This window comes from Rhizobium sp. BK661 (assembly GCF_024808825.1).
In the GTDB taxonomy this organism is placed as follows: Bacteria; Pseudomonadota; Alphaproteobacteria; order Rhizobiales; family Rhizobiaceae; genus Rhizobium.
In genome coordinates, this window is the sequence record NZ_JANTYT010000004.1 from 171,224 (window position 1) to 225,818 (window position 54,595).

Here is a 54,595-nt window from a genome sequence, read left to right on the forward strand (position 1 = left end):
AACTGGACGATGGTGCGCCGTCCGCTCGAGCGTCAGTCGCAGCTCGACATGCGCGGTAATCCTGATAGCTGCGGCGTCTGGGCTCCCTGTCTTTCCTATGCCGATGGGCTGTTCTGGCTGGTTTATACCGACGTCAAGCGCTTCGACGGCAACTTCAAGGACGCGCATAACTACATCGTGACGTCGCCAACGATCGAGGGCGACTGGTCCGAGCCGGTCTACGTGAATTCCTCCGGTTTCGACCCGTCGCTGTTCCATGACGATGACGGTCGCAAGTGGTTCCTGAACATGCAGTGGAACCACCGTACCGAGAGCTTCGGCGGCGCACCGAAGTCGCCGGCCTTCGATGGCATCCTCATGCAGGAGTGGGACGCGGCCACGAAATCGTTGAAGGGGCCGATCAAGAACATCTTCGCCGGCAGCCCGCTCGGCCTGGTCGAAGGACCGCATCTCTTCAAGCGCAACGGCTACTACTACCTGACAACTGCCGAGGGCGGTACCGGCTACGATCATGCCGTGACGATGGCGCGCTCACGCACCATCGACGGTCCCTATGAGATGCATCCGAACAAGCACCTCATCACCTCGAAGGATCATCCGGAAGCCGTTCTGCAGCGGGCAGGGCACGGCCAGTATGTCGAAACGCCTGACGGGCAGGTCTATCACACGCATCTCTGCGGCCGGCCGATGCCGCCGAAACGCCGCTGCACGCTCGGGCGCGAAACCAGCCTGCAGAAATGCGTTTGGAAGGATGACGGTTGGCTCTATCTCGAAAACGGCACCACTGTTCCCGATGTCACAGTGCCTGGACTGGCTGGTGCCGTGCCTGCCGAGAAGCCCATGCGCAGCGAATACAGTTTCGATGGCGGCAGCCTGCCCGCCGACTTCCAGTGGCTTCGCACCCCGAAGCCGGAGCGCATATTCAACCTCACCGACCGGGCAGGGCACTTGAGACTGATTGCGCGCGAGAGCATCGGCTCCTGGTTCGAGCAGGCCCTGGTCGCGCGGCGGCAGGAGCATCACAGCTTCCGGGCGGAGACGGTGGTTGAGTTCGACCCCGACACCTACCAGCAGGTCGCCGGCCTGACCCACTACTACAACAGGCACAAGTTCCATGCGATCGGCGTGACCCTGCACGAGAAGCTGGGGCGCTGCGTCACGATCTTCTCCTGTGATGGCGACTACCCGAACAGCCGCCTGAGCTTCCCGGCAGGCAGCGCCGTCGCCATTCCGGCGGAGGGACGCGTGCAGCTTTCCATGGAGATCCGGGACAACGACCTGCAGTTCTTCTGGCAGACGGAGGGTAAGGGGGCGTGGCAGCCGATCGGTCCGGTCCTCGATGCCGGTGTCGTCTCCGACGAAGGCGGGCGAGGCGAGCACGGCTCGTTTACCGGCGCCTTCGCCGGGGTCTTCGCCTTCGATACGTCGGGGCGCGCAAAGACGGCAGATTTCGACTGGTTCAACTACGACGAACTTTGATCGAGCGGTCCGATATCGCCCGGAAAACCCGGGCGATATCGCATCTTGTAATTTAGCATATGCTTTTAAGTATGTGTTATGATTACAGAAGTTTAATCTAAGTTTCAGTTTCGGTTCATCTTTTTGGGCCTAGGTTCGGGGCGTGTTCAACACGAGGAACCTCCCAATGAAAAAGATCACCACCCTCCTTCTCGCCGCGACTGTGATTGCCGCTCCGCTGCTGGCAACGACCGAAGCAAGCGCCCAGGATCATCGTCGGCCGGTTGTTGTGGAGCGCGATGTTCACGTCACGAAGTACAAGTGGTCGCGCGGCCATCGCATGACGCAGGCGGAGCGCCGCCATATGCGCGACGTACGCGACTATCATCGCTACCGCCTGTCGGCTCCGCCGCGCGGCTATCGTTGGGTACAGGTCGATAATGACTTCCTGCTCATCGGCTCGGTCAACGGCGTGGTCGCGAATATCGTCATTCGCTAAGCGCTGACGTCACCATGTGAAGGGCGGCTTAAATGCCGCCCTTCTGATTCAATCGGAGTAGGACGCTGTACTCGTGGGCAGACTGGTGCAGGGCGGGTCCTGCAACCGCCCTTGCCATCTCAGCTTTCTCGCGAAAGGCACTCCTTCATGCTGTTGGCGATGCCGTGCATGAGGTTGAAATAGAGGTCCGGCCCGGCGTCGAGCGTGGCGGCCTCGGGATCGAGGACGCCGGCTTTCGCTTTCGTTCCCTCGATCACCACATCGACCAATCGTGGCTGGAACTGCGGTTCGGCGAAGACGCAGGTGGCGCCGAGTTCACCGACCTTCTTGTGGATCTCGGCAATGCGTTCGGCGCCGGGGATCGTTTCAGGGCTGACGGTGATCGAGCCAGCGACCCGCACGTGATAGCGGTTTTCGAAATACTGGTAGGCGTCGTGGAAAACGATGAATGGCTTGTCCTTGACTGGTGATACGATGCTTGAAATTTCCTTGTCCAGCGCGTCGAGCCGGTCGTCCAGCGTCTTGGCGTTGGCCTGGTAGGTGAGGGCATTGGCGGGGTCGGCTGCGACGAGGGTGGTGGTGATCTCGGCAGCCATTGCCTTGGCATTCTGCGGATCAAGCCAGAGATGGGTGTCGAATACCCCATGATCGTGGCCATGATCGGCGTCTGCATGAGCATGGTCGTGTCCATCGCCATCATGATGATCTTCGCCGTCATCGTGCGGCTCGAAGGCGCCGCCTTCGCGGAACTTGAGCTTTGTGAGGCCCGGCGCCTTGTCGAGCTCGGCGACGCCGGCGTCTGACCCGATCGCTTCCAGAGGCTTCTCCAGAAATGCTTCGAGCCCGGGGCCGACCCAGAACACTACTTTGGCGTTCTGCAGCGCCCGCGCGTTCGACGGCTTCATGTTGTAGGTATGCGGCGAGGCCGCGCCATCAACGATCAGTTCCGGTGTGCCGACGCCCTGCATGATCGCCGATACCAGCGAGTGTACCGGCTTGATCGAGGTGACCACGACAGGCGCATCCGCCGTTCTGCCCGCCTCGGCAAAGAAGATGGCAGGGATTGCGAGGGTAAGGGCCATCGCGAATTTCATCGGCGTACTCCGCTTGAATTGCAATTGTTATGTTATTACATCAATTGCGTTATGCTATAACGTGTGCGATAGCAAGTCGCAACAGCACATTCGGAAAAATGATGTTCTCTCCTGCAAATTCCGAAGCGAAGCCATTGGTCTCGCTTTCCAATGTTGGCGTTCGCAGAAACGACCGCTGGCTCGTCCGCGGTGTGGATTTCTCCGTCTCGCGCGGCGAGATCGTCACGCTGATCGGCCCTAACGGCTCTGGCAAGTCGACGACGGTGAAGACGGCGATTGGCGTGTTGAAGCCCGACGAGGGCAGGGTGGAGCGTGCTGGCGGCCTCAAGGTCGGTTATGTGCCGCAGAAGCTGGCGATCGACTGGACGTTGCCGCTTACCGTGCGCCGGCTGATGACGCTGACCGGGCCTCTCTCCGACGCCGATATGGCGGCTGCTCTCGACGCGGTTGGACTGTCGCACATGCTCGGTGCCGAAGTGCAGCATTTGTCCGGCGGCGAATTTCAGCGGGCTTTGATGGCGCGCGCCATCGCCCGCAAGCCCGATCTGTTGGTGCTCGACGAACCTGTGCAGGGTGTCGATTTTTCCGGAGAGATCGCGATTTACGACCTGATCCAGTCGATCCGCAACACGACCGGCTGCGGTATCCTGCTGATCTCGCACGACCTGCATGTGGTCATGGCGGCGACGGACACCGTGATCTGCCTCAACGGCCATGTCTGCTGCCGCGGTACGCCGCAGGCGGTGACTCAGAGCGCGGAATATGTCCGCCTGTTCGGCAGCCGTGCGGCGCAGGCGCTCGCGGTCTATAGCCATCACCACGACCACACGCATCTGCCGGATGGCCGGGTGCTGCATTCCGACGGTTCCGTCACCGATCACTGCCACCCCGACGATGGCCACCATCATGGCGATGACGGGCACGACCACGCCCATCACGACCACGCCGGCCATAGCCACGACCACAGCCGTGCCAGCGTCGGTCATAATCACGATGACGGCCACGATCACAAGCAGCCCGCAGGAGAGCGCCATGTTTGACGATTTCTTCGTCCGCGCCATCCTCGCCGGCGTTGGCCTGGCGCTGACAACCGGCCCGCTCGGCTGCTTCATCATCTGGCGGCGCATGGCCTATTTCGGCGATACGATCGCCCATTCCGCACTGCTTGGTGTCGCGCTGTCGCTGTTGCTGCAGTTCAACCTGACACTTGCGGTGTTCCTGGTAGCGGCGACGGTTTCGATCCTCCTGCTGTTCCTGCAGAAACGCCAGGCGCTGTCGGCTGATGCGCTGCTCGGCATTCTCTCGCATGCGACGCTGGCGATCGGCCTCGTCATGGTCGCCTTCATGAGCTGGGTGCGCATCGATCTCATTGCCTTCCTGTTCGGCGACATCCTCGCGGTCTCGAAGACGGATATCGTCATGATCTGGGGCGGCGGCATTCTCGTGCTGGCGGCGATCGCCTGGCTCTGGCGGCCGCTTCTGGCCTCCACCGTCAATCCAGAGCTTGCAGAGGCCGAAGGGCTGCAGCCTGAGCGGGCGCGGCTCTTCTTCATGCTGCTGATGGCCGTCGTCATTGCCATCGCCATGAAGATCGTTGGAATCATGCTGATCACCTCGCTGCTGATCATTCCGGCGGCCGCAGCGCGCCGTTTTGCCTCGACGCCCGAGGTGATGGCCATCTTCGCCTCGCTGATCGGCGCTGTCGCCGTGGTCGGCGGGTTGTTCGGCTCGCTGACCTACGACACGCCCTCCGGCCCGTCGATCGTTGTCGCAGCCCTGATCCTCTTCATTCTGAGCCTGCTGCCGAAGCGTGGACGCGGGCAGGTCCCGGAAGGACAACGTTGATGAATGCACCTGCTTTGACCAAGAACCAGGCTCTCGTTTTTGAGGTTCTCGAAAAGGCGGACGGACCGCTCAGTGCCTATACGATCCTCGACAAGCTGCGCGATCACGGTTTTCGCGCGCCGCTGCAGGTCTACCGTGCGCTTGAGAAGCTGCTTGAGTATGGCGTCGTGCACCGGCTCGAAAGCATCAACGCCTTCGTGGCCTGCGCGCACCCGGACCAGAACTGCCATAGTCACGGCATCGTCGCCTTCGCCATCTGCGAGAGCTGCGGCCACGTGATGGAATTCCACGACCACGAGGTCGATCACCGCCTCATGGACTGGACGCGCGGGAAGAAATTCAAGGCGGAGAAGACGACAATCGAGATCCGCGGTCTGTGTGAGGCGTGTGCCGCTTAGGCTAACGCCAGCTTGCAACCAATATCTCGCATTGATTGTGTATTTTTCTATATGTAATTATTGATTGTATTTCAGGTTGAATTATGATGTGCGGCAGGGACTGGGGACCGCGCATATGCCGAAACATTATCTACTCTTGCTGGCCGTGACGATTCCGCTCGACGGATGCGCAATCTTTGCGCCTGCTTACAACGAGGCCGTCTATACGAAGCTTGAGGGTGCACACTCCAGTCTGACCAAGATCGAAACCGCGCTGGGGACGAAGGCGCCGCAACGCACGCGTTATCGTGACGTGGAGCCATATTACATCGAGGCTCTCGCGATGGTGAAGGACGCGGGCGAGATCGCCGGGCAACGCCCGGCATATCTCCAGGGAAAACCTTCGGCGCGTGCCGCCCAACTATTGGCAGACAACATCGAACGCTGCCGGCAGTCAATCGAACTATCGCGAGCCGCCTTCGAAGAGAATGGTCAGCAGCCCAACGAAGCAGACAACATCTCCATCGTTCGGAACACCTGCGGCATTGCCAGGACGATGGAAGGCTCATTGAAGTAGGAGAAACATCCATGCCTGTTGACGCGACTTTCGCACCAAAATCTGCCGGGGAGCTGCTTGAAGGACTGCTGTCCGTCGCTGCGGCGACGGCAAAAGGCCAATGGACCGCCATTCGCGACGAGATGACATATCAGCTGGGCTTCATCGCGCAAAAGACCGCCAAGGTCATGGCGCAACTGGCGGCCAAGACGATCACCGTGAAGGCCGCGGACCTGACGCTGCATCTGCTCGAACTCAATCTCAACAGCGCGCTGGCCGAGTTCGAATTCCTCCTTTACGCCGCCGCGCAGAAGATCCTGAATGCCGTCTTCGACCTCGTGAAAACGGCTGTCAAGAACGTGACCGGGGTAGGCCTGCTGTTCTGACGGTCAGAGGGGACGAAGATCCCGCGCAAAGCGCTGCCAGTTGCCGACATATTTCTCGGCGGAACGGCGGAGCTTTTCGATCGCCGCCTCGTCGAGCGTGCGGACCACGCGCGCGGGCGAGCCGACGATCAGGGAGTTGTCGGGAAACTCCTTGCCCTCGGTGATCAGCGCATTGGCGCCGACCAGGCAGTTGCTGCCTATCTTCGCGCCGTTCAGGACCGTGGCGCCCATGCCGATCAGCGAATTGTTGCCGATCGTGCAGCCGTGGACGATGGCGTGATGACCGATGGTGCAGCCTTCACCGATCGTTACGGGAAAGCCTGGATCGGTATGCAGCATCGCACCTTCCTGGATATTCGTCGCCGCCCCGACCAGAATCGGCTCATTGTCGCCGCGCAGCACTGCCCCAAACCAGATGCCGACATCGACACCAAGCGAAACCTGGCCGATGACATGGGCATCAGGCGCGATCCAGTAGGTGCCGGGTGCCGGTAGATCCGGCGTCAGTCCGCCGAGCGCGTAGACAGGCATGGACGTCTCCTCTCAGGCCACCTTCACCGACAGTGTGGCGATACCGTCGATGCCGCACTTGACGTGGTCGCCCCTCGTCACGGCGCCGACACCGGCTGGCGTGCCGGTCATGATGACGTCGCCCGGCGCCAGGATGAAGAGTTTCGATAGTTCGGCGATGATCTCTGGCACCTTCCAGATCATCTGGTTGAGGTCGCCATCCTGGACGCGCTTGCCGTTCAGTTCCAGCCAGATACGACCCGCCAAGGGATGCCCGAGCTTGGCCGCCGGGACGATCGGCGATACGGGTGCGGAATATTCGAAGGCTTTGGCGACCTCCCAGGGACGACCGAGCTTCTTCGCCTCCGCCTGCAGGTCGCGACGCGTGAAGTCGATACCGACGGCATAGCCGTAGATGCAATCAAGCGCCTTCTCAGCGGGAATATCCTGGCCGCCGGCCTTCAGCGCCAGAACGCACTCGACTTCGAAATGCACATCGCTTGAAAGCGGCGGGTAAGGGAAATTCTTGCCCTCAGCCACCAGGTTTTCGGCGTTCTTCTGGAAGAAGAAGGGCGGCTCGCGGCTCGGGTCATGGCCCATCTCGATCGCGTGGTCGGCATAGTTGCGCCCGACACAGTAGACGCGACGCACGGGAAATGCGTCAGCGGTGCCTTCGACGGGAAGCAGGACGGGTTGGTGAAGGGGGATGACAGTTGCGGGAAGGGACATTGCAGGCTCGTGCTATTTGTGAGTCCCGGCATCTTAGACGGAAAGGAAGCGGGGGGGAAAGTGCGGTTCGCCGATTAGTGGCTGCCGTGCATCGCCGCATTGCTGCCTTGCGCGCCGCAAACTGGCATTTCACCCGTCTTTGCGCTATGAGCGCGGCATGACTACATCCAATTTCTACGCCGATGCCCTGAAGTCAGCTCAGCCGATCTTTGCCGTTGCGCCGATGATCGACTGGACCGATCGCCATTGCCGCTATTTCCACCGGCAGATCAGCCGCAATGCGCTGCTCTACACGGAAATGGTCGTGGCCGATGCGATCATCCATGGGCCTCGCGAACGGCTACTATCCTTCGATACGGCGGAGCATCCTGTGGCGCTGCAACTCGGCGGATCGGATCCGGCGAAGCTTGCCGAGGCGGTCAGGATCGCGGCACCCTATGGCTATGACGAGATCAACCTCAATGTCGGCTGTCCCTCGGACCGAGTGCAATCGGGCACCTTCGGCGCCTGCCTGATGCTGACGCCCGAGACCGTGGCGGCCTGCGTGGCGGCGATGAAGGCGGTGGCCGACGTGCCTGTGACGGTGAAATGCCGGATCGGCGTCGACGAGCAGGATCCTGATGCGGCGCTGCCCGGCCTTCTCGACCGCGTGCTCGATGCCGGCGCCGATGCGATCTGGATCCATGCGCGCAAGGCCTGGCTGAAGGGCCTGTCGCCGAAGGAGAACCGTGAGATCCCGCCGCTCGACTACGAGATCGTCTACCGCATGAAGCAGGCGCGGCCGGATGTCTTCATCGGCATCAACGGCGGCATCCAGACGCTGGACGAGGCGGCCGGGCATCTCGACCATATCGACGGCATCATGCTCGGACGCGCGGCCTATCAGAACGCCGGCGTCCTCGCCGATGTCGACCGCCGCTTCTATGGCGCGGCGCCGGAGGCGGCAGACTGGGGCGATATCCGCGACCGGATGATGGCCTATGCCGAGCGTCATGTCGCCAATGGCGGGCGGCTGCAGCAGGTGGCGCGGCATATGGTCGGGCTGTTTACCGGGTTGCCTGGCGCGCGGCGCTATCGGCAGATCCTGTCGACCGATGCCGTCAAGGCAGGAGCCGGGCCCGAGGTGATTGCCGCAGCCTTTGCTGCGGTCGATTTCGAAGGTGCGCGGGAAGCGGTCGGCGCATAGCGCTGCCGCGCGACGAAACGGAGCTCGGCTGGCGAGCCGCATTGCCGCTCGAGCGTTTCGCGGGGCAGCCGATCGATCCCGCAAACGAAAAACGGCGCCCCTTGCGGAGCGCCGTCCTCTTTCCTGCCGAAGCAGAAAATGAATTAGTTAGCCGAGATGTTGACGGCCTTCGGGCCCTTGCCCATGCGGTCCGGCTCGGTGTCGAAGGTAACCTGCTGGCCTTCGCGCAGCGACTGGATGCCGGAAGCCTGCAGCGCGGAGATGTGGACGAAAACGTCCTTCGCGCCGCCTTCTGGCGTGATGAAACCAAAACCCTTGTCCTGGTTGAAGAATTTTACGGTGCCCTTGGTGGCCATTGGGATAGTCCTTTTCCCTTAGTCTGTTTGGTATCCATCCCCCGCGAGAGGAAACGGACGGCTTTAGCTTTCGCGCCCCCTCATCAAAATTCAGCGCGCGAAGGGTCAGTCGAGTAGTTCACGAACGGGGAAAGAACGTCTACGTACGCGGGTGTCCCCCACGCCGCCTTCCTGCCGGAAAGCTTTACCACATCAGTCCAGTCACCGGCATGCAAATGCCCGAGAGCCGCATTTGGTGACAGCATTCGAAGCAAAAGGCAAGCGGCAATATTGTGGCACGCGATTCTGCGACACGGGAATCGACAAAGATTCAGACACTTGACGAATCGTAAGCACTCACAGCTGATGTTGTGCCGTTTCGGGAAACTGTGCCGGAACGGCACCGTTGCGCTCCTTCGCCATCCCGGCCGCGCCCTGAGGGCCGTCCATCCTAGCGCGCGCCGCCCCGCCCGCCAGCTTGTGCTGCACCAGGTCGGCGCTACCGCGAACGTGGGAGACGAGCGGCTTGCCGCTGGAATCGGAAACCGCATAGGCGATGATCGTGACATCCTCCTCGAAGGACGCGAACGCCCATAAGTCCGCTTTGGGTCGAGAGGAGACATCCTCTATCTTCCGGGCCGACCCGTCTTGCCCTTTGTCCGACCCTTGCGCTTCTGGTCCACCGCATCCTCGTAGCTGCCGACGCCGGTCTTGCCGCGCACCAGCGGCCTGACGGCGTCGCGTTCCGGCTGGCCTTCCAGCAGCAGTGAGAAGCGCTTCGTGCCCTTGGCGGCCTCGGGCTTGTCCGGCAGGTGGCCGGCGACCGGTTTTTCGGTGCGGCCGACGGTCATTTCGTCGAGGCTGTTGCGGCGGAAGAGGCTCTTGCCGGCGGGGTCCGCGACGTCGCGGCCCATTTCATCGAGATCGGGCTTGCGGAAGAGCGGGGTTTCGGTGTCGGTGCCCGGGCCCATGTCGTTGAGGCCGGGCTTGGCGAAGAGGGAGCTTCCGCCAGCGGCCGGCTTGCCGCTCTTCTTGCCGCTGCCCTCCTGCGAGCGTGCTTCCTCGCGCGCCATCGGGTCGTCCATGACGGCGAGTTCGGCGGCCTTGAGGCGCTTGATCTCGTCGCGCAGGCGGGCGGCCTTTTCGAAGTCGAGGTCGGCGGCGGCGTCGCGCATCTGCTTTTCCAGCGCGTTGAGATGAGTCTGCAGGTTGCCGCCGACGAGGTTGCCGCCATCGGCAAAACCCTTGCCCGAGGCGCCTGAAATGTCGGCGCGGACGTGGTCGCGTTCGTAGACCGAGTCGAGGATGTCGGAGATCTTCGCCTTGACGCTCTCCGGCGTGATGCCGTGTTCCTCGTTATAGGCCACCTGCTTTTCGCGGCGGCGCGCGGTCTCGTCCATGGCGCGCTGCATCGAGCCGGTGATGTTGTCGGCATAGAGGATGACCTTGCCGTCGACATTACGTGCGGCGCGGCCGATGGTCTGGATCAGCGAGGTCTCGGAGCGCAGGAAGCCTTCCTTGTCGGCATCGAGGATGGCGACGAAGCCGCATTCGGGAATGTCGAGGCCTTCGCGCAGAAGGTTGATGCCGACCAGCACGTCGAAGGCGCCGAGGCGGAGGTCGCGGATGATCTCGATGCGCTCGAGCGTGTCGATGTCGCTGTGCATGTAGCGGACGCGGACGCCCTGTTCGTGCAGGTATTCGGTCAGGTCCTCGGCCATGCGCTTGGTGAGCACGGTGCAGAGGGTGCGGTAGCCCTTGGCCGCGGTCTCGCGGATTTCGCCGAGCACGTCGTCGACCTGGCTGCGGGCCGAGCGGACCTCAACCGGCGGGTCGATCAGGCCGGTCGGGCGGATGACCTGTTCGGCGAAGACGCCGCCTGCCTGTTCCATCTCCCAGCCGCCGGGGGTGGCGGAGACGGCGATCGTGTCCGGGCGCATGGCGTCCCATTCCTCGAAGCGCAAGGGACGGTTGTCCATGCAGGAGGGCAGGCGGAAGCCGTATTCGGCGAGCGTCGCCTTGCGGCGGAAGTCGCCTCGGTACATGCCGCCGATCTGCGGGATGGTGACATGGCTTTCGTCGATGAAGACGATGGCGTTGTCGGGGACATATTCGAACAGCGTCGGCGGCGGGTCGCCGGGGTCGCGGCCGGTGAGATAACGCGAATAGTTCTCGATGCCCTGGCAGGAGCCTGTGGCCTCGAGCATTTCGATATCGTAGCGGGTGCGCTGTTCCAGGCGCTGGGCCTCCAGCAGGCGGCCGGCCTTTTCGAGTTCGGCGAGGCGGCCCTTCAGCTCCTCCTTGATCGACTTGATGGCGGCGTTCAGCGTCGGGCGCGGGGTGACGTAGTGCGAGTTGGCGTAGATCTTCACCGATTTCAGGTCGCCGGTCTTGGCGCCGGTCAGCGGGTCGAACTCGGTGATCGCGTCGATCTCGTCGCCGAACATGCTTATGCGCCAGGCCGCGTCTTCCAGGTGGGCAGGGAAGATTTCGATGGTGTCACCGCGGACGCGGAAGGAGCCGCGCTGGAAATCCATGTCGCGGCGCTTGTATTGCTGGGCGACGAGGTCGGCGAGCAGCTGGCGCTGGTCGAGGCGGTCGCCGACATTCATCTGGAAGGTCATGGCGGTATAGGTCTCGACCGAGCCGATACCGTAGATGCAGGAGACCGAGGCGACGATGATGCAGTCGTCGCGCTCGAGCAGCGAGCGCGTCGCCGAGTGGCGCATGCGGTCGATCTGCTCGTTGATCGAGGATTCCTTCTCGATATAGGTGTCGGAGCGCGGCACGTAGGCTTCCGGCTGGTAGTAGTCGTAGTAGGAGACGAAGTACTCAACCGCGTTGTCGGGGAAGAAGTTCTTGAACTCGGAATAGAGCTGGGCGGCGAGCGTCTTGTTCGGCGCCAGGATCAGGGCCGGGCGCTGGGTTTCCTCGATCACCTTGGCCATGGTGAAGGTCTTGCCGGAGCCGGTGACGCCGAGCAGAACCTGGCTGCGGTCGCCATTTTCGAGGCCCTCGACGAGGTCCTTGATGGCGGTCGGCTGGTCGCCGGCGGGCTGGTATTCCGAGTCCATGCGGATCGAGATGCCGCCTTCGGACTTGTCGGGCCGGGCGGGGCGGTGCGGCGTCCAGATCTTGCCGTTCTTGTGAAGCGGGTTGCCGCTCTCGATCAGCGCCGACAGGGCCTCGACAGTGGCGGTGACGGCGGTGCCGGCCTGCAGCGAAGCGGCTTCCTCCAGCGTCGTGTCCATGCCCGCGACCGGGTTGAGGCCGGCGGCGGCGCGGGTTTTCGGGTCGGTCGAGCCGCCCATGGAGGTACCGCGCGCGGATTTGGAGGCGGCGATCTCCACCTTCTTGCGGTGCTTGCCGGCCTTCGAGGCGATCTGGCGCTGCGTCTCGACACTTGACGCCTCGGCATCGGCCTCCAGCTGCTTCACCCAATCGGATACGGAACCGGACAGGGGCGCGCCCTCGAAGGACGAATGCGGGGCTTCCTCGAAGCCAACAGGGGCGGGGGATTTCTTCGGAGTTTTGGCCATGGCCGGAATATGGCGAGAGTCACCGCGAAAGTGAAGGGGCAAAGAGTACAAAAGGGAAACAAAAGAATCGTTCGGATTTGGCAAACAGTGGCGGCGGATTTTGTCGGATGCAATTGTCGGCGCGGGCGGCGGGCGAACGTCCTTGGTGCACAAGCTACGCAGGTTTTCATGGAGGAAAATGAGGATGCGGAAGATCATGACAGGTGCATTCGTCAGTCTCGACGGCGTCATGCAGGCGCCGGGCGGTCCGGATGAGGATCCGATCGGCGGTTTCCGCTATGGCGGCTGGGCCGCGCCTTATTTCGACGAGGCGATGGGAGAGTCGGTCGGCGAGATGTTCGCCAATCCCTTCGATCTGCTGCTTGGCCGCAAGACCTATGACATCTTTGCCGCGCATTGGCCTTACGTTGCGTCAGACGATCCGATCGGGCCGCTGTTCGACAAGATCACCAAATATGTCGCCACGCGCAATCCGGACTTCAAGCCAGGTTGGCAGAACAGCCAAGTGCTCGGAGCCGACGTCGTCGGCGCGCTCAAGGCGTTGAAAGCGAGCGTTGGACCTGACCTGCTGACGCAAGGATCGACCCACTTCCTGCAGACGCTGTTCCGGAACGATCTGGTCGATGAGCTGTATGTCTCGTTCTTTCCTGTCGTGCTCGGCAAGGGCAAGCGGCTGTTCGGCGACGGAGCATCTCCGGGCACACTGAAGCTCATCAGTTCGCGGACTTCGGGCACTGGCGTCACGGTGAACAAGTATGTTCGCGACGGCGATATCGTGACTGGCTCGTTCGAGTTCGAACAGCCGACCGCTGCCGAGGTAGAGCGTCGCAGGAACCTCACCTGAGCGCGGCTCTCGATCTGCAGAGGATACCATGAGCGATATTCCCGTTATCAAGATGCGGCCAAAGGGCAGGGCTCAGGAGCAGCGCATGCTGATCCCGAGCGAAAGCATGGTCGTCGATGCGTTGCAAAGCGCGCCGACGGGGCAGCTGTCGGATCTGGCGGAGATCCGGCGCGCGCTCGCGGCGAAATACGGCGCGGATGCCTGCTGCCCCGTCACGGTGCAGCGGCATCTGGTGCACATCAGCAAGGAGGGCAGCGCGCCGTTCTGGCGTGTCGTGGATCCCGACCGGCCTTTTGCCAGGCGCATGACCGGCGGGCCGGATCACATTCGCGAAAAGCTTGCCGGTGAAAGCTGAGCGACGGTCAAACTGTCGCAGCCGGGAACAAGGGCAGCAATGCTGACGTTAAACGAGGCTGCCTGTCACAGCTTCGACCTCGCCCATCCCCGGGCGATCCCTCTCTTCGACGGCATCCGGACATTGCCCGCCTCGCCGCCGCTTTCGGACGGAGGAACATGATGTCCGCATTGCAGAGCCTGCGCGCGCTCACCTCGCAGCAGCGCAACACCGTTATTGCCAGCTATCTCGGCTGGACGCTCGATGCCTTCGATTTCTTCATTCTGGTTTTCGTTCTCAAGCACATTGCAGATGAGTTTCACACCGACGTCGCGGCCGTGTCGGTCGCGATCTTCCTGACGCTTGCGATGCGGCCGCTCGGCGCCCTGCTCTTCGGGCTCGCATCAGACAAATATGGCCGCCGTATCACGCTGATGGTGAATGTGGCGCTCTATTCGCTGTTCGAGTTTCTGACCGGTTTCTCGACGGGGCTGACCATGTTCATCATGCTCAGGGCGCTCTACGGCATCGCCATGGGCGGCGAATGGGGCGTCGGCGCGTCACTCGTCATGGAAACCGTCCCTGAAGATAGCCGTGGCATTGTCTCCGGCATCCTGCAGGCCGGTTACCCCTCTGGTTATCTGCTCGCCTCGATCGTCTTTTTCCTGCTCTTCCCAGTCATCGGCTGGCGGGGCATGTTCTTCGTCGGGGCGCTGCCGGCGTTGCTGGTGCTCTACATCCGGCGCAGCGTCGAGGAGAGCCCGGCGTTTCTCAAGCGGCAGAAACAGGGACGCCGACCGTTCCATACAGTGCTACGTGAAAACGTGCCGCTGTTCCTGTGGTCCGTGCTGCTGATGACAGCGTTCAACTTCTTCAGCCACGGAACGCAGGATCTCTATCCGACCTTCCTGGAGACCCAACGCAACTACGATAGCTATACGACCGGCGCGATTGCCATCGTCTACAATATCGGCGCGATCTGCGGTGGTCTCTTCTTCGGTGCGCTTTCGCAGCGGATCGGGCGCAAGAAGGCGATCGTCATCGCATCGCTGATCGCCGTGCCGGTGGCGCCGCTTTGGGTCTATGCGCCGGGACCGGTGCTGCTCGCGATCGGTGCGTTCCTGATGCAGTTCTTCGTGCAGGGCGCCTGGGGCATCGTGCCGGTGCATCTCAATGAGCTGTCGCCAGACGAGGTACGCGGCACGTTCCCGGGATTTGCCTACCAGCTCGGCAATCTGCTCGCGTCAGGCAATGCGACGCTGCAGGCGGGACTGGCCGAGCGTTGGGACGGCGACTATGCGTACGCGCTGCTTATGGTCGCGGCCGTCGTTGCCATCGTCGTCGCGCTGCTCGCCGGCTTTGGTTACGAGAAGAAGGATGTGCGGTTCGGAACGGAGGAGGCCGAGGAGCCACGCGGTCTGCGTGCATGATCGGCCAAACGAACCGCTGGAAGCGGGCGCGGTGTGTCCGCGCCCGCTTACCGTTCGAGTTCAGACGATCACGGGCATCAGGAAACGGACGAACTCGGATTCTTTGGTGTTTCCGTTCTTTTCGATTAGGGGGAAGGTTTTCTCGCAAACCGTGTTGCTCTGGTTTCCACCAAGCAGTGTGATGGTCGTATTGGTCCAGGAGACCACGAAACCGACATGGCCGTTGCCGGTTGCCCAGCTCGGATCGGTAAAGGGCGCATAGCGACGAACCGCGATCGCGCCCGGTTTCGGTTCCTTGAGCACGAGGAACTGGTTCTTCTTGTTCCAGAAGAACGAACGGGCGCCGGGATGATCGGTGCCCATGTGGCCGCTACTGACCAGGCAGTAATTGACGAAGGCGGCGCACCAATCGACCTCGTCGCCGCCGGCAACCTCGAACCATGGTGCGCAGACCTTGAAGTAATTGAGGATGCGGGGGTTCTCGCCGGGATCCGGCCACTGGCTACGTTCATGCGCCGGGAGGGCTGCTTCGCGGCGGGCGATGGTCATCCAGTCCTGCGTTGCCGATGCCGCTGAGGATGCCACGCCAATCGCCGCTCCCATCAGCGGTGCAGGCGGTGCGTTCGGTCTGATTGTGCCGGGCTTCCAACCTTCAACGACCTGAATGAACCTGGCGATCTTTCGGAAATCGTCCATTTTCAGGTCGGCGAGAACCGCAGTCAGCGCAACGCCTGTCTTATCGTGGATGAACTGAGCGTACTCAGCTGACTTGTTCTCCTCCGGCGGAGCGTAGCGGAAAATCGCCTGCTTGAGCGTGAGCTTGATATAGGTTGCCGTTCGCAACAGCGCGATGATGGCCGCCTTTCCGGTATCCTCGTCAGGGAAGATTGCAAAGCTGCCGTCATCGCCGATGGCGCCACAATTGATCGAGAAGTCACCCTTGCGGATATTCCCCGCGTTGCAGTTGCGCCAGGAGCGTGATCCGCCTTCGCGGATTTCGTCGCGGCCACTCGCGTCGGTATAGAGGATCGTTTTAGGTGCGATTGCTCGAGCGTGAACGAACGGTCCATGCGCGCCGGCGGGCGGCGGGGCAGGGCTGTCCATGTTCGCGACGGGTGGCGTGCTGGGCAGGGTCTCGTTGAGACTAGCTCCGTCCGAAGAAGACGACGCGAGATCGTAGGTGACCGAATAGGTGCCGCCGGCGTCGACAATCGAGCCGATCTTCATTTTTGCCTGCGCCAGAGCGGCGAGCACTCCGGCCAAGCTGGTTTTGCCTATATCTGTGATCGTGTCCATGGCGCGTCCCCTCCGGTAGACGACTGGTGAAGGCGATCCGGACGGGCGACGCGCGGCGATGTTGCGGGCAATTCGTTCCGCTGCAGCGTATCGGACTGTCAATCTGCGGATGCCTTTCCTATTAGGCGCACAGCCTTTGAGAAATTCACACAAATTAACATCAACCACTGATTGCTGAATGAGTGATCCTTTGAGGTGTTACACTCGATTGCGGACGTAGAGGCGGCTGCAAGTCCGCACGGGCCCTTGCAGAGCGGAAATTTGGCGATACATGCTGCCGCCAGTTTCAATTTCCGGGAATCACCCATGCCTTTTGCCCTCAGCCCAGCCGCCGTCTGGCCGGTCGTCATGCTTTTCGCGTCGAACATCTTTATGACCTTCGCCTGGTACGGCCATCTGAAGCATAAGGGGGCGGCGCTGTTCATCGCCATCGTCGTCAGCTGGGCGATCGCTTTTTTCGAATATTGCCTTGCCGTGCCGGCGAATCGCATCGGCTCGGCTGTCTATTCGACGGCGCAGCTGAAGACGATGCAGGAGGTAATTACGCTTCTCGTCTTCTCCGGGTTCTCGGTCTTCTGGCTCGGCGAGAACCTGACGTGGAACCATGCGATCGGCTTTGCCCTGATCGCGATCGGTGCATCCTTCATTTTTCGCGGCTAGGCCCATTCGCTAGCTGATGTGTCTACCGCTCCACGAAGGCGCGCAGGCGTTCGAGCGCGTCGTCCCATTGCCGGGAGACGCTGTCGAGATAGGCACGCATATCGCCGATCCGATCGGGTTGGAAAGCGTAATGGCTTTCCCGCCCAACCTTGGTGGAGCGAACGAGGCCGGCCTGTTCCAGCACGTGCAGATGCTTTGTCACCGCCTGCCGGGTGAGGACAGTGCCGACCGAAAGCCCTGCGATCGAGCGTTCGCGCCCGTCGCTGAGGGTTGTCAGCAGTGACAGGCGCGTCGGGTCTCCCAAGGCGGCGAACAGGATTGCCGCGTTCTCGCGGTGGAAATCGACGTTATCTATCGACGTATTCCTTGATGTTTTTCATCTGTTCGGCCCAGCCCCCGTCGTTCATACGGAATGCCTCCTCGCGGCGATGCGGCGGGACTTTGTCAAAACCCGATTCCGTGACCGTCAGGCGCGAACCCGACGACGTCGGCTCGAGACGAAACTCGACGAGCGTCGGCTCTTCCTTGGAATAGTCGACGTTGGGATCGATGCCGTAGGGATGCCACGTGAAGGAAAAAAGCTTGGGCTCCTCCATGCGTTTGACGGTGGCCTGCCAGCGAATGTGTTCGTAGCCGGGATGGGTGATGTGGCCAGTCGAGTTCTGGCCGGGCACGAAGGGTCCATCGAGCTGGACGCGGAACCATTCGCCGAATTCGCGATGATCGGTGATGGCCTTCCAGACGCGCTCGACCGAAGCGTTCAGTTCGATGATTTTCTCGATGCGATCAGACATATCGGCAACCTCCTGGTTGCCTTTTGTCTCATGGTGGCGGCGAAATAGCAACCAAAAAGTTGCGCATTTATCCCAGGACGTCATAGATGCGGAAAATGAAGCTGACCTGATAGAGCAGATTGAGCCAGACGAAGACGGCGTGGAAGCGGCGGTTGGCCGTCCATGCGGCGATGACGCAGAGGATGACATAGGCGATGTTGCGCGCCGGAAACTCCCAGCCGATAGACTGGATATGGTCTGCCCCCTTGATCGCGGTATCGATGATGTCGACGGCATAGGTGAGGGCGAGCGTGCCGAAGAACCAGCGCCGACGCGAATAGAAATACTCTTCGTAGCCGCCATACTCGTCGAGCGAGGCTGGGAAGAGCAGCGCGCAGAGCATGAAGAACAGGCAGCAGAACGAGACGAGAAACAGGTAGATGCCGAAATGCAGCACCGGCACGGCCTGCAGCCGATACTCCCACCACCAGATGTGGATGATGAAGAGGAACATCGATGCCGCCCAGCCGAGATGGACGGCATAGGGCTTGCCCTTTCCCGGATGCTGGATGATGCCGGCGATGCCCGTCAGCAGCCGCGCAAGGCTGAGCGAGATCACCATCCCCATCACGACCTTGATGTGGAGAAAGACCTCGGGCGAGCTGACCGATTCCATGGCCTATTCCGCTGGAACCGGCTTCGGCTTTCCGGTCTCGTCGAGCGCGACCATGATGAACGTCGCCGCCGTCACTTGTTCCATGTTGTTGTAGCGGGCACGGGTAGCCCATGCCTCGACCGAGAGCGTGATTGAGGTGCGGCCGACAGCTTCGATCGTGGTGAAGACTGAAAGAGTGTCGCCGATCTTCACTGGCAGAGCGAATGCCATTTCCTTGACCGCTGCGGTGACGACGCGACCCTTTGCGCGTTCCGATGCCGTAATGCCGGACGCAAGGTCCATCTGTGCCATGACCCAACCGCCGAAAATGTCGCCTGCCGGATTGGCGTCGGCGGGCATGGCCACGGTGCGAAGGGTCAGGGCGCCATTCGGCTTGGCGTCGGTCATGGAAGGCTCCTGTTCAAGAAAAACGGACAACGATTCCGAGGGACCCTAGCGCAGATGCCCTGGAAGCGAAACGCGCTGATGTCTGGAGGTGAGGCGTCCCTCTCCCAAACTCAGACTATAGTTCTATGAGATATTACCTAGCGTGCTTTGGTGCAATGTTGGGCGGTCAATATAAATCAATGACTTGCGCGAATATGCGAGACATTTGAGAAAATCATCACCTTGCGGCAATTCAGTGAGATCTAATTAAAATTCACCATCCAGTAAGGCCCGCATAGCAGTATTTGACTATGATCAAATTCTGAACTGCTGGGGCTCAATGCGTAACGTCAAGATTTCCACCCGCCTCTATTCTCTTGTGGGGCTGGCGCTGACTATTCTGGTGCTCGCCATCACCTTCTTCCTGAACTATTCGCATGCCAAGCTGGAGAGCGAGCGCAAGCATGGTCTTGCGCAGATGGACGCGACGGCGATCGCCATCTTCGAGAAATACTACAAGCTGGAACAGTCCGGCGCGATGACGCGAGAGCAGGCGCAAACTGCGGCGAAAGACGTGATCTCGGCCATGCGCTACGGCGGCAATGGCTACTTCTGGATCAATGACATGCATCCGACGATGATCATGCATCCGATCAAGCCGGAGCTGAACGGAACGGATCTGTCCCAGAACAAGGATCCGACCGGGAAATTCATCTTCGTTGAGTTCGCCAACACCGTGAAGAAGAGCGGCGAAGGCTTTGTCGACTACTACTGGCCGAAGCCGGGTGCGGCAGAGCCGGTGCTGAAATACTCGCATGTGGTCGGCTTCGAACCTTGGGGCTGGGTCGTCGGCACAGGCGTCTATGCCGACGATCTTGCGGCCCTTTATCGTCAGAATGCGATCTGGGCGGGCGGCGCCTGCCTTGTCGGCGCGATTGTCATCATCGCGGTTGCCTTTGGCATTGTGCGCAGCGTGACGTCGCCGATCGCTCGGCTCAAGGGCGCGATGAACGCCATTGCCGATGAGCATGATGCGGTCGACATCGTCGATCACGACAGACGTGACGAGATCGGCGCGATGGCGAAATCCCTGCTTGTGTTGCGGGATTCCGTCCGTGAGCGCGCGGTCATGCGGGATCGCGAGGGCCGGCATCAGTCGCAGATCGAGGAGGAGCGTCGGGGCAACGAGGCCAATTTGCGCTCGGCGGCGGATCGTCAGAGCCTTGCCATCCAGTCGCTCGGTGCCGGCCTCGAGAAACTGGCGGTCGGCGACCTGACCGTGTCGATCGACGATCTCGGCGACGACTATGCCAAGCTGCGATCCGACTTCAACTCCGCGGTTGGCGCGCTGAATGGGGTTATCCAGGCGATCGCGGAATCGACGCGTGTCGTCAACGACAGCGCCGGCAATATCAGCGGAGCAACAAACAATCTGTCGAAGCGCACCGAACAGCAGGCGGCCGCCCTTGAAGAGACAGCGGCGGCTCTTGACGAAATTACTGCGACGGTGCGGACGGCGTCGGAACGCGCGGCGGAGGCTCGCGAGATGGTAGCGGAAACCAAGACCAGCGCCGGCAAGTCGGGTGAGATTGTCCGCAATGCGGTAACTGCGATGAACCGGATCGAGGATTCGTCCAACCGTATCGGTCAGATCATCGGCGTCATCGACGAGATTGCCTTCCAGACGAACCTGCTCGCACTCAATGCCGGTGTCGAGGCGGCGCGTGCAGGCGAGGCGGGACGCGGCTTCGCCGTGGTCGCACAGGAAGTGCGTGAGTTGGCGCAACGCTCGGCCAATGCCGCAAAGGAGATCAAGGTGCTGATCAGCACCTCGGCAAGCGAGGTCGGCAACGGCGTCATGCTGGTGCGCTCCACCGGCGACGCCCTGCTCGAAATCGAGGAACTGGTCAATCGCGTCAACAACCATGTCGCGTCGATCGCCACAGCGGCGCGCGAGCAGGCGACGGGGCTCAACGAGATCAACACCTCGGTCAATCACATGGACCAGATGACGCAGCAGAATGCCGCGATGGTGGAAGAGACTACGGCTGCAAGCCAGACGCTGGCCGAGGAAAGCCGGCAGCTGAGCACATTGCTCGCCAACTTCAGACTGCGCGCTGCCACTGGCGGTGCCGCGGGCCGGATGTCCCACGCCGCCTGACTACTCGGCTAACGACGCATCGAAAGTCTCCCGCGCAATGTTGCGGGGGACTTTTTTCGTGCCGGCTACCTGTTCGTGCGTCCCTTGAATTTGCGCTTTCAGATAGTAAGGTGCGAGGCGTCCCGTAGCGGAGGCTAGGAATGCTTCGATTCTCGCCTTGCGTGCCGATGAGTTTGTTCGGCCTCGTGTTTTGCATGTCGTCGATAGCGTTTTCACCGAGCAGGGCTGCTGACTTCGATGCTGAGCGCATGGAGCCGGAGAGGGAATGGGCAGTCATCGTCAGCCCATATGCCTGGGCCGCCTCGCTGAATGGCAGTGGATCGCTCGCCGGCTTCGACACGGATGTGGACGTGCCGTTCTCCGAGATTTTCGATCACCTCGATTTCGTCCTGATGGGAAATGTCGAGGTTACGAACGGAAAATGGGGCGTCTATTTCGATGGGCAGCACGTTCAGACAAGTCAGGATGAAGAGGCTTTCGCGCACGAGATCGGGCTTGATATCAAGACCACGACACTCTCGGCAGGCGCATTCTTCAAGGCCTACGAGATTGATCTGGGTGGGCAGACAGTCTTTGGAAAACCTCGAACGATCGCCTTCGAGCCAACCGCCGGGGTTCGTTGGACTGAGCTGAAGGCAGATGTTTCCGCTTTCGGCACCAGTACCACGAAGAGCGCCGACTGGACCGATCCATTTATCGGCCTTCGGATGAATGCGGATCTCACCGAGCGCTGGAATCTGTTTGCCGAGGCTGACATCGGCGGTTTCGATGTCGGATCGAAGGTCAGCGTCAATGCGCAGGCCTATCTCGGCTACCGGATGGAGATGTTCGGCAAGCCGACGATCCTGAGGGCTGGCTATCGTTTGCTGTATCAGGACTATGAAAACGACGATTTCACCGGCGCAAACAAGTTTCGCTGGGATGTCAGCCAACACGGTCCTGTCGTCGGCTTCTCGATGCGCTTCTAGTTCAGTTCAAACAAAGGATGGAGTAGCGGATGATCTTCGGCAGTAACCCTCTGGCTCGTTCACTTGTTGCGCTCGCCGTCGGATCGATGTTGGTCCTTGGGCAGACAGCGGCTGAGGCATGCACGCGCCTGGTCTATCTCGGCCCGGATGGAAACATCATCACTGCCCGGTCGATGGACTGGAAGAGCGATGTCGCCACGAACCTTTGGGTGCTGCCGCGTGGCATCGAGCGCAACGGCGAGGCTGGTCCGAACTCCATCAAGTGGACAGCGAAATATGGCAGCGTGGTTGCCACCGGATACGACGTTTCCACGACCGATGGGGTCAACGAGGCGGGCCTCAATGTCAATCTGCTGTGGCTCGTGGAGTCCGAGTATCCGAAGTTCGACAAGGACAGCAAACCGGGCCTGACGATCGCGGCGTGGGGGCAATATGTGCTCGACAACTTTGCGTCCGTGGACGAGGCGGTGGCAGCGCTTGAAAAGGAGCCCTTCACCGTTGTCACCGACAACGTCCCGGGCGAGAACCGCCTGACGACGCTTCACCTTTCGATGTCCGACAAGACTGGCGACAGTGCGATCGTGGAGTACATCAACGGTAGGCAGGTCATCCACCATGACCGAAAATATCAGGTGATGACGAACTCGCCGATCTTCGACGAGCAACTCGCCCTGAATTCCTATTGGAAGCAGATCGGCGGGACGGTCATGCTGCCGGGCACAAACCGCGCCTCCGACCGGTTCGCGCGTGCGTCCTTCTACGTGAATGCCATTCCTAAGGACGAAGATCCGAACAGGGCCTTGGCGAGCGTCTTCAGCGTCATTCGAAACGCTTCCGTGCCTTACGGCTTGAACACGCCGGAAGAGCCGAACATCTCCTCGACACGCTGGCGGACGGTCGTAGATCACAAGCGTATGCTCTACTTCTTCGAGTCAGCGCTGACGCCCAATACGTTTTGGGTCGATCTCAAGGCAATCGACTTCTCCAAGGACAGCGGTAAGGTGATGAAGCTCGATCTGGGCGAGAACCAGGATCACACCTACGCCGGAGACGCGACGAAGGACTTCAAGGAGTCCGCGCCGTTCAAGTTCCTCGGACTTTAGATGTGGCAAGACTGGGCACGCCGGTCGTTATCGGCGTCAGAAGCATGAGAGGGAACGCATGAACCGTTTGCTGCTGCGCCTGTTCGCGTCGTTTTCGACGCCGGGGCTGGCCCTAGCCTTCATTTTCTTCGCTGCGTCGCTGACGCCGAGCCTCATGCCGCGCTCCTATTTCATTCAAGGCGCTCTGTCCGGCATTGCCGCCGCGGTCGGGTATCTCATCGCGGTAAGTTTCACTTGGCTGTGGAAGTACTTGGAACTGCCCGTTTTCGACGGCCGCAGGCTGCCCGGCAACCTGATCGTTTGCGGACTTGGCCTCTTGCTGGCCGTGGCTTTCCTTTGGCGGGCTGCCGACTGGCAGAATTCGATCCGCGACTTATGGCATATCGAGCGTGTCGATACGGCCGACCCCTTCAAGGTTGCGACCATCGCCATCCTCGTCTTTTTCGCGGCCTTTCTGATTGGGCGGCTGTTCCGCCTTACCTGTCTGTCCTTTTCGGGATGGCTATCACGCTTCGTCCCGCGTCGGGTCTCGCAGGTGGTTGGCGGGGCACTGGCCATCGTGCTTTTCTGGTCCGTCGTGAACGGCGTGCTGCTGCGCTCGGCTCTCCATATGGCAGACACATCCTTCCGGAAATTGGATGCACTGGTGGAAGACAACATCCCCGTACCAGCCGACCCCGCGAAGACCGGAAGCACCGCCTCGCTTGTCACCTGGGAGGGACTTGGTCGCCAGGGCCGTCATTTCATCTCATCGGGGCCGACAGCCGTTGATATCGGCGATTTCTGGAAGACTGTGGCGCAGGAGCCGATACGAACTTACGTCGGCCTCAACAACGCAGAGACCATCGAGCAACGCGCAAGGCTTGCGCTGGACGAAATGAAGCGCCAAGGCGCGTTCGAACGCTCGCTGCTCGTCATCATCGTCCCAACCGGCACCGGCTGGATCGACCCCGAGGCAATGGATACGCTCGAATATCTGCAGCACGGGGACGTGGCGAGCGTGGGTCTCCAGTATTCCTATCTGACCAGCTGGCTTTCGCTGCTCGTCGAGCCGGAATACGGATCGGCTTCCGCCAGGGCGCTCTTTCGTGAAGTCTATGGCTACTGGACGACGCTGCCGCGAGACAAGAGACCCAAGCTCTACCTGCACGGCCTCAGCCTTGGAGCGCTGAATTCCCAGATCTCCGCCGACATATTCGATATCGTGTCGGATCCCTTCCATGGCGCGTTGTGGAGTGGCCCGCCGTTCGAAAGCAGAATGTGGCGCGACGTGACGGCTGCGCGCAATCCCAAATCGCCCGCTTGGTTGCCGCAGTTCCGGGATGGATCTCTCATTCGGTTCACCAACCAGACGAACCAGTTGGATATTCCCGGTGCACATTGGGGACCAATTCGCCTTGTCTATCTGCAATATGCCAGCGATGCCGTGACGTTTTTCGATCCTCATTCCTTCTACCGGGAGCCGGCCTGGATGCGGCAGCCGCGAGGACCCGATGTTTCGCCGAGCCTGCGTTGGTTTCCCGCGCTGACGATGCTGCAATTGCTCGTCGACATGGCAACCGCTACGACGTCCCCGATGGGGTACGGCCATGTCTATGCTCCGCAACACTACATTGATGGTTGGATCACCGTGACGGACGCGAAGATCGACGCGGAGCAGGTCGACGCCTTGAAGCGGTTGTTCCAGCAGCGGCCAGCGCAGACCGGCGAGGGCGACTAGTTATCCACAGGTCGCGCCTCAAATCGGGAAACGCTGAGCGTTAACCATGTTCATTAGGCTTTCATTCAGCGTCTCGTATCAGTTTGCGCCGCAGTGGCTGGGAAACCACAGCATTGAGGCTCGAAACAATGACCTACAGCGGCTTGCTTTTTACTGCCATCGTGGCGGGTCTGATAACAATTCTGGCCGTCGGTAGCCGTCCGGCCAGCGAAGCCGCGTCCAACTGGCCCCAGATGCAGGTGATGAAGACAGACCGGATCGTCACGGGCAGCGTTCCAGCTCGATAGACGAGGGGTGCGTCGGATTTGCCCGGCGCAAGCGACGCCAGCTGCACCAAATCGGAACCTCCGGCATCTCTTAGGGAGACGCCTTGCCTGACGTTCAGGCTTTGTTAGGCATCCCGGGGGCAATGCCTTTGTCAGGGCAGGCGGATGACCTAAGTCGACATCATGGGAGAGAAATCATCATCCGAGTCGCGGCCATGCCTGATCGATCTGGTGATCGTCGGACTGGTCGCGGGACTTCTGGCCTGCCTGCTACGTGGTGGCAGCATCGGTCCGATCGCGCCGGTGGGCTTGGGAACGGCCTTGTCCTGGTATTTTCTGGGCTTCCCGATCATCAGGACAAGAAATCGCTCGCGTTAAATTGGTAGTCCGAAGCAAGAGCACGTTAAGAGTCGAGGGCTTAAGCGGGTAGGGTTCTTTAAGGCAATTTACCCATGTGTAGTTCCGATCAACGTTACGATGTCATTTGCGACCCGCTCGATTCATGGATCGTGTGGGACAACGAGACTGAAGAGCCTGCTTCTTTCGGCGGGCAGATATTGCACGGCTTGACCGAAGGCCATGCCATCGAAGTCGCTAAGATCATGAACGAGCTCTACGGCAGCGAGAAACGCGATGTGCCGATGGCGTTTCGCAGCCTCGGCGCTTGAAGCCCTGAAGGCTGTCGACAGGTGCGCTTAGCCGGTGGGCTGGCCCCGTCATAGAGTTCAGGCTACTCTCCGCCATCGCGGGCTTTGACGGCGCGGCGTGGAGGGCGGATATCATGGGCACGAAGGAATTGTTCTCAATCGCTGCCGGTCATGCGGCCCGCTTTCGAGAGAAGAACGACGGCCGTCCCCATCACCCATTTCATGACTATTTCGCCTCGGTGGATGCCTTTGCCGGTCCGCTGCCCGAACAACCATCACCCATGGTCGACGTGCTCGAGCAATTGGTGACGGCAGCGGAGCCCGGCTTGCATCTAACGACCGGGGGGCGCTTCTTTGGCTGGGTCATCGGCGGCTCTCATCCGATGGGGGTTGCTGCCGATTTCCTGACGAGCGCATGGGGACAGAATGCCGGCAACCATATGGTGTCGCCTTCGGCTGCGGCGGTAGAAACAGTGGCTGCGGCCTGGTTGCTTCAACTGCTCGGGCTCCCGACAGGCAGCTCTGTCGGCTTTGTCACCGGCGCGACCCTCGCAAATTTCACCTGTCTTGCATCTGCTCGGGGCGAGGTGCTGCTAAGGGCCGGTTGGGATGCAGATGCCAATGGATTGTTCGGAGCGCCGCCAATCACCGTACTGATCGGCGATGACGCGCATACGACCGTGTTTTCGGCTTTGCAGTTTCTCGGACTTGGACACGATCGTGTGGTGCGCATCGCGACGGATGATCAAGGGCGCATCAAGCCTGCAGCGTTCGAGCGGGCGGTAGCGGATGTTTCCGGACCGTGTATAGCGGTCCTCCAGGCTGGCCAGATCAATACCGGCGGCTGCGACGATTTCCGTAGCTTGGTCCCGCTCGCCAAATCGAAAGGCGCATGGGTGCATGTCGACGGTGCATTTGGCCTGTGGGCGCAGGCTTCCGCCCTGCGATGCGATTTGACCGCTGGCGTAGAGCAGGCGGACAGTTGGGCCACCGACGGGCACAAGTGGCTGCAGACGCCGTATGATTGCGGCTATGCGATCGTGCGCGACGAACTGGCGCATCGGCGCGCGATGACCATCGCGGCGAGTTATCTGCCGCTTGCGAGCGAAGGCGAGCGCAATTCCTCGGACTATGTCCCGGAACTGTCGCGACGCGCACGCGGCTTTGCCACATGGGCGATGATCAAACACCTGGGGAGCAGTGGTGTCGGCGCTCTGGTCGATCAAGCGTGTGACGCTGCAAAGGCCATCGCTTTCGCTCTTGGCGCGGAACCGGGCATTGCTATCGGCAATGATGTCGTTCTCAACCAGGTTATCGTGCGCTTCGGAGCGGACCTGCCGCCCGAGCAGGGTGATGAGCTGACGAAACGAACGATCGGGGCCTTGCAGCGCGAAGGCGTCCTGTTTGCCAGCGGAGCGGCATGGCGCGGCAGGCACGTCATGCGGCTTTCGGTTTCCAACTATCAGACGGGTGCCGACGAGGCGGAGAGGGCGATTGACGCAATCTTGCGAGCCTATCGACGAGAGCGCCGCGACGCCAGTGTGACCGAGCGGTGACCTGTCGTTCGCGCTAGAACCCGCGACCCTTCAGCCAGGTATCAATCGAGAGAGCGCCTGCACCGACGGCCGCGAGCACGAACATGCCGCCTGCAATCGCGAGATCCTTCTCGAAATGAAAGAGCTCGTTCTGGTCGCTGAAGTTGGTGTGATAGAGCGTCGCCGTCGCAACGCAAAACAGGCCCAAGGCGGTCGCGCCGATGCGGGTCAAAAAACCGGCCGCGATGGAGAGACCAGCAACGATCTGCAGAGCGATCGTTGCCACAAGCAAGGGGACGCTCAAGCCGAATTGCGCGGCCATCTCGATGGCGCCGGAAAAATTCAGCGCCAGCGATACGCCCTCATGCAGAAAGATCCAGGCAAGAAGCAGCCGGCCGATCAACAGCGTAGTCTCGCGTGCACTTGTGACGACTGTGGATTTTCCGCCTGCCATATGGACCTCCAGCACGCTGCCAACGAACCCGGGATAGCGTTCCGGCATCTTACCTGAAAGCAGCAGATTCGTCAGGCTTTACCGGGTGGCTAGGCTGCATCCATCTTTCGGTTGTCGTCGCTGACCAAAGCCTGGCAGATTCGGAACCGGTTCTTGCCCTGAGACTTCGCCTCGTAGAGCGCGGCGTCGGCGCAAACGAAGATGTCGGAGCGCATGGTTGGGTCGAAGAAGGCGACGCCAACAGAGGCACCGACATGCATCCGGGAGCCATCCCGTTCGACGGAGCGGCTGAGGCAGTCGACGACCGTCTCAGCGAGCCTAGCGACGCTGCCGGCGCTGTCGTAACCGCTGACAAGGACCGCGAACTCGTCGCCGCCGATGCGTGCGACCAGATCTGCCCCCTGGCATGCCGCCAGCAGGCGCTCTGCTGTTTCCTTGAGGCATTCATCGCCGGCCTGGTGACCGAACGTGTCGTTGATCCCCTTAAAGCCATCAAGGTCGATGAGAAGCAGGGCTGTGGCGGTGCCGTTGATACAGCGGAGGGGCAGGCGTTGCAGCGCAGTCTGAAATTGCGCGCGGTTCGGGAGGCCAGTCAGGATGTCGAATTCTGCGAGATAGCGAATCTGGTCGAACATCGTCTTCTCGGCCGTGATGTCGAGTTTCATGCCGAAAATACGGACAGGTACACCGCCTTCACACTCAACGGTCGCGGTAATGCGGATCCATCGCGTATTGCCCTTGGGCGTGACGATCTCGGCGTCGAGTGTAAAGCCTGTGCGTTCCTCGATTGCACGCGTGCGGAGGCGAGCAAGCTCGGCGAGCGACTCCTTCGAGTAGCACTTCAGGATTTCGGCGCGATCGAGTTCGGCGTCGTCTGGCATATCGAAGAGATCATAGACCATCTTGGTCCAGACCAGGCGATTGTCCGGAAGGCTGCATTCCCATACGCCAATCCTGGCGGCCTCAGACGAGCGATCGAAGATCTTGCGGCTGTGGGCAAGCGCAACTGCCTGTTGTTCGAGCTGCTTTTCCGTTTCCGCGAGCGCGTTTTGGAGAGCCTCCATGGCAGCCTGGCGGCCGCGCCGGGAGGGCGCCACGCAGTCTGCGATTTTGGCGAAGGCAGCGAAGAATTTCATGCTCGACCCAACGTTGGATGGCCCAATCCTACAATCGTTGGAATGACTTAAGATTTCGTTTTGTACGCGGCGGCGCCAACGGTCTTGTCGCGCGCGCTTGTGCTAGTCCGGTACTGTTTTGGGCTCAAGGCCCGCCGTCGCCGGTCCGGGTAAGCTTTCGTTCACCGTTCTTCACTAAATTTCGGTTGAAGTTTTAGATCCCTGCCGTTCCTCGGAAGCGATGAGAGCATGGCGTTTGTTTCCATTCTTCGGCGATACGTGCTGCCAACGCTGCTCTCGACGGCGCTGGTAACATGTTCGACCGATGGCCTTATTCCGCCCGGTGACGTCGACAACGGAACTCGGGTCGGATCGATTTCGCCGCAGCGCCGCGCGCCGGCGGCGCAGATGCAGATGCCGCCGAACGAGCAACCCTATCCGGTCGCAGGTGCACCGGTCGCTGATGCAGCAGGTTCGGTCGATTACCTCGATACGCCCAATCTTGCCGGAACGGGACACAGTGGCGCGGGCACTCGGTCACGGACGCTACAGGCACCGCAGCAACCTGGGCGCTTGCCTATGATCGACAGCGATGAGGCAATGGCAGGGGCGCAGGGTGCGGCCGGATCGCTTCGCAGTCAGCCTTCGACCTGGGGAGGGACTCAGCAGCTCTCGGTGCCCGAGGGCGGCGTCAACATGGATGCCGAACTTGGTGCCGAACCGGTTGTCGGCCTCGCCGAGGAACAGCAGCAACAGATCGCGGAGGGGCACTCCGATCAGCCGGTCGTCGATGGCATCGGGACCGACAATCCTACCCAGCTCAATCCTGCACGGATCCCGGCGCCGGCGGCGCAGGCACAGATGAGCAGCGCGCCTGTTTGGAACGATGGCAGGGCGGTCGTGGCGCCCGCGCGGGTGCCCGAGGAGAACGACGAGCAGGAGGTCGCCATGCTGCGGCCGAACAACCCGACCGCGCCGATGATGAGTGCGCCCGCGGCTCCTGCTGATCCGAGCGTCATGCCGGCCTCGGAGCTTGCCTGCCGCCGCGAGCTGAAGCGAATGGGCGTTGTCTATACCGAGAAGCCACCAATCTCGAACGGGCCCGCTTGCCAGGTGCCGTATCCGATCTCGTTGCAGGGGCTTTCCGGCAATATCGGTGTCAGGCCAGCGGTGACACTGAATTGCCAGGTGACGCTCGCTTTTGCCAAATGGGTCAAGAACGAGCTCGCCCCGTCCGCGCGCTTCCGCTACTGGTCGGGCATCAAGACCATTCAGCCGCTTGGCGGATACAGCTGCCGCCGCATGAACAACAGCCGGCAGCGCTACAATCCGATGTCCGAGCATGCCCGCGGCAACGCGATCGATGTCGGCAAGTTCGTTCTGAAGAGCGGCCACGCGATCGACGTGCGCAAGAAGGGGCTGTTCTCGTTCCGGGAGGGCAGGCTGTTGCAGGCCGTGCGCACCGACAGCTGCAAATATTTCAATACAGTGTTAGGGCCCGGGAGCAACCCGGAGCACTGGAACCATTTCCATTTCGATCTGCGCGAACGCCAGAGCGGCAGGGTCTACTGCCACTGAAAAGGAAAGGCCGGCCCGAAGGCCGGCCCAAGGCGAACACGGCGCGGGCGGCACCGCCCGGCCGAGTCAGATCATGTAATGACTGGTAATGCACTTCACGCATGTCGAGGAAACACGGGAGCGTAACGAGATCGCTCAGGCGGCTGCTCCGCAAGGGGTGCGGCGGGACGGAGAGCGCTTGCTGCCTCGCCGCCTTTATGCCGCAGAAAGATCACCGGTTGATGACATGCTGCCACGCCGGAGTTTTCCACAGGCTTGGACATTTTTTTCGCTTGGAAGCGTTTTCACGGAAGTGAATACTCTGTTCAGCAGCGCCGGGATGTCAAAACCACCGGAAACGCATATATAGCGGCGAGCAACTTTTCGCCGCAGCCTCCATAAGAGCCCTTCATGGCCCCGATCATTTCCATTCGAAATCTCACCAAGACCTACGCCAACGGATTTCAGGCCCTCAAAGGCATCGACCTCGATGTCGAGAAGGGCGAAATCCTTGCCTTGCTCGGGCCGAACGGGGCGGGCAAGACGACGATGATCTCGATTGTCTGCGGCATTACCAATCCGAGCGGGGGCGCTGTTTCCGTCGGCGGTCATGACGTGGTGAAGGATTTCCGGGCGACGCGTTCTATGATCGGTCTCGTTCCACAGGAGCTAACCACCGATCAGTTCGAGACTGTGTGGAATACGGTCAGCTTCTCGCGCGGTCTGCACGGCAAGCGATCCAACCCCGCGCATATAGAGAAGGTGCTTCGCGATCTTTCGCTCTGGGACAAGAAGGACAACACGCTGCGGCAATTGTCCGGCGGCATGAAGCGAAGGGTGCTGATTGCCAAGGCGCTATCGCATGAGCCGGAAATTCTCTTCCTCGACGAGCCCACCGCAGGTGTCGACGTGACGCTGCGCAAGGACATGTGGCACGTCGTCGAAAAGCTGCGCCGCTCCGGCGTCACGATTATCCTGACCACGCACTATATCGAAGAGGCGGAAGAGATCGCCGACCGTGTCGGCGTCATCAACGGCGGCGAGCTGTTGTTGGTCGAAGACAAGACGGCGCTGATGGCGAAGCTCGGCCGCAAGCAGCTTATTCTCGAACTGAACGAACCGCTGCAAGCGCTGCCGGATCGGTTTGCGGGCAATGGTCTTTCGCTTGTGGCAGACGGCAGCCGCCTGATCTACGACTTCGATACTCAGAAGGAGCAGGAAAGCATCGCCACGCTGCTGAAGCGGCTCGGCGAGCACAACATTCACTTCAAGGATCTTTCCACGCAACAGAGCTCGCTGGAAGACATCTTCGTGGCGCTCGTGGGAGGGGCAAAATGAACTTCGAAGCCATCAGATCCATCTATTTCTTCGAAATGGCCCGCACCCGCCGGACGCTTCTGCAAAGTGTCGTTTCGCCTGTGATCTCGACATCGCTCTATTTCATCGTTTTCGGCGCGGCGATCGGTTCGCGCATCCAGCAGGTTGAAGGCGTGTCCTACGGCGCGTTCATCACGCCCGGCCTGATCATGCTGACGCTGCTCGGGCAATGCATCAGCAACGGGTCGTTCGGAATCTACTTTCCGAAGTTCACCGGCACGATTTACGAGGTATTGTCGGCGCCGGTGGCAATGACCGAAATTCTGCTTGGCTATGTCGGTGCCGCGGCGACAAAAGGGTTGATGATCGGGGTGATTATCCTGCTCACTGCGAATGTCTTCGTGGACATCCGGATCGAGCATCCAGTGATGATGGTTCTGTTCTTTCTGCTGACAGCGATCACGTTCAGCCTGTTCGGCTTCATGATCGGCATATGGGCCACGAATTTCGAACAGTTGAACCTCATTCCCATGCTCGTCGTGCCGCCCTTGACCTTCCTCGGTGGCAGCTTCTATTCGATCAACATGCTGCCGCCCTTCTGGCAGGCAGTGAGCCACTTCAACCCCGTACTCTATCTCGTCAGCGGCTTCCGTTGGAGCTTCTTTGGCATCGCGGACGTCAACCCGCTAGTGAGCCTCGGGATGATCGCGATCTTCCTGGCGATCTGTCTAGGGACGCTGGGCTGGATTTTCAGGACGGGCTACCGGCTGCGGAGCTGAACACTGCCTCTAGTCCCGCATCCGAAGCTCGTCAGTCTGGATCTGCAAGGATCCGAGGGTCGAGAGGAAGCTCATCCCGAGAAGGCTCTGATCGAGCTTGCCGTCCTGCGCGACGCTGGCGGGAACGTTATGACGGATGATTGGGCCGATGGCGACCTCGGAAAGCATGACACGGGCGGCGCGGGCGCGGCCGTTTGCAGTCATCACGCTCATCGAATATTCGAGGTTGTCAGGGATAATGCCTACTCGCTCGGCGTCTTCGCGGGACAGCGCGATCATGCTGGCGCCAGTATCGACCAGCATCGAAATACTCTGGCCGTTGATCGTGACATAGGCCTCGTAATGGCCGTTCAAAAGCTTGTGCAAGATGACCTCCTGATCACCCTCGCTGGTGGTCACGACCACGGCGCGGCCCGGGACAAGACCTGCGAGCAGACGATTGCCGACCCCGAGTGCTTCCTGCCGATAGAGATAAAGGGTCGCAAGGCCGAGGATCAGGACAAGCCAGATCATCAGGTTGCGAAGGGTCTCGCTGGCGCTGGCGCGGCGCGCCCAGATGCCGGCAGCCAGCATCAACGCGATCGGAAGCAGATAGATGAAGCGGCCGAAATCGTCGGTCCGCATACCGAAGATCCGGCTTGTGTCGTCGCTGAACAGGAGGACGGCGAGACCCAGGCCAAGGACCGCAAGGACGATCGTCAGACGGTTCATGCACGCCGCTCCGGCCTAATCTGCGTAGCCTGCGAGATATCCTGTCCCTTTGCGAAAAGCCGTGCGGGCAGTACGGCCATGAGCCGTTCGCGCTCGTCGTCGGAAAATGACATCCAACCGCCAATCTCGGCAAGCGTACGACCGCAGCCCGTACAAAGGCCGGTCTTTGGGTCGATACAGCAGACATCGATGCAGGGTGTTTGCATGCAATCTATATCGAGATTTCACAGGGCCATGGCAAGGGCGCAGACGGCGGCGATTTCCGAAATCTGTTGCGCCGCGCCGAGCGTGTCACCCGTATGGCCTTCAAGCTTGTGGCGCACGAACCGGGTGAAGGCCATGACCGACAAGCCGCAGCCAAGGAGAGCGCAAACGAGAGGAAGGAGACCAAGGCTCGGCCAGAGAAGCAGAGCGGACACAACACAGCCGGACACGAGCGCCATGTGCATCGAGCCTTCGCCGGGTTGGCCGGCGGCGGCTGCTACGCCCACGGGTCTTGCCGATGGCAGCCGGTGCCAGTGCCAGACGAGCGCGCCGCGGCTGATGCAGGCGATTGCGGGAATCGTGAGCGCCGCGGCAAGTGGCTGCGCTGTGCGTGCGATCGCAGCGAGTGCAGCCGCCCGAAGCGCGAACGACAGGATCAGCGAGAGCGCACCATAGGTGCCGATGCGGCTGTCCTTCATGATGGAGAGCGCGTGGTCGCGGTCGCGCCCGCCGCCGAGGCCATCGGCGCAGTCGGCAAGGCCATCCTCGTGCAGCGCGCCGGTCAATACTGCTTGAACGGCCAGGGCTGCAAACGCCGACATCAGACTGTCGGCGCGCAGGCCGAGCATGACCAGGAAGACAAGCGCGGGCACGAGCGCAATGACAATGCCTGCCATGGGAAAGGCGCGGGAGGCGCGGTCAAGCTTGCCGTCGAAGCCGGCGAAGGCGAAAGACGGCATCGGAATGCGGCTGAGGAAGGCGACGGCGCGAGCGAGGTCGGCCGCATAGTTTCCGATGTTCATTCTCACCCCGACTCCGCGACCATATGCAGCGCTTTAGGAGTTGTTCGCCCCGGCGCCTACCTTTAAGAGAGTGGCGACGAAAGAAGCTGATTTGCAGCGAAAAGACAAGTTACCGACCAAGACAAGGAAATCGCATTCATGAGCGTTTCAGGCCTGCCATTCGACGATTTTCGGGCACTTCTGCGCGATCTCCCGGGACCGGATGCCAGGGCACTTGCAGCCGCGCGCGAACGCGATGCTCAATTGACGAAGCCGCCCGGCGCCCTCGGACGGCTTGAGGAAATTGCGTTCTGGCTTGCCGCCTGGACGGGCAGGGCGCCTGCAGTGAACCGGCCGCTGGTGGCGATCTTCGCCGGCAACCACGGCGTCACCAAGCAGGGCATCACGCCGTTTCCGCCGGCCGTGACGCAGCAGATGGTGGAGAATTTTGCGGCCGGCGGCGCTGCGATCAATCAGATCTGCGTGGCCTATGATCTTGGGCTGAAGGTCTTCGATCTCGCGCTCGACTACCCGACCGGTGACATCACCGAAGAGCCCGCATTGTCCGAGCGCGATTGTGCGGCAACCATGGCCTTCGGCATGGAGGCGATCGCAGGCGGCACCGATCTTCTTTGCATCGGCGAGATGGGGATCGGTAACACCACGATCGCAGCAGCGATCAACTATGCCCTTTACGGCGGGAACGCGCGTGACTGGGTTGGCCCGGGCACCGGTTCCGAAGGCGAAATGCTGGAACGCAAGATAGCTGCGGTCGAAAAGGCTGTGGCGCTGCACAGTGACCATCTTGACGATCCGCTGGAGATCATGCGCCGCCTCGGCGGACGCGAAATCGCGGCGATGGCTGGGGCAATCCTGGCCGCGCGTGTCGAGAGGATCCCGGTGCTGATCGACGGCTATGTCGCGACAGCGGCCGCCGCCATCCTGAAGGCCGCCAATCCTTCGGCGCTCGATCACTGCTTGATCGGCCACGTCTCCGGCGAACCCGGACATTTGCGAGCGATTGAAATGCTTGGCAAAACGCCGCTTCTCGCGCTCGGGATGCGGCTTGGCGAGGGGACTGGCGCGGCGCTCGCGGCCGGTATCGTCAAGGCAGCGGCGGCCTGCCATTCCGGCATGGCAACGTTCTCGCAGGCAGGTGTCAGCAACAAGCACTGAAACCTTCAGGTTTATGACAGGTTGATGACAGAGTTCTTGCCGCGGGGACCGTGAACCGGTATCGCAATTTCTGACTGATGGCGGCAATGGCTGCCATTGACGGACGACGAGGGCACTTGATGAAACCTGCCGTGACAAAACTCACCGGCATCAGCCACTTCTTTGCAGCCGCCAGCTATTCGCTTGGCGGCTTTCGCCGGCTGATCAAGGAGGCGGCGTTCCGGCAGGAACTGTTGTTCTTCGTGGTTTCACTGATCCTGCTGGTCTCCGTCGGCGCGACGCTGGCGGAGTTGATGATCGCTGTCGTCCTGTTTCTCGTGCTCTTTGCCGTAGAGGCGCTCAACACCGCGATCGAGGAAGTCATCGACAGGATTTCGCCTGAGATCTCGATGGTTGGAAAGCACGCCAAGGATCTCGGCTCTTTCGCCGTGCTCTGCACGATTGCCGCGTGCGGGGTGTTCCTCCTGTTTACGATCGGCAAGCATCTGCTGTTCGGGTAAACGGCGCGCCTCCACTTCTTGATGTAATCGGTTGTTGTTACTACACAAGTGCATCTTGTGGGTGTATTTCAACCTACGCTAGGCTGGCTGTCAGGTGCGCACCAACTGGAGGGGTGGCGATGTCGGCGATGGCAGGGAGATCAAACTCAACTTCCGAGGAACGCGAGCGCGGCCGACATGCGCTTCTTCTCTGCATCGTGGGCGGAGTTGCAACGGTTGTAACCCTGCTCTTTATGCTTCTCTCGCAGTTTGACGGTTGGATCGCTGCTACAGGCGTCGGCGGTTTGATTACCTTCCTTGGAATGTCCATTGGTGGTTTCCTTGGCTTTTTGTTCTCGGTACCGCGAATTCTGGCGAAGGACAGCACAGCACCGCTCAGCGCCATTGTTGGCGCGGCAGCAAATGGGACGGGTCCATCTGCCCCGCCGGCGGCTGTGGCGGCGATTAAGCGCGAGCGTCTGCTCAGTTCGAACACGAACCTCGAGCGCATCTCTGAGTGGCTTACGACAATGCTCGTTGGCGTGGGGCTCACACAGATCGGCTCGCTCGATCGGGCAATAATGGGCCTTAGCGGCTTTCTCGACGCGAAGGCCCGGGTTTTCCTCGTCGATGGACAGCCAAATGCCGGCGTTCTCCCCGCAATCGGTCCTCTCCTGCTAGTTTGCGGATTGGTAAGCGGATTCATCTTCTTCTATCTGTATACCCGGATCTATTTGTCGCCACTCTTTCAGCGCGTTGAAGAAATTCTGGGAGACGAGCTAAGCACGGAACCACTGCTAACCGCGATCCCCGAGTTCCGAAATGCGGCGGCGAGCCTTGCCGAGGGCACTGATAACCTATCGATGGCGTACACTTCGAAGGCTTCGGAGATTTCTATAGCAGACAGTCTCGATGTCATCCAAAACCTCCTTTATAAAACCGATGGATACGCGCGAGCACTCGAGCTCAGCAACAAACTCGTGACCACGCCAGCAGTCAAGCTTGCACGGTACTGGTTTCTCATGTCGGCAGCCTATGGCCAAAAGCATCACGCACTATTGGACGCCGACGCACCCGAAGCAGAGCGTCTTTCTGCAAGGCGTGCTGTGCTTGACGCGGTGCAAAAGACCGTCCAGCTCAATCCTAGCTATAGAGCGAGGTTGATTGCCTTGACTGACGCAGGCGCGTTCGACAACGATCTGCAGGATTTTGCGACGAGTGATGATTTTTGGCGGATCGTCAAATAGTCGACATCACGCAAAACTGCGGCGCTTGCGGGAAACCGCTTGGGTATCCTCGACAGCCGGAACGGTCTGAAGCACGCGCTTGGCGGGCAGGATGGCGATAACTTCGGTGCCTTCGCGCAGCTTCGATTTGAGGATGAACTGGCCGTCGTGCTTGGCGAGGATCGCCTGAACGATCGGCAGGCCGAGGCCGGTGCCTTGTTCCGCGCTCTTGATCGCGATCGAGCCCTGGCCAAAAGCGGACAGGACCACCGGAATTTCATCTTCCGGAATACCGGGGCCGTTGTCCTTGATGGAGATGTATTGGCCGCCACCGGCGGTCCAGCCGACCTTGACGTGGATTTCGCCCGATTGCGGCGTGAACTTCACGGCGTTCGAAAGCAGGTTGAGGACGACCTGGCGAAGCGATTTCTCATCTGCCCAGACGGCGGGCAATTCGGGCTCGAACTGCTGCGAGATGGTGATGTTCTTGCCCCGAGCCCTCAGTTGCACCATGCCGATGCAATCTTCGGAAATGTTCAAAAGCGAAATCGCTTCCTCGCTGAGTTCGTATTTGCCAGCCTCGATGCGCGAGAGGTCGAGGATCTCGTTGATGAGATTCAGCAGATGCTCGCCCGAGCGGTGGATGTCGCTGGTGTATTCCTTGTAGGTCGGGTTGTTGAGCGGCCCCATGACCTCAGCTGACATGACCTCGGAGAAGCCCAGGATGGCATTGAGTGGCGTTCTCAGCTCATGCGACATTGAGGCGAGGAAACGGGACTTTGCAAGGTTTGCTTCCTCGGCCCGGCGGCGGGCCTCATCCGACATCGATTTTGCGACTTCGAGTTCGGCGATCAGGTCGTCCTTTTCTGCCTGATAGGCGAGAATCTTGAGGTTGGATTGGAAGAGCCGGTCGGCGATGTAGTTGAAGAAAATGACGGTGGTTGTGAAGATGGCGGTCAGGCTGATCTCGAGGATTTCTCGGGACAGACCGGCCTTGGCGACCAGGCCGAGGACGACAGGGGCGAAGGTTATCAGCACCGACGGTGTCAGCATGAAATTCGACATGGCCGTCACGGAAAGTGCGATCAGTAGCGTAGCGCCCTTGTAAAGCAGGAAGCTCGACGGCTCGCATACGGCGCAGTCCTGCAGAGCGAACACTGCCCAGCAGCAGCCGACCATGAGTTGGCCGAGCAGGAGAATGCGGCGCCAGCTGCGCGCGGTTGTCGCGTTGATTTCCTGGCTGCGGGCGCGGCGCGCGATGAAGACGTTTGCCGCATGGGCTGTCAGTGTCAGCAGCGCCCACAGAAAGATCTGCGTGTCTTCCGTGAAGTAAACGCCGAATGCGGCAATGATGATGACGAAGAGCGGGACGATCGAAGCGCCCTGCAGGACGGCATTGACATACATCACCAGTACGTCGCGATCGAACCCGCCGCTCGCGGCGTGGCTCGATTGCAGGCGTTCCCGCGTCAGCCGAACAGCCTTCGATACAGGCTTGTTCCGGTGACTGCGTGACTTGTCGACGATGTTCTTATCGGTCGATGTGCTAACGCCAGTACTCATTGTGCACGTTGAAACTTGATCCGCGGGTCTCTACACCCTAAAGCCCAATCCTTAAGATGATGTTAGCCATCTTTGCCAAGGATTTGTTTCTGAAGGAGGCGAAAGCGTGACGCGCGGTTGGCGGGTGATGCGCGACGGCGTGACGGCGCTGGCTTTGCTGGCGTTCCTGTGGCTGATTGCGGCGAAGTTGAACGACAAGACAGAAACGGTCCATTCCGGACAATTTCATGCCGCGGATGGTGACAGTCTGAATCTCGGCAATGAGCGGATGCGGCTCTACGGCATCGATGCACCCGAGTTGAGCCAGACATGCGAGCGGGCAGGTGGAGTATGGACCTGCGGTCAGGAGGCGAAGCGGGCATTGCAACGTCTTGTTGGGGCGGTCGATACACAGTGCGCTGGAACGGAGCGGGACCGTTTTGATCGCCTGCTTGTGATCTGCCGGGCTGGCGGCGTCGATTTGAACGCCGTGATGGTGCGGAGCGGCATGGCGGTGTCCTATGGCGCTTATGGTGACGAGGAGAGGCAAGCGAGAATGGAAAAGGTCGGGCTCTGGGCTGGGACGTTTGAGACGCCGCGCAGTGTGCGCGAGCATGCGCCAAGATCGAATGTGCGGGGAATAGCGGGATTACTCGGATGGTGACTGACGAAGGCGCGCCGGACGAGCGCGCGCTGGATCGCCTTCGGCAGGAGATTGCCGCCTGCCGGATCTGTCGTGACGCACCGTTCGGCGGGCCTGGTGCGCGATTGCCACATGAGCCGCGGCCGGTCGCGGTCATCTCTTCCAAGGCGAGGATATTGATCGCGGGGCAGGCGCCGGGGCTCAAGGTCCACGACACAGGTCTGCCGTTCAACGACGCATCCGGCGACCGCCTGCGCGATTGGCTGCATGTCGATCGGGAGACGTTCTACGACCGCGACCGTTTCGCCATTGTGCCGATGGGTTTTTGCTTTCCTGGCTACGACGCCAAGGGAAGCGACCTGCCGCCGCGGCGGGAATGTGCGCCGCATTGGCGGAGTAGGGTGATTTCGGCAATGCCGCAGATCGAACTGGTGATCGTGGTCGGCCAATATGCGCAGGCTTGGCACATGGGCCGGGAGCGCCGCGAGACTATGACCGAGACGGTGCGGGCCTGGCAGACGGCCCTTTCGCGTCCGGGCTCGCCGGTCATTTTTCCGCTGCCGCATCCTAGTTGGCGAAATACCGGCTGGATCAAACGCAATCCTTGGTTCGCAACAGAGTTGTTGCCGACGTTGCGCGAGCGGGTTGCGGCATTGCTGTCTGAAACAAAATTCTTTTAAACTCCCGGAATCGCGCTATACAGAGAAAATAATTCGAAGGGGCTTTGCCGTATGGACCGTCTTGACCGTAAGATCCTGCGTCTCTTGCAGGAGGATTCGACTTTGGCTGTGGCCGATCTTGCCAAGAAGGTCGGGCTCTCCACAACACCTTGCTGGCGGCGCATCCAGAAGATGGAAGAAGACGGCGTCATCAAGCGCCGTGTGGCCATCCTCGATCCGGAGAAGGTCAACACCAAGGTCACGGTGTTTGTATCGATCCGGACGGCAACGCACTCGATCGAGTGGCTGCGACGCTTTTCGGAAGTCGTCGCCGACTTCCCCGAGGTCGTCGAGTTCTATCGCATGAGCGGCGATGTGGACTATCTACTGCGCGTCGTCGTGCCTGACATCGCGGCCTATGATGCATTCTACAAGCGGATGATCGCAAAGATCGAGATTCGTGACGTCTCGTCTGCTTTTGCCATGGAACAGATCAAGTATTCGACGCAGTTGCCGCTCGACTATATGATCCTCGACAACGCCAAGTCGAACGAGGACTGAGGGCTCCTCAGCTACTCGCTCTGGCGGAGATTTCTCAGCCGGTCGAACAGAACCGCGAGTACGATCGCGCCACCGATGAAGGTACCTTGCCAGAAGGCGTTGATCCCCAATAGTCCAAGGCTGTTGCGGATCACCTCGATCAGCGCCGCGCCAACGATGGCGCCGAACGCAGTGCCGACGCCACCGGCTAGATTGGCGCCGCCGATGACGGCCGCGGCGATAACTTGTAGCTCCATGCCCGCACCGATGTTCGTGGTCACGGCGCCAAGCCAGCCCGTCTGGATGATGCCGGCGACCCCGGCCGAGAGTGCCGAGATCATGTAAACGGCGACCTTGATCTTCCTGACGGGCACGCCCGTCAGCGTTGCCGCGTGCTCGTTTCCACCGATGGCGAACACATAGCGGCCAAACCGGGTCCAGCGCAGCACGAAGCCGGTGAGGAGGGCCAGCACTGCCATATAGAGCACCGGATTGGCTATGCCGAAGAACCATGCGCCGCCGCCAAGCGCCAGCAGCTTGTCGTGGTCCGGGCCAAACTGGAAGACAACGGTGTTGTTCGAGGCAACCATCGCGAGGCTGCGGGCAATCGACAGCATACCAAGGGTGACGACGAAAGGCGGGAACCCAAGATAAGCGATCAGGAGGCCGTTGAAGGCGCCCACGACGAGCGCCGTGCCGATCGAAGCCGCAATGCCGGTTCCGATGCCATAGCCGGCATGCATGGTGACTGCCAATACCATGCTGCAGAGGCACAGCACCGAACCGACCGAGAGGTCGATGCCACCGGTGACAATCACAAGCGTCATCCCGAGCGCGATGATCGCGACGAAGGTGACATTGCGGGTGATGTTGTAGAGGTTGGTGGGGGTAGCAAAGGAGCTCGTGGCGAAGGACAGGAAAATGCAGGCGAGAACGACGGCGACGAGGACCCAGAACGTCTGGCTCGCAAAGACTGACGACAGCCAGTTACGCTGCTTCTGCGCTATCGTTTGATCGAGGGTTATTGCCATGGTCGACCTTCGTTCGCTTGCATCCGGTGCTTGTTCACACCTGTTCGATTGCGCCGGTTATGAGCCCCGTGACTTCCTCCGGCGAGCTTGCCCCGATCTGCTTGTCGGCAACCTTGCGGCCGCGCCGCATAACGATCACCCGATCAGCTACCGAGAAGACGTCGGGCATGCGGTGGCTGATCAGGATGACGGCGATGCCGCGATCGCGCAGTTGGCGGATGAGGGAGAGGACCTCCGCAACCTGACGAACGGAAATGGCGGCCGTCGGCTCATCCATCAGCACAAGCTTCGCCTCGGCCAGCATGGTGCGCGCAATCGCGACGGCTTGGCGCTGGCCGCCCGACATCTGCTTCACCAGGTCGCGCGGGCGTGTCTCCGATTTCAGTTCCTTGAAGATTTCGCCGGCGCGCTTGTACATCGTCCGGTAGTCAAGAATGCGCAGCGGGCCGAGGCCGCGGCGGAGTTCGCGGCCAAGGAATACGTTGGCTGCGGCGGTGAGGTTGTTGCAGAGCGCAAGTTCCTGATAGACGATCTCGATGCCGCGCTGTCTCGCATCGATCGGCTTGTGAAGGATGAGATCCTGACCATCGAGCCGCATCGCGCCATGGCTCGGCCGAAAGTTGCCGGCGATCATTTTCACGAGTGTCGATTTGCCGGCGCCATTGTCGCCCATCAGCCCGACGACCTCTCCCGCTTCCAGTGAAAACGAAACGTCGTTGACCGCCTGTATGGCGCCGAAATGTTTTGATATGTTGGCGAGCTCGAGAACTGCCACCAGCCGTCTAGCCTCCTAAAGCCGAAACCCCTATTTCGGGCCGTGATGTAGCTCGCCAGTTCCTCCCTCGCGAGCCGTTGCAACATTACCCAGAACCGCGCGAAACCGTCAATCGGATGCTGCTAATTTACGGGCTCCGTTACAATTATTCGTTTTGTACTACAATTCGATTGACGCGCGTAGGTGTCTGTATATTAGCTATTGGTGGAGGAGAGTATGCTGATCCTTGTCACCGGTGGAACGGGCAAGGTCGGGCAGCACTTCATCGCTGGGCTGCTCGACGATCCGCGATTTTCAAAGGCGCGCATTCGCGCGCTTTGTCATAATCGCTTGTGCCCAGAAACCGAGCGGGTCGAAACCCTCCGAGGCTCGATCAGCGATCGCGAGACGGTAACCAAGGCGCTTGCCGACGTCACACATGTCGTGCATTTGGCGACATGCAAGGAAACGCCTGAGGACGTCATGGACGTCACCGTCAAGGGACTTTTCTGGCTACTCGAGGCATTCAGGACGAGCGCCACTGCGCGCCAGTTCATTCTTATCGGCGGTGATGCCGGAATCGGCCATTTCTTCTATCGCCATGAAGCGCCGATCACCGAGGCCACGCCGCACCAAGCCTATCCCGGGTGCTACGCGCTGTCGAAGGTTCTGGAAGAGGTGATGCTGGAACAATTCCAGATCCAGTACGGCATCAATGGCTGCTGTCTGCGTGCGCCCTGGATCATGGAGAAGGATGATTTCAAGTTCACGTTGTCGTTCGGTGATGACGTCTTCGGAGGGCCGGACTGGAAGACGCTTGTTCCGGCGAGCGATGCTGTGCGTTATGCGCGGGAACAGACGATCCCGCTCCTGCGTGACGCTGACGGTCGCCCATTGAAGCGCAATTTCGTGCATGTGGATGACCTTGTTTCCGCGATCCTTGCCGCGCTCGACAATCGGCGCGCCAACGGGGAGCTCTTCAACATCTGCATGGATCGTCCCGTCGACTACGGCGAGGTCGCCGCCCATCTGGCGCGCACGCGCGGGCTCAACTCGGTCGACATCCCAAGCCAGTTCCATTCGAACTGGATGGACAATAGCAAGGCCAAGTACCTGCTGGGATGGCGGCCCGTCTACGATCTGGAAATGCTAATCGACTCGGCCTGGGGGTATATGCGTTCGGAGGAGGATCCTCGCATCGTCTGGTATCCGGGTTGATCATGTGGCGGGCGATGGCGTCCGCCATTTTTAAATGGGAGGAAGCTATGAGGAAGGCATTATTGCTTACAGCCGCGGTGCTGGCGCTGACGGCTGGACAGGCCCTTGCCGCGAAGAAACAGCTGGTCATTGTCGTGAAGGGGCTCGACAACCCGTTCTTCGAGGCAATCAACCAGGGTTGCCAGAAATGGAACAAGGAAAACCCGGACTCCGAATATGAATGCTTCTACACCGGTCCCGCATCGACTTCCGATGAAGCCGGCGAAGCGCAAATCGTTCAGGACGTATTGGGTAAATCCGAAACGGCGGCCATCGCTATTTCTCCGTCAAACGCCAAGCTGATCGCGCAGACGCTGAAGACGGCAAATCCGAAGGTCCCCGTCATGACACTCGATGCCGACCTTGCTGCCGAGGACTCGGCACTGCGCAAAACCTATCTCGGCACCGATAACTATCTGATGGGCGCCCGCATCGGCGAATACATCAAGAAAGCCAAGCCGAAGGGCGGCAAGATCTGCACGATCGAGGGCAACCCCGGCGCCGACAACATTTTGCGTCGTGCGCAGGGAATGCGTGACACGCTGACCGGCCAGAAAGGCCTGACGGCGCTGAAAGGTGAGGGTGGGTGGACGGAAGTTGCCGGTTGCCCGGTCTTTACCAATGACGATGGCGCCAAGGGCGTTCAGGCCATGACCGACATTCTCGCCGCCAATACCGACCTCGATGCCTTTGGCATCATGGGCGGTTGGCCGCTGTTCGGCGCACCACAGCCCTATCGGGATCTCTTCAAGCCGATGGCCGACAAGATCGGCAAGAACGAGTTCGTGATCGGTGCGGCCGACACGATCGGCGATGAAGTCGCGATTGCCAAGGAAGGCCTCGTTACGGCGCTCGTCGGCCAGCGGCCTTTTGAAATGGGCTACAAGGCACCGTCGGTAATGATGGATCTGATCGCCGGCAAGACCGTCCCGGATCCTGTTTTCACCGGTCTTGACGAGTGCACGAAGGACACGGTCGATACGTGCATCCAGAAATAGTTGGGTAGAAGGAACGGCGGGCGGACGAAGATTCTCCGTCCGCTGTTTTCAACACGACTGAGGCGCGGTCATCGTTCGGCGGACTTTCGTTCCACCCTGGCAATGACCTTCTCGCTTGTCAGTTCCCGCACGGCATCCTTCCCGATCCAGCGCGCGGTCCGGTCGCGGGATGCGGCGAGGCTTTCCGCGACCGCGAGTGCCTTCGCGTGGCAATACAGATTGCGTTTGCCCATGTTCCTCAGCGCCCAGTTCACCGCCTTGCGCACAAAATTGCGTGGATCGCCAGCATGCAACTCAATGAGAGGAAGCCACGCCAACAGGGTTTCGTCCGGTTCCTTCTTCATATGAACTGCAGCGCTCGCGATCATGGCAAAGGCGGTTCGCCGAACAAACTCACGATCGTCGGCCGCGAACTCCGATATCAGCGCCTCGAGACGGGCTTCGACATAGAGGTCTGCCGCGGTATCGACGATCTCCCACGAGGCGAAGTCATCGGACCATGTTCTTGCAAGGTCCGGCGTCAACCTTTTAGGTTCGGCCGTATAGAGCGCCAGTAGGCGCGCCTCGCGGACGTTGCTTTGCCAAAGCTCAAGCGAGCGAGCGTGATTTCGCTTCACTATCCTCGCGATCTTTTGCAGATCCGGATTGGAGATCCCAAGCGCGGTTTCGGTGACGATCCCGAAACGGGCCATGCCTGATATGATTTCCTCAGAGCGCAGCGTCCGCAGATGCGCGATGAGCTCTGCTGCGCTGGAGGAGGGGACGATCATTTCTCCAATCGAGCCAGCAGCGAGGACGTATCCCAGCGATTGCCGCCCATGGCCTGAACGTCACCATAGAATTGGTCGACGAGGGCTGTCACTGGCAGCTTCGCGCCGTTGCGGCGCGCCTCGCTGAGGACGATGCCGAGATCCTTACGCATCCAGTCGATGGCGAAGCCGAAGTCGTACTTGCCCGCGTTCATGGTCTTGTGGCGGTTCTCCATCTGCCAGGAGCCGGCCGCGCCCTTGGAGATGACCTCAACTACCTTCTCGATATCGAGGCCGGCGCGCTTGCCGAAATGAATGCCCTCAGCAAGTCCCTGCACGAGACCGGCTATGCAGATCTGGTTAATCATCTTGGTGAGCTGGCCGGCACCGGCCGGTCCCATGAGGCCAGCCATGCGGGCATAGGCATCGATCACCGGCTTCGCCTTGTCGAATGTGGTTTCTTCACCGCCGCACATGACCGTCAACACACCATTCTCGGCACCTGCCTGTCCGCCCGATACCGGGGCGTCGATGAAGGCACAGCCCTTTGCTTTCGCGGCGGCATCGAGCTCGCGGGCAACTTCCGCGCTTGCGGTCGTGTTGTCGATGAGGATAGCGCCCGGCTTCATCGTCAGGAGAACGCCGTCCTCGCCCGTTGTCACCGAGCGGAGATCGTCGTCGTTGCCGACGCAGGTGAAGACGAAGTCCGCATCCTTCGCCGCTTCTGCCGGCGTTGGGGCGGACTTGCCGCCGAATTTCTCCACCCAGGCAGCCGCCTTTTCCGTGGTCCGGTTGTAGACCGTGACATCGTGGCCGCCTTTCACCTTGAGATGGCCAGCCATGGGGAACCCCATTACGCCAAGACCGATGAATGCGACTTTTGCCATGTGTCTATCCTTTCCCGAATGCAGGGCATGAGGATTAGCCGAAAGCACGGCGCCCGAAAAGCCGTCGGAAGAGCCAGCAACATCTGGAGGGAAAAATTTTCCCCGAAAGGGCCGAATGCTGGTTCGGATAATCCCGCAAGCGCCAAAAGATAATAAATATAAATGTCGATCGATTTAATGGGGTTTATCAAGATTGAAACATCGAAACGCTGGAGCGGCGACGGACAAGGCCGACTCCCAACGAGGGAACGACGATGATTTCACGACGTCAGACATTGGGGCTTTTCGGCGCGGCGGCGGCAACGGCGTTGCTCCCCGGGATCAAAGGCGCGCGTGCGGCGGCGACCGAATTTCGGATCGGCTGGCAGAAAAATGGCGTTCTGGCTCTGGCCAAGCGCCGCGGCGCGCTGGAGAAGCGATTGGCTGATCGCGGCATCACCGTCAGCTGGTCGGAGTTCACCTCGGGCCCACCGCTGCTTGAGGCGCTCGGCGCCGGTGCGCTCGACTTCGGCGCGACGGGTGATGTCCCCCCGCTTTTCGCGCAGGCCGCCGGTGGTCACCTCTACTATGTTGGACTTTATCGAGGCAGCCCGGCCGGCTCGGCGATCCTTGTCAGGAAGGACTCGCCGATCAAGTCGCTGGAAGATCTGAAGGGCAAGAAGGTTGCCTTCAAGCGCGGCTCGAGCGCCCATAACGTCACGGTAAAGGCACTGCGCAAGGTTGGGCTCGCGCCTGAGGATATCGAGGGCGTCGATCTCAGCCCAGCGGACGCCGCAGCCGCCTTCAAGAATGGCAGCATCGAGGCTTGGTCGATTTGGGATCCATATCTCGCAATCGCGGAGGCGGATCCGGAAACGCGCATCCTGACAACGGCCGAAGGCATCGTCGACTCCTACAGCTTCTTCCTGGCGAATGCCGAATTCACCGACGCAAACGGCCAGGTCATCACCGATGTGCTTGATGAGCTGACGCAGGTCGGGCGGTCTGCACAGAGCAATCTCGATCAGACAATCAAGGAGCTCTCCGAAATCACCGGCGTGCCGCCCGAAGTGACGCGTGTGACGCTGACGCGAGCTGGGGCCGACCTCGGCAGTGTTTCCGGCATTACGGATGCGGCTGCGGCTTATCAGCAGGGGCTGGCCGATGAGTTCTACAAGCTCGGCATCGTCCCGAAGCAGTTGAACACCGGCGACATCGTCTGGCGCGCCAAGGCAAGCTGATTTCTATTCCGACTAGAAGGCATCATTCCATGACCGGCAAACACGATCCCATCAATTTCCTCTGGTTCATCCCGACCTCGGGGGACGGCGCCTATCTCGGTTCGAACGAGCAGACGCGTGCGCCCGAGATCGGCTATCTCACCCAGATCGCCCAGGCGGCCGATCGACTTGGCTACTCCGGCGTGCTGCTGCCGACAGGCGTCGCCTGTGAAGAATCCTTCGTGACGGCGGCAGCACTTGCCGCCAAGACCGAGAGGCTGCAATTCCTGGTCGCCATCCGCCCGGGCACGGCGTCGCCGGCTTACTACGCTCGCCTGACGACAACGCTGGACCGCATCTCGAATGGCCGCCTGTTGCTTAACATCGTTGTCGGTGGCAGTCCGGAGGAGCTGGCCGGCGACGGCATTCATCTGGCCCATGACGAGCGCTATGCCCATGCCGATGAGTTCTTCACGGTGTTCGAAGAGCTGCTCGAGAAAGGCGTCGCGAGCTATGACGGCAAGTACATCAAGGCAACGAATGCGAAGCTTGGTTTTCCCTCAGTCCAGAACCCGCGTCCGCCGCTCTATTTCGGCGGTTCGTCGGATGCCGGCATTGATTTCTCGGTTGGTCGCGTTGACAAGTACCTGACCTGGGGGGAGCCACCTGCACAGGTCGCCGAAAAGGTCGAGAAGGTGCGCGCGGCCGCTGCGAAAAAAGGCCGTGAGGTGAGCTTCGGCATTCGCCTGCACTTCATCGTCCGCGAGACAGATGAGGAAGCATGGGCGGCGGCCGATCGCCTGATCTCGAAGCTCGACGATGAGACGATCCGCGAGGCACAGGAGCGCTTCGTGAAGGAATCCGATTCGGTCGGTCAGAAGCGCATGGCAGCGTTGCACGGCGGCAGGCGCGACAAGCTGGAAGTTTCACCGAACCTGTGGGCCGGTGTTGGCCTGGTGCGCGCCGGTGCAGGAACGGCACTGGTCGGCTCGCCGAAGACAGTGGCCGCGCGGCTGCGCGAGTATCAGGACGTCGGCATCGATACCGTCATCGGGTCCGGTTACCCGCATCTCGAGGAAGCCTATCGTGTGGCCGAGTTATTGTTCCCGGAACTCGGGATCGCACGCGACGAGCAACGGCACGGCTTCCAGACCGATTTCGCCAAGCATCAGGTCTTCGGTGGCGGCAGCCATGGGGGAAACCTGAAGGTAGTTTCCGGCTCCTGACCCGCCAGATGGCGCCGCCCGCTATCGGGCGACGCTTCTTGATTGATGACCACACCCCCATGCCTCTCCGAAGTTGAGGTGGAGCAAGCAGCAGCGAGGAAAAACCTTCATGTCGACTTTCGACACGCCGATTGGGCGGGCACTAACCGACCGCGTTGAACGCAAGGGAAATATCCGTCTGCCTCTTCCGGGGCGAGATAAGCTGTTGCCCTTCCTCGTGCCCGTGGCGATCATCGCCGTATGGCAACTGGCCTCTTCGGCCGGTTGGATCTCCTCCCGCATCATGCCGTCACCGGCGGATGTAGCCGTTGCATTCTGGTCGACGACCGCCACAGGGCAGTTGCCACACGATATCCTCGTCAGCGCCGGCCGAGCCTTTGCCGGTCTGCTGGTTGGCGGCTCGATCGGTTTCCTGCTCGGCATCGCCAATGGCGTCTCGAAAATCTCCGAGCAGCTGACGGATACGACGCTGCAGATGCTGCGCACGATCCCGCATCTGGCCATGATCCCGCTGGTCATCCTCTGGTTCGGGATCGGCGAAGAATCCAAGTTGTTCCTGACTTCGCTCGGCGTGCTCTTTCCGATCTATCTCAACACCTATCACGGCGTCCGCAACGTCGACCGTGACCTGATCGAAATGGGCCGCGTCTATGGTATGAGAGGCTGGACGTTGTTCAGGAAGGTGATCTTTCCCGGCGCCCTGCCGTCCATCTTCGTCGGCCTGCGCTACGCACTCGGCATCATGTGGTTGACCTTGATCGTATCGGAATCGATCGCTGCTTCGTCCGGTATCGGTCACATGGCGAACAACGCGCGCGAGTTCATGATGACGGACATCGTGGTGCTGGCGCTGGTGATCTACGCCATCCTCGGCAAGCTTGCCGATGTTGTCGCCCGGGCGCTCGAACGTCGAGCGCTCAAGTGGAACCCGGTTTATCAGAAGTAGGAGAGGCGTCGTGACCATCATTGCGCATGAACGTTTTCAAGGGGCCGCTGACGAGTTCGAATACGAGTCCGATCGTGCGACGCCGGAACGCACCGGGGCCGCGACGATTACCCTGAGAGCACTTGAGAAGAGCTTCGGCGGCAACCGTGTGCTGCGCGGCATCAATCTCCACATTCCGGCCGGGCAGTTCGTCGCGGTTATCGGCAAGAGCGGTTGCGGCAAGAGTACGCTCCTGCGCATTCTGATGGGGCTCGATGAGCCGACGAGCGGTGAACTGCACTTTGAAAACGCAGACGGTGCGGATGCCCAAGGGAACGCGAGGATCGTGTTTCAGGAGCCGCGCCTGCTCCCTTGGTTGAGCGTTGCCAAAAATGTCGCGGTCGGGCTCGGCGATGGCGTCGATAAAGGTGCCGCCCTTGGGGAAGCCGAGGCGGTGCTTGCCGAGGTGCAGCTTGTCGAAAAAGCAAACGAATGGCCGGCCCGTCTCTCAGGCGGACAACGGCAGCGTGTTGCGCTGGCGCGGGCACTGGTGAGCAAGCCGGGCGTACTGGCGCTCGATGAACCGCTCGGGGCACTCGACGCATTGACACGGATCAGCATGCAGGAGTTACTCAATCGCGTCTGGCGAGAATTGGGCTTTACGGCCGTGCTGGTCACGCATGACGTCAGCGAGGCTGTGCATCTCGCCGATCGTGTGATCGTGCTCGAAGAGGGGCGCATTGCGCTCGATCTGGCGATTCCCTATCCGCATCCGCGCAGACACGGCAATCCCGCACTGGCAGAGCTTGAAGGGCGGCTGTTGGCGGCGATCCTGGGAACGGAGACCGCTCAGTGAATTTTTGACCACGGCGGCCTCAAGGGCGACTAGAACAAAAATCTAGCGGCGGTAGCAATCACCAGAAAGCCTACGACGACCCAGGCCGCTGCCCATGCGACCGTGTGGTTGGCCCTTGCCAGGACTTCGGGTCTAGGTTCGCGCTTGGGATTAAACTTGTGCCGCCTTTTCTGGGCGGTTCCGGTTTGGGAAGGCCTCTTTCCTGCGCTCATGCCGTCTTACTCGCAGTGGGATTGTTCGGACAGCAATCTAGCATGAAACCGGCTCAGTGTGTTGTGCTGCTCTCGCGTTCGACATAGGCCTGGATGCGGTCGACCAGAATCTCGGTTCCTTGCCGGCGGGAACCGCCGTCGGTGTAACCGTCAAGGAAGACCACCTGTTCCGTGAAGAGCATGGTTGTCCCTGATGGCGTCGCCTCGAAGGTGATTGTTGCGAGCGATGCCGAAATGCGTGTTTCGCCGAGCTTCATGTCATAGGCATAGATGATGCGCGCCTGCTGCACGATATCGATATAGCGCGCCTCATAAACGTGTGGGACTCCATCGCTGTCGGCGACGCGGTTTCGCTCCTGGCCGCCGACGCGGAAGTCGAGGCTGTATTCGAGGGACACCCATTCATCGTGGCAGGCGAACCACTGGTGCTTGGCGTCCGGATCTGCCCAGGCGGCAAAAACGCGTGAAACGGGAGCCCGCATCTTTCGCTCGATCGCGAACGTCTCGTGCATGGAGGAATACGTCGTCATCGCTTCATCACTCCGGTTTTTGCTCATCTGCCAGGAACTGCTCCAGGCGATCGAAAGTCTTGTTCCAACCCGCCTTATGCGCTGCAAGCCAGCGTTCCATCTCTGCCAATGCGTCCCTTTGCAGGCGATAGGTCCGAACACGGCCGCTCTTTTCCGATCGGACAAGGCCGCTTCGCTCCAGGACCGCCAGGTGCTTCATGACCGTCGGGAGCGCCATCGACAACGGTTCGGCCAGTTCGGACACCGAGGCAGGGCCGTGGCCGAGACGGTCGACCATGCCGCGCCGACTGCGGTCCGACAGCGCGTGGAACATCTGATCGAGAGCGGCGGGTTCGTGCATCATTTTGCGGCTTCATCTGGCCGGAAGCGGGCAGGCAGCCGTTCACGATAGGGATAGAACTTGAAGTACGGACGCGCCTCCTCAAGGACCCGGGCGAAGGAGGCGCGCGCAAGAAGTCTGTCGTAGTAGCCCTGCAGCCTCGGCTGGTCCACGAAAGGAACCAGTGTCTCGGCGTAGAAGAGGGCGGGAGCGGCCGCACAATCGGCCATGGTGAAGCTGTCTCCGGCGATCCACAGGCAATCGTCAAGCTGCCGCTCGATCATTCCGTAGGCTTTGCGTAGCGCCGCCTGGGCGTCCGCCACGCGGCTCGGATCGCCGCCGCCACGCAGCCGCTCCGCGACGATCTGCTGCATCGGTTCCTGCACGTGCAGGTCGAAGAGCCGATCCCACAGCCTGACCTGGAGCGCTTCATCAAAATCGTTCGGGATAAGCGGTCTTGCGCCCGGATAATAGCGATCAAGATACTCTATGATGATCGTCGTTTCCGGCACGGTGCGGCCCCGGGTTTCGTCGCGCAGTACCGGCATTTTTCCGAGCGGCCAGACACTGAAGAAGGCAGATCTGGACGCCTCGCTCCCGAGATCGACGTGCACGGCCTCAAACGGCGTGGCGTTTTCGTAGAGGGCGATCAGGACCTTGTGGCAAAAGGATGCAAGCGGGTGACTGTGGAGGAAGAGCGACATGAGGCCAGCCTTTCACGCTGTTTGAAACTTGCGTGATTGGCTAAGTATCAGGTCGTGACCCCATATTCAACGAAAAAGTTGCGTGATTAGCTAACTATTGACGGGTTGAGGAGGTGCCGGCCCGTTGTCCAGTCGCTTCGAGCGATTGCCTAGATCATCCGACATCTCTTGCCAGATCCGCCGTAGCCGCCGAACGTGGAGGTCGTCAGCGATCCATCCGATCAAGTGCTCCACGCAAGCCTTCGTTTTCGCTGGATTCTCGGTGATGGTTCGGCAAGCCCAGGTAAAATATTCATCGACAGTTGCTGCTTGGATGGGCGGAAGAGCAGATGCCGAAGGACTGTCTCCTGGTGGCAGCGAATTTGTGGGTTCATTGCGTATGATAAACGCGTTGAGGCCGCCAAGTTCGCCGATCCTGCGCGCGTCTGCGGTAACGGCAAAAAGAACGCCCGCATAGATCTTATCGAATTCGTCGGGCCCTGCTTTTTCGGTGGGCGCAGCCTCCCGTCCTCCGTAGTCGATGGCGCGCTCCAGATCGAAGACAGTGCGGATGTTCAGTTGCTTCAGCATCAGATACTTAGGGAGGCCCAGCATATTGCAGAGCTGCGCCTGTCCGACCCAGTCAATCGTCTGATAGATGCCGTAAGGCGACTCGATGTGAAGCTGGATCGGATTGTAGGTGGCAAGGTTCTGGACGTCGTAGATGCCGCACTCCTCGAGCCTGAAGCGGGTGGCGTAGTCGATCCCGTCGAGCACATCCAGAGGGGTGACACGGGTCACTGGATAGAAGCGGTCGTCGTCCATCTTTATCCACGAGATGAACGACTGCATCTTGATGAGCAGGAACTTGGTCGCGCTCTGCGGCGCTAGACCCAGCAAGGGAGCAAGCGCAAGCCACACCCATGAAATATGGGTACAATCGCGTGCTCCGTCGCCGCCCGCGCCCAGCGTTCCCAGCAGGCGTGTCGGATCGGTGAAGGCGACGTAGAGGAAGATTACGATCGCTACGGAGGCAAATATCTCCGCTGTCTGCCAGATAATTGTGTAGGCGGAGAGATCAAAGACTGCGAGGCTGCGAATGAACTGGCGGATCGCTGCAATAAAGGCGCCTGCGAATGCCAGCGTGCCTATGATCCGGATCTGACCCAGGAAGGCGTTCGGTGGGCAGCACGTGGTTGTTGCGCCACATATTGGGGCGCCCTCGACACCTGCAACCTGCAGCCCGGTTTCAAGCGCCTTGAGCAAGCTGCCAAACCCAAAATAGCAAATGACCATGAAGCCGAGCGCGGAAAGAAACAGCCGGAGGTCGCCCGCGTTGCCGATGATGCGCGACGACCGCATCCGCCTTTCGATCTCCTTGATCAGGCCCTCGGAACCGAGCCGGATCGGTTGGTCGTCCGGTTCGCGCAGATCGGATAGATATTTCGATGTCACAAACTCGAGGGCCGGATTGCTACCCGGCCTGTCCGATGGAACGCCGGCCCTCGCTGGGTCCTGGTCCCTCGTTGTCGGATAGGAGGCTATGAAGTCCGAAATGATACGCAGGCGTCGCACGCGTATGTCATTGCGCGCGTAGATGAGCAGCAGGGGGATAAAGACTGCCAAAAGCAAAACCGGCCACTGGATGTCCAAGTCGTGCAATTCCGAATGGAGCCAGCGCAGTAAGTTAGCGATGTTGAATGGTTGCGACTCTCCCATGCGACCTCTCCCCAGGGTTGCTCTGAGAGGTTCAGCCTCAAATGGTCACTCGTCTACCAACGAGACGCAATTGGTGGTTGTATTTTGCCGTAAAACCCTGTGTCGCGCGGATATTTCGCGACTGCCATCAGCCACGTCGCGCAATCACCAGATGGCCTGGACTCGGAAGGCCTTCTTGCATGCGAACGTTGATCTCCCTCATTTCGACGAGCGTGAAGCCGGTTGCCGCCAGCCTTTCGCGAATATAGGTCGCCGAATGGAGGAAGCGCTGATGAGGTCCGACCATATACGGCTGGCCGTTTCCCGAAGCCTCGGAAAGTTCCTCCGATGAGAAGATGAAGAAACCATCCGGGTTCAGATTTTCCGCCGCGCCGAAGAACAGCGGTTCGAGCGCGCCGAGATAGGGCAGGACGTCCGTTGCGGTGATGAGGTCGAACGGGTCCTCGTCATTGTCGTCGAGGAAATCTTCTACCTCCGCGACGAAGAGCGTTTCGTAGAGCTCCTTTTCATGGGCGATCTCGACCATGTTTTCGGAGATGTCGATCCCGGTCATATCTTCGCAGAGATCACCGAGCGCGCTGCCGGTGAGGCCAGTACCGCAGCCAAGATCGAGCATGCGCTTGAAGGGGCCGAGTTTTAATTCCTGCAGCCGTTGGCGGACCATCATCGGCACATGGTAGCCGAGCTGTTCCACGAGGACATCCTCGAAGACTTCGGCATGCTGGTCGAACAGGGTCTCGACATAGGCGTCGGGCGCCTTGGTCGGCGTCTCG

At 60.6% G+C, this 54,595-nt stretch carries 59 protein-coding genes (2 of these 59 cut by a window edge); 34 read left to right on the forward strand and 25 right to left on the reverse strand.

The window, feature by feature from the left end:
* Positions 1 to 1,479, forward strand: partial view of a glycoside hydrolase family 43 protein gene (locus FHX16_RS11515; RefSeq protein ID WP_183862804.1) — the 3' portion only. 135 nt of this gene lie to the left of the window's left edge; 1,479 of the gene's 1,614 nt are visible here — the last part of the coding sequence; its start codon lies beyond the left edge, outside the window; its stop codon occupies positions 1,477 to 1,479.
* A 166-nt stretch (positions 1,480 to 1,645) separates the two neighbouring features.
* Positions 1,646 to 1,957 carry an RcnB family protein gene (locus tag FHX16_RS11520; RefSeq protein WP_183756331.1) on the forward strand — a complete coding sequence of 104 codons (312 nt, stop codon included), beginning with the start codon at positions 1,646 to 1,648 and terminating at the stop codon, positions 1,955 to 1,957.
* A 119-nt stretch (positions 1,958 to 2,076) separates the two neighbouring features.
* Here the strand turns inward: FHX16_RS11520 and znuA are convergent, their stop codons facing one another.
* Positions 2,077 to 3,051 (reverse strand): zinc ABC transporter substrate-binding protein ZnuA, encoded by a 975-nt coding sequence (gene znuA, locus FHX16_RS11525; protein WP_183862802.1) that lies wholly within the window; start codon positions 3,049 to 3,051, stop codon positions 2,077 to 2,079.
* Positions 3,052 to 3,152: 101 nt separating this feature from the next.
* Between znuA and FHX16_RS11530 the strand changes: the two genes are divergently transcribed.
* The 5 genes from FHX16_RS11530 (at position 3,153) to FHX16_RS11550 (ending at position 6,215) form a co-directional block, all read left to right on the forward strand.
* Positions 3,153 to 4,091 carry a metal ABC transporter ATP-binding protein gene (locus tag FHX16_RS11530; RefSeq protein WP_183862801.1) on the forward strand — a complete coding sequence of 313 codons (939 nt, stop codon included), beginning with the start codon at positions 3,153 to 3,155 and terminating at the stop codon, positions 4,089 to 4,091.
* Positions 4,084 to 4,896, forward strand: coding sequence for a zinc ABC transporter permease subunit ZnuB (gene znuB, locus FHX16_RS11535; RefSeq protein ID WP_183756334.1), 813 nt, complete (start codon positions 4,084 to 4,086; stop codon positions 4,894 to 4,896). Before FHX16_RS11530 ends, znuB begins: the two co-directional genes overlap by 8 nt.
* Entirely contained in the window at positions 4,896 to 5,294 is a 399-nt protein-coding gene (locus tag FHX16_RS11540) for a Fur family transcriptional regulator (RefSeq protein ID WP_016554263.1), read from the forward strand. The genes znuB and FHX16_RS11540 overlap by 1 nt, the downstream gene beginning before the upstream one ends.
* Positions 5,295 to 5,409: 115 nt before the next feature.
* Positions 5,410 to 5,850 (forward strand): hypothetical protein, encoded by a 441-nt coding sequence (locus FHX16_RS11545; RefSeq protein ID WP_183862799.1) that lies wholly within the window; start codon positions 5,410 to 5,412, stop codon positions 5,848 to 5,850.
* 11 nt (positions 5,851 to 5,861) lie between these two features.
* Positions 5,862 to 6,215 (forward strand): hypothetical protein, encoded by a 354-nt coding sequence (locus tag FHX16_RS11550; RefSeq protein ID WP_183862797.1) that lies wholly within the window; start codon positions 5,862 to 5,864, stop codon positions 6,213 to 6,215.
* A gap of 3 nt (positions 6,216 to 6,218) precedes the next feature.
* Here FHX16_RS11550 and FHX16_RS11555 read toward each other — a convergent pair whose 3' ends face one another.
* Together FHX16_RS11555 and FHX16_RS11560 are read right to left on the reverse strand one after the other, a co-directional pair.
* On the reverse strand, positions 6,219 to 6,746 hold the full coding sequence (locus FHX16_RS11555; protein ID WP_183862795.1) for a gamma carbonic anhydrase family protein: 528 nt from the start codon (positions 6,744 to 6,746) through the stop codon (positions 6,219 to 6,221).
* 12 nt (positions 6,747 to 6,758) lie between these two features.
* The gene (locus FHX16_RS11560; RefSeq protein ID WP_183862793.1) at positions 6,759 to 7,454 is read right to left on the reverse strand and encodes a fumarylacetoacetate hydrolase family protein; all 696 of its coding nucleotides are present in this window, start codon (positions 7,452 to 7,454) and stop codon (positions 6,759 to 6,761) included.
* Between the two features lie 157 nt (positions 7,455 to 7,611).
* Between FHX16_RS11560 and dusA the strand changes: the two genes are divergently transcribed.
* On the forward strand, positions 7,612 to 8,640 hold the full coding sequence (gene dusA / locus FHX16_RS11565) for a tRNA dihydrouridine(20/20a) synthase DusA (RefSeq protein WP_405049276.1): 1,029 nt from the start codon (positions 7,612 to 7,614) through the stop codon (positions 8,638 to 8,640).
* Positions 8,641 to 8,783: 143 nt separating this feature from the next.
* Here the strand turns inward: dusA and FHX16_RS11570 are convergent, their stop codons facing one another.
* Positions 8,784 to 8,996: a cold-shock protein gene (locus tag FHX16_RS11570; RefSeq protein ID WP_007533154.1), complete on the reverse strand. Its 213-nt coding sequence runs from the start codon at positions 8,994 to 8,996 to the stop codon at positions 8,784 to 8,786.
* Positions 8,997 to 9,601: 605 nt separating this feature from the next.
* A complete protein-coding gene (gene uvrB / locus FHX16_RS11575; RefSeq protein ID WP_259128570.1) occupies positions 9,602 to 12,514 on the reverse strand; it encodes an excinuclease ABC subunit UvrB in 2,913 nt (970 codons plus the stop codon).
* 184 nt (positions 12,515 to 12,698) lie between these two features.
* Between uvrB and FHX16_RS11580 the strand changes: the two genes are divergently transcribed.
* The 3 genes from FHX16_RS11580 (at position 12,699) to FHX16_RS11590 (ending at position 15,122) form a co-directional block, all read left to right on the forward strand.
* The gene (locus FHX16_RS11580; RefSeq protein WP_259128313.1) at positions 12,699 to 13,358 is read left to right on the forward strand and encodes a dihydrofolate reductase family protein; all 660 of its coding nucleotides are present in this window, start codon (positions 12,699 to 12,701) and stop codon (positions 13,356 to 13,358) included.
* 28 nt (positions 13,359 to 13,386) lie between these two features.
* Entirely contained in the window at positions 13,387 to 13,713 is a 327-nt protein-coding gene (locus FHX16_RS11585; protein WP_183862789.1) for a hypothetical protein, read from the forward strand.
* A gap of 161 nt (positions 13,714 to 13,874) precedes the next feature.
* The gene (locus tag FHX16_RS11590) at positions 13,875 to 15,122 is read left to right on the forward strand and encodes an MFS transporter (RefSeq protein WP_183863022.1); all 1,248 of its coding nucleotides are present in this window, start codon (positions 13,875 to 13,877) and stop codon (positions 15,120 to 15,122) included.
* Positions 15,123 to 15,182: 60 nt separating this feature from the next.
* On the opposite strand, the gene FHX16_RS11595 is transcribed toward FHX16_RS11590, so the two are convergent.
* Positions 15,183 to 16,418 (reverse strand): TIGR02594 family protein, encoded by a 1,236-nt coding sequence (locus FHX16_RS11595; protein ID WP_183862788.1) that lies wholly within the window; start codon positions 16,416 to 16,418, stop codon positions 15,183 to 15,185.
* Positions 16,419 to 16,724: 306 nt separating this feature from the next.
* Between FHX16_RS11595 and FHX16_RS11600 the strand changes: the two genes are divergently transcribed.
* A complete protein-coding gene (locus tag FHX16_RS11600) occupies positions 16,725 to 17,078 on the forward strand; it encodes a DMT family protein (protein ID WP_183862786.1) in 354 nt (117 codons plus the stop codon).
* A gap of 22 nt (positions 17,079 to 17,100) precedes the next feature.
* Here FHX16_RS11600 and FHX16_RS11605 read toward each other — a convergent pair whose 3' ends face one another.
* From FHX16_RS11605 to FHX16_RS11620, 4 genes are all read right to left on the reverse strand, one after another.
* Positions 17,101 to 17,433, reverse strand: a complete 333-nt coding sequence (locus FHX16_RS11605; RefSeq protein ID WP_259128571.1) for a helix-turn-helix transcriptional regulator — start codon at positions 17,431 to 17,433, stop codon at positions 17,101 to 17,103.
* On the reverse strand, positions 17,426 to 17,872 hold the full coding sequence (locus FHX16_RS11610; protein WP_183862784.1) for an SRPBCC family protein: 447 nt from the start codon (positions 17,870 to 17,872) through the stop codon (positions 17,426 to 17,428). The genes FHX16_RS11605 and FHX16_RS11610 overlap by 8 nt, the downstream gene beginning before the upstream one ends.
* Positions 17,873 to 17,939: 67 nt before the next feature.
* Positions 17,940 to 18,527, reverse strand: a complete 588-nt coding sequence (locus FHX16_RS11615) for a hypothetical protein (protein WP_183756347.1) — start codon at positions 18,525 to 18,527, stop codon at positions 17,940 to 17,942.
* 3 nt (positions 18,528 to 18,530) lie between these two features.
* Positions 18,531 to 18,914 carry an acyl-CoA thioesterase gene (locus tag FHX16_RS11620; RefSeq protein ID WP_016554248.1) on the reverse strand — a complete coding sequence of 128 codons (384 nt, stop codon included), beginning with the start codon at positions 18,912 to 18,914 and terminating at the stop codon, positions 18,531 to 18,533.
* 319 nt (positions 18,915 to 19,233) lie between these two features.
* On the opposite strand from FHX16_RS11620, the gene FHX16_RS11625 reads away from it, so the two are divergent.
* The 7 genes from FHX16_RS11625 to FHX16_RS11655 all read left to right on the forward strand — a co-directional run bounded on the left by FHX16_RS11625 (position 19,234) and on the right by FHX16_RS11655 (position 27,314).
* Entirely contained in the window at positions 19,234 to 21,054 is a 1,821-nt protein-coding gene (locus tag FHX16_RS11625; RefSeq protein WP_183862782.1) for a methyl-accepting chemotaxis protein, read from the forward strand.
* 140 nt (positions 21,055 to 21,194) lie between these two features.
* A complete protein-coding gene (locus FHX16_RS11630) occupies positions 21,195 to 22,022 on the forward strand; it encodes a hypothetical protein (protein WP_259128346.1) in 828 nt (275 codons plus the stop codon).
* An 86-nt stretch (positions 22,023 to 22,108) separates the two neighbouring features.
* Entirely contained in the window at positions 22,109 to 23,125 is a 1,017-nt protein-coding gene (locus tag FHX16_RS11635; protein WP_405049278.1) for a linear amide C-N hydrolase, read from the forward strand.
* 58 nt (positions 23,126 to 23,183) lie between these two features.
* Positions 23,184 to 24,845, forward strand: a complete 1,662-nt coding sequence (locus FHX16_RS11640) for an alpha/beta-hydrolase family protein (RefSeq protein WP_183862778.1) — start codon at positions 23,184 to 23,186, stop codon at positions 24,843 to 24,845.
* Between the two features lie 113 nt (positions 24,846 to 24,958).
* On the forward strand, positions 24,959 to 25,132 hold the full coding sequence (locus tag FHX16_RS11645; protein ID WP_176705686.1) for a hypothetical protein: 174 nt from the start codon (positions 24,959 to 24,961) through the stop codon (positions 25,130 to 25,132).
* A gap of 431 nt (positions 25,133 to 25,563) precedes the next feature.
* The gene (locus tag FHX16_RS11650) at positions 25,564 to 25,779 is read left to right on the forward strand and encodes a hypothetical protein (RefSeq protein ID WP_183862776.1); all 216 of its coding nucleotides are present in this window, start codon (positions 25,564 to 25,566) and stop codon (positions 25,777 to 25,779) included.
* 113 nt (positions 25,780 to 25,892) lie between these two features.
* A complete protein-coding gene (locus FHX16_RS11655) occupies positions 25,893 to 27,314 on the forward strand; it encodes an aspartate aminotransferase family protein (RefSeq protein ID WP_183862774.1) in 1,422 nt (473 codons plus the stop codon).
* Between the two features lie 13 nt (positions 27,315 to 27,327).
* Here FHX16_RS11655 and FHX16_RS11660 read toward each other — a convergent pair whose 3' ends face one another.
* Positions 27,328 to 27,747, reverse strand: a complete 420-nt coding sequence (locus FHX16_RS11660) for a DoxX family protein (protein WP_183862772.1) — start codon at positions 27,745 to 27,747, stop codon at positions 27,328 to 27,330.
* A gap of 89 nt (positions 27,748 to 27,836) precedes the next feature.
* The gene (locus FHX16_RS11665; RefSeq protein ID WP_183862770.1) at positions 27,837 to 28,883 is read right to left on the reverse strand and encodes a sensor domain-containing diguanylate cyclase; all 1,047 of its coding nucleotides are present in this window, start codon (positions 28,881 to 28,883) and stop codon (positions 27,837 to 27,839) included.
* A 228-nt stretch (positions 28,884 to 29,111) separates the two neighbouring features.
* Between FHX16_RS11665 and FHX16_RS11670 the strand changes: the two genes are divergently transcribed.
* The 3 genes from FHX16_RS11670 to FHX16_RS11680 all read left to right on the forward strand — a co-directional run bounded on the left by FHX16_RS11670 (position 29,112) and on the right by FHX16_RS11680 (position 32,515).
* On the forward strand, positions 29,112 to 30,440 hold the full coding sequence (locus FHX16_RS11670) for an extensin family protein (protein ID WP_183862768.1): 1,329 nt from the start codon (positions 29,112 to 29,114) through the stop codon (positions 30,438 to 30,440).
* A 390-nt stretch (positions 30,441 to 30,830) separates the two neighbouring features.
* Positions 30,831 to 31,757 (forward strand): ABC transporter ATP-binding protein, encoded by a 927-nt coding sequence (locus FHX16_RS11675; protein WP_183862766.1) that lies wholly within the window; start codon positions 30,831 to 30,833, stop codon positions 31,755 to 31,757.
* Positions 31,754 to 32,515, forward strand: a complete 762-nt coding sequence (locus tag FHX16_RS11680; protein WP_183862764.1) for an ABC transporter permease — start codon at positions 31,754 to 31,756, stop codon at positions 32,513 to 32,515. Before FHX16_RS11675 ends, FHX16_RS11680 begins: the two co-directional genes overlap by 4 nt.
* A gap of 9 nt (positions 32,516 to 32,524) precedes the next feature.
* Here the strand turns inward: FHX16_RS11680 and FHX16_RS11685 are convergent, their stop codons facing one another.
* From FHX16_RS11685 to FHX16_RS11695, 3 genes are read right to left on the reverse strand one after another with little or no spacing between them, the layout of a single operon-like run.
* A complete protein-coding gene (locus tag FHX16_RS11685; RefSeq protein ID WP_183862762.1) occupies positions 32,525 to 33,226 on the reverse strand; it encodes a TIGR02281 family clan AA aspartic protease in 702 nt (233 codons plus the stop codon).
* On the reverse strand, positions 33,223 to 33,432 hold the full coding sequence (locus tag FHX16_RS11690) for a DUF1289 domain-containing protein (RefSeq protein WP_183862760.1): 210 nt from the start codon (positions 33,430 to 33,432) through the stop codon (positions 33,223 to 33,225). The genes FHX16_RS11685 and FHX16_RS11690 overlap by 4 nt, the downstream gene beginning before the upstream one ends.
* A gap of 18 nt (positions 33,433 to 33,450) precedes the next feature.
* Positions 33,451 to 34,233, reverse strand: a complete 783-nt coding sequence (locus FHX16_RS11695) for an adenosylcobinamide-GDP ribazoletransferase (protein ID WP_183862758.1) — start codon at positions 34,231 to 34,233, stop codon at positions 33,451 to 33,453.
* A 138-nt stretch (positions 34,234 to 34,371) separates the two neighbouring features.
* Between FHX16_RS11695 and cobT the strand changes: the two genes are divergently transcribed.
* The 3 genes from cobT to FHX16_RS11710 all read left to right on the forward strand — a co-directional run bounded on the left by cobT (position 34,372) and on the right by FHX16_RS11710 (position 37,114).
* Positions 34,372 to 35,388, forward strand: a complete 1,017-nt coding sequence (cobT, locus tag FHX16_RS11700; protein WP_183862756.1) for a nicotinate-nucleotide--dimethylbenzimidazole phosphoribosyltransferase — start codon at positions 34,372 to 34,374, stop codon at positions 35,386 to 35,388.
* 119 nt (positions 35,389 to 35,507) lie between these two features.
* Complete coding sequence (locus tag FHX16_RS11705; RefSeq protein WP_183862754.1) at positions 35,508 to 35,888, forward strand: diacylglycerol kinase; 381 nt, start codon at positions 35,508 to 35,510, stop codon at positions 35,886 to 35,888.
* Between the two features lie 119 nt (positions 35,889 to 36,007).
* On the forward strand, positions 36,008 to 37,114 hold the full coding sequence (locus FHX16_RS11710; protein ID WP_183862752.1) for a hypothetical protein: 1,107 nt from the start codon (positions 36,008 to 36,010) through the stop codon (positions 37,112 to 37,114).
* 6 nt (positions 37,115 to 37,120) lie between these two features.
* On the opposite strand, the gene FHX16_RS11715 is transcribed toward FHX16_RS11710, so the two are convergent.
* On the reverse strand, positions 37,121 to 38,656 hold the full coding sequence (locus tag FHX16_RS11715) for a HAMP domain-containing sensor histidine kinase (protein WP_183862750.1): 1,536 nt from the start codon (positions 38,654 to 38,656) through the stop codon (positions 37,121 to 37,123).
* A 106-nt stretch (positions 38,657 to 38,762) separates the two neighbouring features.
* Between FHX16_RS11715 and FHX16_RS11720 the strand changes: the two genes are divergently transcribed.
* The 3 genes from FHX16_RS11720 to FHX16_RS11730 are packed head-to-tail and all read left to right on the forward strand — an operon-like array spanning position 38,763 to position 40,498.
* Entirely contained in the window at positions 38,763 to 39,299 is a 537-nt protein-coding gene (locus tag FHX16_RS11720; RefSeq protein ID WP_183862748.1) for a thermonuclease family protein, read from the forward strand.
* Positions 39,293 to 39,958 carry a uracil-DNA glycosylase family protein gene (locus FHX16_RS11725; RefSeq protein WP_183862746.1) on the forward strand — a complete coding sequence of 222 codons (666 nt, stop codon included), beginning with the start codon at positions 39,293 to 39,295 and terminating at the stop codon, positions 39,956 to 39,958. Before FHX16_RS11720 ends, FHX16_RS11725 begins: the two co-directional genes overlap by 7 nt.
* Before the next feature lie 51 nt (positions 39,959 to 40,009).
* The gene (locus FHX16_RS11730; RefSeq protein ID WP_007533095.1) at positions 40,010 to 40,498 is read left to right on the forward strand and encodes an Lrp/AsnC family transcriptional regulator; all 489 of its coding nucleotides are present in this window, start codon (positions 40,010 to 40,012) and stop codon (positions 40,496 to 40,498) included.
* A gap of 11 nt (positions 40,499 to 40,509) precedes the next feature.
* On the opposite strand, the gene FHX16_RS11735 is transcribed toward FHX16_RS11730, so the two are convergent.
* Both FHX16_RS11735 and FHX16_RS11740 read right to left on the reverse strand, forming a co-directional pair.
* On the reverse strand, positions 40,510 to 41,508 hold the full coding sequence (locus tag FHX16_RS11735) for an ABC transporter permease (RefSeq protein WP_114712870.1): 999 nt from the start codon (positions 41,506 to 41,508) through the stop codon (positions 40,510 to 40,512).
* Positions 41,509 to 41,542: 34 nt separating this feature from the next.
* Complete coding sequence (locus FHX16_RS11740; protein WP_040674400.1) at positions 41,543 to 42,286, reverse strand: ATP-binding cassette domain-containing protein; 744 nt, start codon at positions 42,284 to 42,286, stop codon at positions 41,543 to 41,545.
* Positions 42,287 to 42,499: 213 nt separating this feature from the next.
* Between FHX16_RS11740 and FHX16_RS11745 the strand changes: the two genes are divergently transcribed.
* Together FHX16_RS11745 and FHX16_RS11750 are read left to right on the forward strand one after the other, a co-directional pair.
* On the forward strand, positions 42,500 to 43,480 hold the full coding sequence (locus FHX16_RS11745; RefSeq protein WP_183862744.1) for an NAD(P)-dependent oxidoreductase: 981 nt from the start codon (positions 42,500 to 42,502) through the stop codon (positions 43,478 to 43,480).
* Between the two features lie 47 nt (positions 43,481 to 43,527).
* A complete protein-coding gene (locus FHX16_RS11750; protein WP_019279868.1) occupies positions 43,528 to 44,517 on the forward strand; it encodes a sugar-binding protein in 990 nt (329 codons plus the stop codon).
* A gap of 68 nt (positions 44,518 to 44,585) precedes the next feature.
* Here the strand turns inward: FHX16_RS11750 and FHX16_RS11755 are convergent, their stop codons facing one another.
* Together FHX16_RS11755 and FHX16_RS11760 are read right to left on the reverse strand one after the other, a co-directional pair.
* Entirely contained in the window at positions 44,586 to 45,287 is a 702-nt protein-coding gene (locus FHX16_RS11755) for a DNA alkylation repair protein (RefSeq protein WP_259128377.1), read from the reverse strand.
* Entirely contained in the window at positions 45,284 to 46,153 is an 870-nt protein-coding gene (locus tag FHX16_RS11760; RefSeq protein WP_183756368.1) for an NAD(P)-dependent oxidoreductase, read from the reverse strand. Before FHX16_RS11760 ends, FHX16_RS11755 begins: the two co-directional genes overlap by 4 nt.
* Positions 46,154 to 46,407: 254 nt before the next feature.
* On the opposite strand from FHX16_RS11760, the gene FHX16_RS11765 reads away from it, so the two are divergent.
* The 4 genes from FHX16_RS11765 (at position 46,408) to FHX16_RS11780 (ending at position 50,359) form a co-directional block, all read left to right on the forward strand.
* Entirely contained in the window at positions 46,408 to 47,373 is a 966-nt protein-coding gene (locus FHX16_RS11765) for an aliphatic sulfonate ABC transporter substrate-binding protein (protein ID WP_183756369.1), read from the forward strand.
* A 29-nt stretch (positions 47,374 to 47,402) separates the two neighbouring features.
* The gene (gene ssuD / locus FHX16_RS11770) at positions 47,403 to 48,578 is read left to right on the forward strand and encodes an FMNH2-dependent alkanesulfonate monooxygenase (protein ID WP_259128382.1); all 1,176 of its coding nucleotides are present in this window, start codon (positions 47,403 to 47,405) and stop codon (positions 48,576 to 48,578) included.
* 109 nt (positions 48,579 to 48,687) lie between these two features.
* Positions 48,688 to 49,524, forward strand: a complete 837-nt coding sequence (gene ssuC, locus FHX16_RS11775; RefSeq protein WP_183862739.1) for an aliphatic sulfonate ABC transporter permease SsuC — start codon at positions 48,688 to 48,690, stop codon at positions 49,522 to 49,524.
* Between the two features lie 10 nt (positions 49,525 to 49,534).
* Positions 49,535 to 50,359, forward strand: coding sequence for an ATP-binding cassette domain-containing protein (locus tag FHX16_RS11780; protein WP_183862737.1), 825 nt, complete (start codon positions 49,535 to 49,537; stop codon positions 50,357 to 50,359).
* A 265-nt stretch (positions 50,360 to 50,624) separates the two neighbouring features.
* Here the strand turns inward: FHX16_RS11780 and FHX16_RS11790 are convergent, their stop codons facing one another.
* The 5 genes from FHX16_RS11790 to FHX16_RS11810 all read right to left on the reverse strand — a co-directional run.
* Positions 50,625 to 51,101 carry an SRPBCC family protein gene (locus FHX16_RS11790; RefSeq protein WP_183862735.1) on the reverse strand — a complete coding sequence of 159 codons (477 nt, stop codon included), beginning with the start codon at positions 51,099 to 51,101 and terminating at the stop codon, positions 50,625 to 50,627.
* A 7-nt stretch (positions 51,102 to 51,108) separates the two neighbouring features.
* A complete protein-coding gene (locus tag FHX16_RS11795) occupies positions 51,109 to 51,444 on the reverse strand; it encodes a helix-turn-helix transcriptional regulator (protein WP_183862733.1) in 336 nt (111 codons plus the stop codon).
* Positions 51,441 to 52,124, reverse strand: coding sequence for a glutathione S-transferase family protein (locus FHX16_RS11800; protein ID WP_183862731.1), 684 nt, complete (start codon positions 52,122 to 52,124; stop codon positions 51,441 to 51,443). The genes FHX16_RS11795 and FHX16_RS11800 overlap by 4 nt, the downstream gene beginning before the upstream one ends.
* 90 nt (positions 52,125 to 52,214) lie before the next feature.
* Positions 52,215 to 53,822, reverse strand: coding sequence for a hypothetical protein (locus FHX16_RS11805; RefSeq protein WP_259128385.1), 1,608 nt, complete (start codon positions 53,820 to 53,822; stop codon positions 52,215 to 52,217).
* Positions 53,823 to 53,949: 127 nt separating this feature from the next.
* Positions 53,950 to 54,595, reverse strand: partial view of a class I SAM-dependent methyltransferase gene (locus FHX16_RS11810; RefSeq protein ID WP_183862727.1) — the 3' portion only. It continues 170 nt past the right edge of the window; 646 of the gene's 816 nt are visible here — the last part of the coding sequence; the start codon falls outside the window, past its right edge; it ends in the stop codon at positions 53,950 to 53,952.

Coding starts and splice junctions, on each gene's coding strand:
- FHX16_RS11520 (WP_183756331.1), top strand. CDS start 1,646: ATGAAAAAGATCACCACCCTCCTTCTCGCCGCGACTGTGATTGCCGCT.
- znuA (WP_183862802.1), bottom strand. CDS start 3,051: ATGAAATTCGCGATGGCCCTTACCCTCGCAATCCCTGCCATCTTCTTT.
- FHX16_RS11530 (WP_183862801.1), top strand. CDS start 3,153: ATGTTCTCTCCTGCAAATTCCGAAGCGAAGCCATTGGTCTCGCTTTCC.
- znuB (WP_183756334.1), top strand. CDS start 4,084: ATGTTTGACGATTTCTTCGTCCGCGCCATCCTCGCCGGCGTTGGCCTG.
- FHX16_RS11540 (WP_016554263.1), top strand. CDS start 4,896: ATGAATGCACCTGCTTTGACCAAGAACCAGGCTCTCGTTTTTGAGGTT.
- FHX16_RS11545 (WP_183862799.1), top strand. CDS start 5,410: ATGCCGAAACATTATCTACTCTTGCTGGCCGTGACGATTCCGCTCGAC.
- FHX16_RS11550 (WP_183862797.1), top strand. CDS start 5,862: ATGCCTGTTGACGCGACTTTCGCACCAAAATCTGCCGGGGAGCTGCTT.
- FHX16_RS11555 (WP_183862795.1), bottom strand. CDS start 6,746: ATGCCTGTCTACGCGCTCGGCGGACTGACGCCGGATCTACCGGCACCC.
- FHX16_RS11560 (WP_183862793.1), bottom strand. CDS start 7,454: ATGTCCCTTCCCGCAACTGTCATCCCCCTTCACCAACCCGTCCTGCTT.
- dusA (WP_405049276.1), top strand. CDS start 7,612: ATGACTACATCCAATTTCTACGCCGATGCCCTGAAGTCAGCTCAGCCG.
- FHX16_RS11570 (WP_007533154.1), bottom strand. CDS start 8,996: ATGGCCACCAAGGGCACCGTAAAATTCTTCAACCAGGACAAGGGTTTT.
- uvrB (WP_259128570.1), bottom strand. CDS start 12,514: ATGGCCAAAACTCCGAAGAAATCCCCCGCCCCTGTTGGCTTCGAGGAA.
- FHX16_RS11580 (WP_259128313.1), top strand. CDS start 12,699: ATGCGGAAGATCATGACAGGTGCATTCGTCAGTCTCGACGGCGTCATG.
- FHX16_RS11585 (WP_183862789.1), top strand. CDS start 13,387: ATGAGCGATATTCCCGTTATCAAGATGCGGCCAAAGGGCAGGGCTCAG.
- FHX16_RS11590 (WP_183863022.1), top strand. CDS start 13,875: ATGTCCGCATTGCAGAGCCTGCGCGCGCTCACCTCGCAGCAGCGCAAC.
- FHX16_RS11595 (WP_183862788.1), bottom strand. CDS start 16,418: ATGGACACGATCACAGATATAGGCAAAACCAGCTTGGCCGGAGTGCTC.
- FHX16_RS11600 (WP_183862786.1), top strand. CDS start 16,725: ATGCCTTTTGCCCTCAGCCCAGCCGCCGTCTGGCCGGTCGTCATGCTT.
- FHX16_RS11610 (WP_183862784.1), bottom strand. CDS start 17,872: ATGTCTGATCGCATCGAGAAAATCATCGAACTGAACGCTTCGGTCGAG.
- FHX16_RS11615 (WP_183756347.1), bottom strand. CDS start 18,527: ATGGAATCGGTCAGCTCGCCCGAGGTCTTTCTCCACATCAAGGTCGTG.
- FHX16_RS11620 (WP_016554248.1), bottom strand. CDS start 18,914: ATGACCGACGCCAAGCCGAATGGCGCCCTGACCCTTCGCACCGTGGCC.
- FHX16_RS11625 (WP_183862782.1), top strand. CDS start 19,234: ATGCGTAACGTCAAGATTTCCACCCGCCTCTATTCTCTTGTGGGGCTG.
- FHX16_RS11630 (WP_259128346.1), top strand. CDS start 21,195: ATGCTTCGATTCTCGCCTTGCGTGCCGATGAGTTTGTTCGGCCTCGTG.
- FHX16_RS11635 (WP_405049278.1), top strand. CDS start 22,109: ATGTTGGTCCTTGGGCAGACAGCGGCTGAGGCATGCACGCGCCTGGTC.
- FHX16_RS11640 (WP_183862778.1), top strand. CDS start 23,184: ATGAACCGTTTGCTGCTGCGCCTGTTCGCGTCGTTTTCGACGCCGGGG.
- FHX16_RS11650 (WP_183862776.1), top strand. CDS start 25,564: ATGTGTAGTTCCGATCAACGTTACGATGTCATTTGCGACCCGCTCGAT.
- FHX16_RS11655 (WP_183862774.1), top strand. CDS start 25,893: ATGGGCACGAAGGAATTGTTCTCAATCGCTGCCGGTCATGCGGCCCGC.
- FHX16_RS11660 (WP_183862772.1), bottom strand. CDS start 27,747: ATGGCAGGCGGAAAATCCACAGTCGTCACAAGTGCACGCGAGACTACG.
- FHX16_RS11665 (WP_183862770.1), bottom strand. CDS start 28,883: ATGAAATTCTTCGCTGCCTTCGCCAAAATCGCAGACTGCGTGGCGCCC.
- FHX16_RS11670 (WP_183862768.1), top strand. CDS start 29,112: ATGGCGTTTGTTTCCATTCTTCGGCGATACGTGCTGCCAACGCTGCTC.
- FHX16_RS11675 (WP_183862766.1), top strand. CDS start 30,831: ATGGCCCCGATCATTTCCATTCGAAATCTCACCAAGACCTACGCCAAC.
- FHX16_RS11680 (WP_183862764.1), top strand. CDS start 31,754: ATGAACTTCGAAGCCATCAGATCCATCTATTTCTTCGAAATGGCCCGC.
- FHX16_RS11685 (WP_183862762.1), bottom strand. CDS start 33,226: ATGAACCGTCTGACGATCGTCCTTGCGGTCCTTGGCCTGGGTCTCGCC.
- FHX16_RS11690 (WP_183862760.1), bottom strand. CDS start 33,432: ATGCAAACACCCTGCATCGATGTCTGCTGTATCGACCCAAAGACCGGC.
- FHX16_RS11695 (WP_183862758.1), bottom strand. CDS start 34,233: ATGAACATCGGAAACTATGCGGCCGACCTCGCTCGCGCCGTCGCCTTC.
- cobT (WP_183862756.1), top strand. CDS start 34,372: ATGAGCGTTTCAGGCCTGCCATTCGACGATTTTCGGGCACTTCTGCGC.
- FHX16_RS11705 (WP_183862754.1), top strand. CDS start 35,508: ATGAAACCTGCCGTGACAAAACTCACCGGCATCAGCCACTTCTTTGCA.
- FHX16_RS11710 (WP_183862752.1), top strand. CDS start 36,008: ATGTCGGCGATGGCAGGGAGATCAAACTCAACTTCCGAGGAACGCGAG.
- FHX16_RS11715 (WP_183862750.1), bottom strand. CDS start 38,656: ATGAGTACTGGCGTTAGCACATCGACCGATAAGAACATCGTCGACAAG.
- FHX16_RS11725 (WP_183862746.1), top strand. CDS start 39,293: ATGGTGACTGACGAAGGCGCGCCGGACGAGCGCGCGCTGGATCGCCTT.
- FHX16_RS11730 (WP_007533095.1), top strand. CDS start 40,010: ATGGACCGTCTTGACCGTAAGATCCTGCGTCTCTTGCAGGAGGATTCG.
- FHX16_RS11735 (WP_114712870.1), bottom strand. CDS start 41,508: ATGGCAATAACCCTCGATCAAACGATAGCGCAGAAGCAGCGTAACTGG.
- FHX16_RS11745 (WP_183862744.1), top strand. CDS start 42,500: ATGCTGATCCTTGTCACCGGTGGAACGGGCAAGGTCGGGCAGCACTTC.
- FHX16_RS11750 (WP_019279868.1), top strand. CDS start 43,528: ATGAGGAAGGCATTATTGCTTACAGCCGCGGTGCTGGCGCTGACGGCT.
- FHX16_RS11755 (WP_259128377.1), bottom strand. CDS start 45,287: ATGATCGTCCCCTCCTCCAGCGCAGCAGAGCTCATCGCGCATCTGCGG.
- FHX16_RS11760 (WP_183756368.1), bottom strand. CDS start 46,153: ATGGCAAAAGTCGCATTCATCGGTCTTGGCGTAATGGGGTTCCCCATG.
- FHX16_RS11765 (WP_183756369.1), top strand. CDS start 46,408: ATGATTTCACGACGTCAGACATTGGGGCTTTTCGGCGCGGCGGCGGCA.
- ssuD (WP_259128382.1), top strand. CDS start 47,403: ATGACCGGCAAACACGATCCCATCAATTTCCTCTGGTTCATCCCGACC.
- ssuC (WP_183862739.1), top strand. CDS start 48,688: ATGTCGACTTTCGACACGCCGATTGGGCGGGCACTAACCGACCGCGTT.
- FHX16_RS11790 (WP_183862735.1), bottom strand. CDS start 51,101: ATGACGACGTATTCCTCCATGCACGAGACGTTCGCGATCGAGCGAAAG.
- FHX16_RS11795 (WP_183862733.1), bottom strand. CDS start 51,444: ATGATGCACGAACCCGCCGCTCTCGATCAGATGTTCCACGCGCTGTCG.
- FHX16_RS11800 (WP_183862731.1), bottom strand. CDS start 52,124: ATGTCGCTCTTCCTCCACAGTCACCCGCTTGCATCCTTTTGCCACAAG.
- FHX16_RS11805 (WP_259128385.1), bottom strand. CDS start 53,822: ATGGGAGAGTCGCAACCATTCAACATCGCTAACTTACTGCGCTGGCTC.